The 57,671-nt window shown below is 66.0% G+C and carries 53 protein-coding genes and 1 pseudogene (1 of these 54 only partly in view); 18 read left to right on the forward strand and 36 right to left on the reverse strand.

The features are described 5' to 3' along the window. The first annotated feature begins 91 nt into the window (after positions 1-91). Positions 92-325, forward strand: a complete 234-nt coding sequence (locus ACT86A_RS02685) for a hypothetical protein (RefSeq protein ID WP_445090368.1) — start codon at positions 92-94, stop codon at positions 323-325. Between the two features lie 30 nt (positions 326-355). Here ACT86A_RS02685 and ACT86A_RS02690 read toward each other — a convergent pair whose 3' ends face one another. Next, entirely contained in the window at positions 356-1,234 is an 879-nt protein-coding gene (locus ACT86A_RS02690) for a helix-turn-helix domain-containing protein (protein WP_445090369.1), read from the reverse strand. Positions 1,235-1,352: 118 nt separating this feature from the next. Between ACT86A_RS02690 and ACT86A_RS02695 the strand changes: the two genes are divergently transcribed. The 5 genes from ACT86A_RS02695 to ACT86A_RS02715 all read left to right on the forward strand — a co-directional run bounded on the left by ACT86A_RS02695 (position 1,353) and on the right by ACT86A_RS02715 (position 5,214). Continuing rightward, positions 1,353-2,000: a non-oxidative hydroxyarylic acid decarboxylases subunit B gene (locus ACT86A_RS02695; protein ID WP_445090370.1), complete on the forward strand. Its 648-nt coding sequence runs from the start codon at positions 1,353-1,355 to the stop codon at positions 1,998-2,000. After that, positions 1,990-3,414, forward strand: coding sequence for a non-oxidative hydroxyarylic acid decarboxylases subunit C (locus ACT86A_RS02700; protein WP_445090371.1), 1,425 nt, complete (start codon positions 1,990-1,992; stop codon positions 3,412-3,414). The genes ACT86A_RS02695 and ACT86A_RS02700 overlap by 11 nt, the downstream gene beginning before the upstream one ends. A gap of 37 nt (positions 3,415-3,451) precedes the next feature. After that, on the forward strand, positions 3,452-3,700 hold the full coding sequence (locus tag ACT86A_RS02705; protein ID WP_445090372.1) for a non-oxidative hydroxyarylic acid decarboxylases subunit D: 249 nt from the start codon (positions 3,452-3,454) through the stop codon (positions 3,698-3,700). Positions 3,701-4,010: 310 nt separating this feature from the next. Further along, entirely contained in the window at positions 4,011-4,508 is a 498-nt protein-coding gene (locus ACT86A_RS02710) for a hypothetical protein (RefSeq protein WP_445090373.1), read from the forward strand. Between the two features lie 31 nt (positions 4,509-4,539). Next, the gene (locus ACT86A_RS02715) at positions 4,540-5,214 is read left to right on the forward strand and encodes an RNA polymerase sigma factor (protein ID WP_445090374.1); all 675 of its coding nucleotides are present in this window, start codon (positions 4,540-4,542) and stop codon (positions 5,212-5,214) included. A gap of 3 nt (positions 5,215-5,217) precedes the next feature. Here ACT86A_RS02715 and ACT86A_RS02720 read toward each other — a convergent pair whose 3' ends face one another. The 5 genes and pseudogenes from ACT86A_RS02720 to ACT86A_RS02740 form a co-directional block, all read right to left on the reverse strand. Continuing rightward, positions 5,218-9,441, reverse strand: a complete 4,224-nt coding sequence (locus ACT86A_RS02720) for an nSTAND1 domain-containing NTPase (RefSeq protein WP_445090375.1) — start codon at positions 9,439-9,441, stop codon at positions 5,218-5,220. A gap of 533 nt (positions 9,442-9,974) precedes the next feature. After that, entirely contained in the window at positions 9,975-10,481 is a 507-nt protein-coding gene (locus ACT86A_RS02725; RefSeq protein ID WP_445090376.1) for a VOC family protein, read from the reverse strand. Between the two features lie 292 nt (positions 10,482-10,773). Next, positions 10,774-10,957 (reverse strand): annotated as a pseudogene (locus ACT86A_RS02730) (hypothetical protein); the annotation flags it as partial. A gap of 199 nt (positions 10,958-11,156) precedes the next feature. Beyond that, complete coding sequence (locus ACT86A_RS02735; RefSeq protein WP_445090377.1) at positions 11,157-13,127, reverse strand: AfsR/SARP family transcriptional regulator; 1,971 nt, start codon at positions 13,125-13,127, stop codon at positions 11,157-11,159. A 563-nt stretch (positions 13,128-13,690) separates the two neighbouring features. Beyond that, the gene (locus ACT86A_RS02740; protein ID WP_445090378.1) at positions 13,691-13,888 is read right to left on the reverse strand and encodes a hypothetical protein; all 198 of its coding nucleotides are present in this window, start codon (positions 13,886-13,888) and stop codon (positions 13,691-13,693) included. A 264-nt stretch (positions 13,889-14,152) separates the two neighbouring features. On the opposite strand from ACT86A_RS02740, the gene ACT86A_RS02745 reads away from it, so the two are divergent. After that, the gene (locus ACT86A_RS02745) at positions 14,153-14,737 is read left to right on the forward strand and encodes a TIGR03086 family metal-binding protein (RefSeq protein ID WP_445090379.1); all 585 of its coding nucleotides are present in this window, start codon (positions 14,153-14,155) and stop codon (positions 14,735-14,737) included. A 155-nt stretch (positions 14,738-14,892) separates the two neighbouring features. On the opposite strand, the gene ACT86A_RS02750 is transcribed toward ACT86A_RS02745, so the two are convergent. The 8 genes from ACT86A_RS02750 to hppD all read right to left on the reverse strand — a co-directional run bounded on the left by ACT86A_RS02750 (position 14,893) and on the right by hppD (position 22,839). Further along, positions 14,893-15,459, reverse strand: a complete 567-nt coding sequence (locus ACT86A_RS02750; RefSeq protein ID WP_445090380.1) for a Uma2 family endonuclease — start codon at positions 15,457-15,459, stop codon at positions 14,893-14,895. A gap of 286 nt (positions 15,460-15,745) precedes the next feature. Then, a complete protein-coding gene (tuf, locus tag ACT86A_RS02755; protein WP_445090381.1) occupies positions 15,746-16,936 on the reverse strand; it encodes an elongation factor Tu in 1,191 nt (396 codons plus the stop codon). Between the two features lie 98 nt (positions 16,937-17,034). Then, positions 17,035-19,137, reverse strand: a complete 2,103-nt coding sequence (fusA, locus tag ACT86A_RS02760; RefSeq protein ID WP_445090382.1) for an elongation factor G — start codon at positions 19,135-19,137, stop codon at positions 17,035-17,037. A 137-nt stretch (positions 19,138-19,274) separates the two neighbouring features. After that, positions 19,275-19,745 (reverse strand): 30S ribosomal protein S7, encoded by a 471-nt coding sequence (gene rpsG, locus ACT86A_RS02765; RefSeq protein ID WP_445090383.1) that lies wholly within the window; start codon positions 19,743-19,745, stop codon positions 19,275-19,277. Position 19,746: 1 nt separating this feature from the next. Further along, the gene (rpsL, locus tag ACT86A_RS02770) at positions 19,747-20,121 is read right to left on the reverse strand and encodes a 30S ribosomal protein S12 (protein WP_014353064.1); all 375 of its coding nucleotides are present in this window, start codon (positions 20,119-20,121) and stop codon (positions 19,747-19,749) included. Positions 20,122-20,450: 329 nt separating this feature from the next. After that, positions 20,451-21,002, reverse strand: a complete 552-nt coding sequence (locus ACT86A_RS02775; RefSeq protein WP_445090384.1) for a DUF3558 domain-containing protein — start codon at positions 21,000-21,002, stop codon at positions 20,451-20,453. A gap of 16 nt (positions 21,003-21,018) precedes the next feature. After that, positions 21,019-21,546: a DUF3558 domain-containing protein gene (locus ACT86A_RS02780; RefSeq protein ID WP_445090385.1), complete on the reverse strand. Its 528-nt coding sequence runs from the start codon at positions 21,544-21,546 to the stop codon at positions 21,019-21,021. A 93-nt stretch (positions 21,547-21,639) separates the two neighbouring features. Then, complete coding sequence (gene hppD / locus ACT86A_RS02785) at positions 21,640-22,839, reverse strand: 4-hydroxyphenylpyruvate dioxygenase (protein WP_445090386.1); 1,200 nt, start codon at positions 22,837-22,839, stop codon at positions 21,640-21,642. A gap of 318 nt (positions 22,840-23,157) precedes the next feature. Between hppD and ACT86A_RS02790 the strand changes: the two genes are divergently transcribed. Then, positions 23,158-23,682, forward strand: coding sequence for an Lrp/AsnC family transcriptional regulator (locus ACT86A_RS02790; RefSeq protein ID WP_445090387.1), 525 nt, complete (start codon positions 23,158-23,160; stop codon positions 23,680-23,682). 18 nt (positions 23,683-23,700) lie between these two features. Here the strand turns inward: ACT86A_RS02790 and ACT86A_RS02795 are convergent, their stop codons facing one another. After that, entirely contained in the window at positions 23,701-24,675 is a 975-nt protein-coding gene (locus tag ACT86A_RS02795; protein WP_445090388.1) for an NADPH:quinone oxidoreductase family protein, read from the reverse strand. Between the two features lie 161 nt (positions 24,676-24,836). Here ACT86A_RS02795 and ACT86A_RS02800 point away from each other — a divergent pair, with 161 nt between their 5' ends. From ACT86A_RS02800 to ACT86A_RS02810, 3 genes are all read left to right on the forward strand, one after another. Continuing rightward, complete coding sequence (locus tag ACT86A_RS02800) at positions 24,837-25,169, forward strand: type VII secretion target (protein ID WP_445090389.1); 333 nt, start codon at positions 24,837-24,839, stop codon at positions 25,167-25,169. Continuing rightward, positions 25,166-26,290, forward strand: a complete 1,125-nt coding sequence (locus ACT86A_RS02805; RefSeq protein ID WP_445090390.1) for a transglycosylase SLT domain-containing protein — start codon at positions 25,166-25,168, stop codon at positions 26,288-26,290. The genes ACT86A_RS02800 and ACT86A_RS02805 overlap by 4 nt, the downstream gene beginning before the upstream one ends. Before the next feature lie 235 nt (positions 26,291-26,525). Beyond that, the gene (locus ACT86A_RS02810) at positions 26,526-27,320 is read left to right on the forward strand and encodes an acyl-[acyl-carrier-protein] thioesterase (RefSeq protein ID WP_445090391.1); all 795 of its coding nucleotides are present in this window, start codon (positions 26,526-26,528) and stop codon (positions 27,318-27,320) included. Between the two features lie 257 nt (positions 27,321-27,577). Here the strand turns inward: ACT86A_RS02810 and ACT86A_RS02815 are convergent, their stop codons facing one another. Continuing rightward, entirely contained in the window at positions 27,578-29,248 is a 1,671-nt protein-coding gene (locus tag ACT86A_RS02815; protein ID WP_445090392.1) for an FAD-dependent oxidoreductase, read from the reverse strand. A gap of 133 nt (positions 29,249-29,381) precedes the next feature. Here ACT86A_RS02815 and ACT86A_RS02820 point away from each other — a divergent pair, with 133 nt between their 5' ends. Continuing rightward, complete coding sequence (locus ACT86A_RS02820; protein WP_445090393.1) at positions 29,382-29,873, forward strand: SixA phosphatase family protein; 492 nt, start codon at positions 29,382-29,384, stop codon at positions 29,871-29,873. Positions 29,874-29,893: 20 nt separating this feature from the next. Here the strand turns inward: ACT86A_RS02820 and ACT86A_RS02825 are convergent, their stop codons facing one another. Next, entirely contained in the window at positions 29,894-30,097 is a 204-nt protein-coding gene (locus tag ACT86A_RS02825; protein WP_445090394.1) for a hypothetical protein, read from the reverse strand. A gap of 59 nt (positions 30,098-30,156) precedes the next feature. Between ACT86A_RS02825 and ACT86A_RS02830 the strand changes: the two genes are divergently transcribed. The 5 genes from ACT86A_RS02830 (at position 30,157) to ACT86A_RS02850 (ending at position 33,812) form a co-directional block, all read left to right on the forward strand. Further along, complete coding sequence (locus ACT86A_RS02830) at positions 30,157-30,528, forward strand: VOC family protein (protein ID WP_445090395.1); 372 nt, start codon at positions 30,157-30,159, stop codon at positions 30,526-30,528. A 308-nt stretch (positions 30,529-30,836) separates the two neighbouring features. Then, on the forward strand, positions 30,837-31,286 hold the full coding sequence (locus tag ACT86A_RS02835) for a MerR family transcriptional regulator (protein WP_445090396.1): 450 nt from the start codon (positions 30,837-30,839) through the stop codon (positions 31,284-31,286). After that, a complete protein-coding gene (locus tag ACT86A_RS02840; RefSeq protein ID WP_445090397.1) occupies positions 31,283-32,335 on the forward strand; it encodes an aldo/keto reductase in 1,053 nt (350 codons plus the stop codon). Before ACT86A_RS02835 ends, ACT86A_RS02840 begins: the two co-directional genes overlap by 4 nt. 99 nt (positions 32,336-32,434) lie before the next feature. Next, positions 32,435-32,746 carry a GNAT family N-acetyltransferase gene (locus ACT86A_RS02845; RefSeq protein ID WP_445090398.1) on the forward strand — a complete coding sequence of 104 codons (312 nt, stop codon included), beginning with the start codon at positions 32,435-32,437 and terminating at the stop codon, positions 32,744-32,746. Between the two features lie 76 nt (positions 32,747-32,822). Beyond that, positions 32,823-33,812 carry a pirin family protein gene (locus ACT86A_RS02850; RefSeq protein ID WP_445090399.1) on the forward strand — a complete coding sequence of 330 codons (990 nt, stop codon included), beginning with the start codon at positions 32,823-32,825 and terminating at the stop codon, positions 33,810-33,812. A gap of 58 nt (positions 33,813-33,870) precedes the next feature. Here ACT86A_RS02850 and ACT86A_RS02855 read toward each other — a convergent pair whose 3' ends face one another. Both ACT86A_RS02855 and ACT86A_RS02860 read right to left on the reverse strand, forming a co-directional pair. After that, positions 33,871-34,356: an SRPBCC family protein gene (locus ACT86A_RS02855; protein WP_445090400.1), complete on the reverse strand. Its 486-nt coding sequence runs from the start codon at positions 34,354-34,356 to the stop codon at positions 33,871-33,873. After that, positions 34,353-34,685: an ArsR/SmtB family transcription factor gene (locus tag ACT86A_RS02860; protein ID WP_445090401.1), complete on the reverse strand. Its 333-nt coding sequence runs from the start codon at positions 34,683-34,685 to the stop codon at positions 34,353-34,355. Before ACT86A_RS02860 ends, ACT86A_RS02855 begins: the two co-directional genes overlap by 4 nt. A 342-nt stretch (positions 34,686-35,027) precedes the next feature. On the opposite strand from ACT86A_RS02860, the gene ACT86A_RS02865 reads away from it, so the two are divergent. Continuing rightward, the gene (locus tag ACT86A_RS02865; RefSeq protein ID WP_445090402.1) at positions 35,028-35,648 is read left to right on the forward strand and encodes a DUF8020 domain-containing protein; all 621 of its coding nucleotides are present in this window, start codon (positions 35,028-35,030) and stop codon (positions 35,646-35,648) included. A gap of 146 nt (positions 35,649-35,794) precedes the next feature. On the opposite strand, the gene ACT86A_RS02870 is transcribed toward ACT86A_RS02865, so the two are convergent. From ACT86A_RS02870 to rplA, 17 genes are all read right to left on the reverse strand, one after another. Continuing rightward, positions 35,795-39,748 (reverse strand): DNA-directed RNA polymerase subunit beta', encoded by a 3,954-nt coding sequence (locus ACT86A_RS02870; protein ID WP_445090403.1) that lies wholly within the window; start codon positions 39,746-39,748, stop codon positions 35,795-35,797. A 101-nt stretch (positions 39,749-39,849) separates the two neighbouring features. After that, entirely contained in the window at positions 39,850-43,356 is a 3,507-nt protein-coding gene (gene rpoB, locus ACT86A_RS02875) for a DNA-directed RNA polymerase subunit beta (protein ID WP_445090404.1), read from the reverse strand. Between the two features lie 410 nt (positions 43,357-43,766). Beyond that, complete coding sequence (locus tag ACT86A_RS02880; RefSeq protein WP_445090405.1) at positions 43,767-44,501, reverse strand: hypothetical protein; 735 nt, start codon at positions 44,499-44,501, stop codon at positions 43,767-43,769. Between the two features lie 10 nt (positions 44,502-44,511). Continuing rightward, entirely contained in the window at positions 44,512-45,240 is a 729-nt protein-coding gene (locus ACT86A_RS02885; RefSeq protein WP_445090406.1) for an Rv1363c family protein, read from the reverse strand. A gap of 106 nt (positions 45,241-45,346) precedes the next feature. Then, a complete protein-coding gene (locus tag ACT86A_RS02890) occupies positions 45,347-46,588 on the reverse strand; it encodes an MCE family protein (protein ID WP_445090407.1) in 1,242 nt (413 codons plus the stop codon). After that, a complete protein-coding gene (locus ACT86A_RS02895) occupies positions 46,585-47,898 on the reverse strand; it encodes an MCE family protein (protein ID WP_445090408.1) in 1,314 nt (437 codons plus the stop codon). The genes ACT86A_RS02890 and ACT86A_RS02895 overlap by 4 nt, the downstream gene beginning before the upstream one ends. Then, on the reverse strand, positions 47,895-49,127 hold the full coding sequence (locus ACT86A_RS02900; RefSeq protein WP_445090664.1) for an MCE family protein: 1,233 nt from the start codon (positions 49,125-49,127) through the stop codon (positions 47,895-47,897). Before ACT86A_RS02900 ends, ACT86A_RS02895 begins: the two co-directional genes overlap by 4 nt. Before the next feature lie 37 nt (positions 49,128-49,164). After that, positions 49,165-50,175 carry an MCE family protein gene (locus tag ACT86A_RS02905; protein WP_445090409.1) on the reverse strand — a complete coding sequence of 337 codons (1,011 nt, stop codon included), beginning with the start codon at positions 50,173-50,175 and terminating at the stop codon, positions 49,165-49,167. Continuing rightward, the gene (locus tag ACT86A_RS02910; protein WP_445090410.1) at positions 50,175-51,251 is read right to left on the reverse strand and encodes an MCE family protein; all 1,077 of its coding nucleotides are present in this window, start codon (positions 51,249-51,251) and stop codon (positions 50,175-50,177) included. The genes ACT86A_RS02905 and ACT86A_RS02910 overlap by 1 nt, the downstream gene beginning before the upstream one ends. Further along, positions 51,248-52,600 (reverse strand): MCE family protein, encoded by a 1,353-nt coding sequence (locus ACT86A_RS02915; protein WP_445090411.1) that lies wholly within the window; start codon positions 52,598-52,600, stop codon positions 51,248-51,250. The genes ACT86A_RS02910 and ACT86A_RS02915 overlap by 4 nt, the downstream gene beginning before the upstream one ends. Further along, the gene (locus tag ACT86A_RS02920; RefSeq protein WP_445090412.1) at positions 52,597-53,460 is read right to left on the reverse strand and encodes an MlaE family ABC transporter permease; all 864 of its coding nucleotides are present in this window, start codon (positions 53,458-53,460) and stop codon (positions 52,597-52,599) included. Before ACT86A_RS02920 ends, ACT86A_RS02915 begins: the two co-directional genes overlap by 4 nt. 3 nt (positions 53,461-53,463) lie before the next feature. After that, positions 53,464-54,258 (reverse strand): MlaE family ABC transporter permease, encoded by a 795-nt coding sequence (locus ACT86A_RS02925; RefSeq protein WP_445090413.1) that lies wholly within the window; start codon positions 54,256-54,258, stop codon positions 53,464-53,466. An 11-nt stretch (positions 54,259-54,269) separates the two neighbouring features. Then, complete coding sequence (locus ACT86A_RS02930) at positions 54,270-55,346, reverse strand: ABC transporter ATP-binding protein (protein ID WP_445090414.1); 1,077 nt, start codon at positions 55,344-55,346, stop codon at positions 54,270-54,272. 248 nt (positions 55,347-55,594) lie between these two features. Beyond that, positions 55,595-55,975: a 50S ribosomal protein L7/L12 gene (gene rplL / locus ACT86A_RS02935; RefSeq protein WP_445090415.1), complete on the reverse strand. Its 381-nt coding sequence runs from the start codon at positions 55,973-55,975 to the stop codon at positions 55,595-55,597. Positions 55,976-56,031: 56 nt separating this feature from the next. Continuing rightward, positions 56,032-56,571: a 50S ribosomal protein L10 gene (gene rplJ, locus ACT86A_RS02940; RefSeq protein WP_445090416.1), complete on the reverse strand. Its 540-nt coding sequence runs from the start codon at positions 56,569-56,571 to the stop codon at positions 56,032-56,034. 304 nt (positions 56,572-56,875) lie between these two features. Further along, entirely contained in the window at positions 56,876-57,451 is a 576-nt protein-coding gene (locus tag ACT86A_RS02945; protein ID WP_445090417.1) for an NADPH-dependent FMN reductase, read from the reverse strand. A 102-nt stretch (positions 57,452-57,553) separates the two neighbouring features. Continuing rightward, positions 57,554-57,671, reverse strand: the 3' portion of a protein-coding gene (gene rplA / locus ACT86A_RS02950) for a 50S ribosomal protein L1 (protein ID WP_445090418.1). Its footprint extends 596 nt past the window's final position; the window shows 118 of its 714 coding nt (coding positions 597-714); its start codon lies off the right edge, out of view — the gene reads right to left on this strand; its stop codon occupies positions 57,554-57,556.

The raw sequence follows: 57,671 nt of genomic DNA on the forward strand, positions 1-57,671 counted from the left end.
TCTGGCGCGAGTTGTTGAGCACAACGTTCGGGGAGGTGGGGCCAAGGGGTTGGCGTTCCCGGCGCGGGAGCTGCGCGAAACGTACGCCAATGTGTCTCAGGAGTTGGAGACGGTGCGGGAGCAGGAGAAGGCTCAGGCGCTGAGGATGCTGGCGGGTCTGGTTTGTCTGATGAGCGGGCGCGCGAGATGGGCGATCATTCTGGCGCAACGTCGAGAACATCGGTGGGAGGGCGTTGATGAGGTTGAATTCTCGATGCGGTCGCTCATTTCGTCCACCGAAAGCGGCGTTGACTACCCCGAGAAGGTTCTCTTTATCTGCCGGTAGTTCGACATCCTCTTCGGCAGACAAGCGGTGTTAACCACCGCGAACATGGACTCGGAAGGCCGTGGGTGTACGGCTGGTCTGCCTGCGGAAGAACCTGATGAATACGGTCGCGTCCGGGAAGCCGAGCTGTTTCCCGATCATGGAAGCCGTCAGGTCGGTGTGCGCGAGCAAGCGTTTGGCCTCCAACAGCACTCTGTCGTCGATCAATCGTTTCGCCCCATACCCGACCGCCTCCTGGCTGGCGCGTGTCAGAGTGCGGACGCTGTAGCCCAGTCGCACCGCATAGTCGGCAACCCGGTGTGTCCGCGCGAAATCGCGCTCGACGGCGTTGCGGAAGCGTAGGAATGCCGCACTGCCGGCTGCGCCGCCGACCTGGAGTTCATGTGTATGAGCCAGGTGCAGCAGGACGACTGATACCAGATGGCGCACCACATCGATGTGGACTTCCACAGGGAGGGCCCCCGGTCGATCGCATTCGATTTGCAGGAGCTCCAGCAGGCGCTCCAGCAGATCGCGTGTGTCCGCCGAAGGGCGGGGTGGAGTATCGCGAAGCGTCAGGGGTGCCTCATGCGCGGCGGTGGCGGTGGCCGCATCGAGAAATCCTGAAGGAAAGAAGATGATGGTGCCGCCCACCGCGTCCAGGTCCGAATGATGTTGGAAGATTTGGCCCGGCTTCACCCAGATCCAGTCGCCTTTAGTGAGCGTGTGCTCGGTGAAGTCAACGGAACAGGTCAGTGAGCCGGACGTCACCGCGACCACTTGATGGAAGTCGAGACGCACAGGCCCGTAGAGGTCCATACCCCGGTTGCGGGCACGCCCGGGCAGGGCGGCGAGCGGAATGACGTGCGCCCCCGCAGAAGCCTTGAATCGTACGGCAGGGATGGCAGGCTGTCCGTTTCTGTCTATCACGTGTCGTCAGCATACATACTCCAGCGGCTCGTCGACGGCTAACGTTCATCAGCGTAAGACCGAAATAATCCATCGGCGGCCGAGGGCGCCGTAGGAAAGCCGAGGAAACGGAGCACGCGTGCGATTGATTGTGGGAATGACCGGAGCCACCGGCGCCGTGCTCGGCATACGGATCCTTCAATGCCTGTCCCAGTTGCCCACGGTCGAGACACACCTGATCCTCAGCCGTTGGGCCCGAGCGACGATCGAACTGGAAACCGGACTCTCGGTTCGCGAGGTGAACGAGCTCGCTGACGTCGTCTACAAACCCGACGACCAAGGGGCGGCAGTCTCGTCCGGTTCCTTCCCGACCGACGGCATGGTCATCGTGCCGTGCTCGATGAAGACAATGGCAGGCATCCGCGCCGGCTATGCCGAGGGGCTTGTCGTACGAGCAGCCGATGTCACCCTCAAAGAGCGCCGCAAACTCGTCCTCGTACCGCGCGAAACACCGCTGAGTGAGATCCATCTGGAGAACATGCTGGCTTTGTCGCGCATGGGCGTGCAGTTGGTGCCACCGATGCCCGCGTTCTACAACGACCCACAGTCTGTGGACGACATCGTCGACCACATTGTGTCCCGCGTTCTCGACCAGTTCGACCTTCCCTGGCCAACCGCCAAGCGGTGGCAAGGCATGCGTGCGGCCCGGGACATTTCCCCGCCGACCGCCTGCCGCACCGACAATTTTCAGCCCAACGAACCGAAGGACGCATGTCATGGCATATGACGATCTGCGCAGTTTTCTCGATACCCTCGACAAAGAGGGTCAACTACTCCATATCACCGAGGAGGTGCTGCCAGAGCCGGACGTCGCTGCCGCCGCGAACGCGGCGACGCGGCTCGGTGATGCAGCACCCGCGCTGTCCTTCGAAAATGTGAGCGGCTTTACCAGTGCCCGGATCGTGATGAACGTGCACGGATCCTGGGCCAACCACGCCCTCGCCTTGGAAATGCCGAAACAAACCGGTCCCAAAGATCAGGTCGAGGAATTCACCCGTCGGTGGGCGAAGTTCCCGGTCGCACCCGAATGGCGCGAAAATCCGCTGTGGTCGGACAATGTCCTCGACGGCGACGAGGTCGACATCTTCAAAGTCCTCCCGCTCGTCCGGCTCAACGACGGGGATGGCGGCTTCTACCTCGATAAAGCGGCGATTGTTTCCAAAGATCCTGCCGACCCGGACAACAGCAACAAACAGAACGTCGGCATCTACCGCATCGAAGTCAAAGGTCGGCGCAAACTCGCGATCCAACCTGCACCCGTCCACGATATCGGACGACACTTGCGCACGGCGGAGCAGAGGAACGAGGATCTTCCCATCGCAATCGCGCTGGGTAACGACCCGATCATCTCCCTGGTCGCCTCCACCCCGATGAGGTACGAAGAGAACGAGTACGAGCTTGCCGGAGCGCTGCGTGGGGCCCCGGCCCCCATCACATCGGCGCCGTTGACAGGGCTTCCCGTGCCGTGGGGATCGGAGGTTGTCATCGAGGGCGTGATCGAGGGGCGCAAGCGTGAACTCGAGGGGCCATTCGGCGAGTTCACCGGGCACTATTCGGGCGGTCACAGCATGCCCATTATCCGTATCGACCGAATCTCCTATAGAAACGCACCGGTTTTCGAGCACCTGTATCTCGGCATGCCGTGGACCGAGATCGATTACATGCTGGCCGCGAACACCGCCGCCCCGATCTACACCCAGCTCAAGGCGGAGTTTCCCGAGGTCCAGGCGGTCAACGCGTCGTACACCCACGGGTCTGTCGTGATCGTGTCCACGCAGAAGCGGTTTGGAGGCTTCGCCAAGGCGGTCGGTACTCGTGTGCTGACGCTCCCGCACGGTCTTGCGTGCGCCGCTACGGTCATCGTCGTCGACGAAGATGTCGACCCATTCAACCTGCCGCAGGTGATGTGGGCGTTGTCGACCAAGATGAACCCGGCCGGCGACTTGATCAAGATCCCCAATATGCACATCAATGAGCTTATGCCACAGGCCCAGCCGACAAGCATCGTCGACAGGTTGATTATCGACGCCACTACTCCGGTGGGCGCGGACAAACGCGGAAACTACCACAACCAGGTCTCGGATCTGCCCGAGATGACCGAGTGGCTCACCAAACTCCAGAAAATGACAGCCAACCGCTGACTGCGATCCGAGCGGCGACCATACCAAAGGAATTGTCATGTCCGAGATAAACATCTGTCCACGCTGCGCCCACGACTTGATCGAACAACTGTTCACATCACCGGTCCCCGGCGTCTGGGACGTCCTACAGTGCCAGCGCTGTTTTTTCTGCTGGCGTACCAGCGAGCCGCCGCGCCGGAGCCGACGCGACGCCTATCCCGATACCTTCAAGCTGACCGCCGACGATATCGCCAACGCAGTCGAGCTTCCCGCGATCCCGCCACTACTGGATACGCCCGCTAGGTAACTGGTGTTTTTGTGCGGTGATGGGCCGGTCTCGAGCACCGCCGCCGAGCCCAAGGCCGAAGGCGCCTGCTGTGGCATCGAGACCAAGGAGAGGACCGTCGCCTCCGGTGCGAGCTACTGTGCCAGCGCGATCATGTCTCCCGGAGACAGTGCAGGCCAGCGGACGGTTCATTTGCCCTGTAGCGAGGCTCGTGCCCACGCCCACGGCGCCGCGGCAACGGATCCGAATCTGCGCTCCCGCGGACCCAACGTTTCGGGACCCACGGCGGTTGATCCCTACGAACACCCAGTTCGATAAGGAGGAATCCGCCATGATGCAGAGCCCCACCGCCCCTGGCGACTTTGCCCATTCACACCCGGTGCCGCCGCCCAGCGGCGGGACCGCCATCACGGCCGGGGTGCTCGCCTGCCTCGGCGGTACGCACCGGCTGCTGAGTATTCTTGTGCTCATCGTCGGGATAGCGATGTTGAGCGACCTCGACGCGGAGGGCGAAACCAATGGGGCGCAAGTGCTTTTCGCGATCTCGATTCCGGTCTTTTTGCTCATCGGTTCCCTGTTGCTGGCCGGCAGCATCCAGATGTTTCGCAAGCATGCCTCGGCCCGTCGGCTGATCGTCATCGGCTGTGCGGTCGACATCGCCTACAGCATCATCGAGACAGTGGTCGTGCTTGCCGTTGCCGGAGCCTCCGATGACTACGGTGTGATCGGCAGTCCGTTGTTCGCCATATTCGTGGCCGCGTTCCCGATCGCCACGATCATCCTGACCTCGGCGACATCGACCACGCGGTGGCTCGAGTATCGGGCATAGGATACCGAGGGACGACAGGGAGCCAGACCATATGAGCGCGCCACTCGATCCTGCCCAGGCCCGTGATATTTCCTTTGCCGCCCTGCTGCGTGTGGTGTTGCACGAATGTGCGCAGGCTCCGCTCGCGCTGCTCACCGCCGATACCGAACCGGCCGTCATCCGGATCGCCCGCGGTGGTGAGCAGCGGGAGCAGGCATTCGCCGAAATGCTGGTGGAGGCATACGAGTCGGCGAGCGAGATGCTGCTGGCCCGCATCACCAAGTTGACGCGCAGCCGTGCCGATGCCGACGACATAGTCCAGACCGCGTTCATGCGGGTGTACGCGCGCTGGCCGGACCACATCACCGATGCCGAAGGGCTCCGGAAGTACCTGTGGACCACGGCGGAAAACCTGGTGAAGGATGTCATGGTCCGGACTGCGAAGGACCGGGAACGGCTGGATTCCAATGGGCACGAACGCCTCTCGGTCCTCGCCGACCAAGCCGACCTGCCCTTCGACGACATGATCGCCTTGCGGGACATGCTGATCCGGCTCTTGGACGCACTGCCGCCGCGGGAACGCCAGGCGGTCATCATCTACACCTACGAAGGAAACACCTACAAAGAGACTGCTCGGGTTATGGGCGTGGCGGAGGGCACCGTCAAGGGATACGTCCACGACGGGCTGTTGCGCGTCCGGAAATACCTAGAAGAGCAGGTCGCTTGATCGTCAGATACCGCGGCAGGGTGGGGTGGTGTCGGCGCCCACCGGCAGCTGGTCACGCTCGGCCTGGGTGTACTCGCGGTCACTGATCGCGCAGAGCCGTCCCAGTACGCCATCGCGGTCGAGATTGATCGAGTACCGCGCGACACCTCCACTGCCGGAGTACCTACCGGGATTCAGCGCGTACAGCGCATCCCCGGAGATATCCTCGTACCGCTGGTCCGAGATCTTCACATCGAAGATTTTCGCGGCGCGATCGAAGTCCCAGATCTCCAGTGTCCCGAGGTGGTCGACCACCAGCAGGCCATCGGCGGTCAGTCCGACCCCATTGCCCGACGGAAACGGTTGTGCGGACCGAGTTTCCACACCGCTGTCGAAATTCTCCACGGTGTCGTCCCCGGACTCGTACCTGATGTATATCTGTGGATCGACAGGGCTGACAAAGGCATCCCGTCTCTTGCCGCGCTCGATCGGTGTGACGGGTACCGAGCGGAGTACTCGTCCGTCATCCAGGGCCCGGACGGTATCGCCGTCGATATTCTCGGTGAAGAGCTGGTCGTTGTGCGTCGGGACGAGGGCCGCCTGCGCACCGGCCCGTACCATCCACACCAGTTCGTCGGTGTCGCGCCAAGTTCGCACGGTCTGGCCGAGCTGTTTCCCATCGCTGATCCGCCATCGGGTGACCGAGCCCGCATGGAAGAAGGCCAACTCGTCGTCGCCGGGCTGCATGATGGATGTCGGTCGCCGCAGTCCAGGTCCGAGTTCGGGCGGGACAGGGAGCGAAATACGTTGCTCGACAGCGAGTCCGGGCAACGAGAAGACGGTGATGACGCCCGTCGCACCCGACAGGACGAAATGCTTCCCGTCGGCAGTGATCCGGTAGGCGGATTCGGGCGGAATCGACCCACGCACAGCAAGGCCCACCGTCATGCGCCCGACTTCCCTTATGACGGGGGTCAATTCGACGACGCGCACCGTCGCGTTCGCATCGTCTGGGCCGCATTCGACTTCCACAACGAACGAGCCATCGGGACCCCACTGGACAATCCGGTGTTCGGTGACCGATCCGGCGAACACGTCCATGTCCGAGATCGCCACGGCAGGCGCGAAGCGGAGCAGGCCGCTCGGCGTGAACTGTGCCAGCCTCGGGCCGTCGTCGGCAGGGGTGACCAGCACCGTGGCCGACATGTCCCGAGGGCTGGCTGTTTGGACGACGAAGGCCTGGCCGGTCCGTAGGTCGATGAGGTGAGTCTGGCCGAGCGTATCGCCGGCGAGGATAGTCGTCGACCAGGCGTACCGTCCGCTGCTATCGACGGCCCACTCGCAGTTCTCGGTCGTCGAGCCAGAGCGGCGCGGCGTCCGCAGACGTTCGGCCCCCGTCAGCGCGTCCGAGACGACCAGTTGGTCGTCGGAACATCCGGCGATCAGGCCGGTCGAGGTGATCTTACCGGCCGGCAATTCCCGAATCGGCTGTCCGGTCTTGGCGTCGCGCACGACGTTGCGCGTGACCCCGATTTTCGACTCGCGCATCGCGATCATGGTGCCGGTCGGGTCGACATAGTCCGGAAACTGGGCGAAATCTGCCAGCGGAGGCGGAGAAGAGACCAGAACGGGCCCGGCACCCGCCATGTCGTACACCTCCAGCAGGTCGGTGTGCTGGGCCTGCTGCGGCTCTGCCCGTTGGACCTGTGCTCGGTTGAGTCGCACCGCGAGCCAGCGCCCGGTCTGATCCCAGCCGGTCGATACGCCATTGGGCAGCAGCAGCGCAGGCTCCGGCGGACGGACCAACGCAGGACCGGTGCGGTTTCGAATATCCCAGACGGCGACCGCACCATCGTCGGTCACCACGGCGAGTGCGGAGCCGCTCCGGCTCAGGTTCAGCGAGGCGACCTTCCCGGCGGACGGTGGAAGTCGCCACGGCATCGGCTCATCACCGAGCAGGCCGGCCCAGACTGTGACGTCGCGGCCCTCAGCGACCGCGACCTCGGACCCGTCGCCACTTGCCGCCCCGAATGTCGCATCGCGCCACAGGTCGGCCCGGTAATCCGTGACGGACGACAACCGCACCTGCTGATACAGCAGTGCCGTCCGCACCATCTCGTCGTCCGGCGCATGCCGCGCTGCGGCTTGCGCGAATTGCAGCGCCTTGTCCAGGTCGGAGTCGGCCACCCGGATGGATTCCGCCGCGAGGCTGCGCCCGGCCTGTAACCGCAACTGCGCCGCGCGAGCCGCACTGCTCCGGTAGGCGACCACCGCCATCGACGTGGCCACGACCACCAGAACGGTGAGCGCTGCGGCCACCAACCGCAGGCGCCGCACCTCCCGCCCACGCAGTCGGCGGCTGGCCGCGATGAATTCCCGATGCGCTCGCGGCACATCGGATTTTCGAGCCTCGAGCTGGTCCTCAGCGGTCTCGAGAGCGGTACCGCGCAGCAACGCATCGTGCTCGCGACCGCGCCGCTCCCAGTTGTCCAGGTCCTGCGCGAGGTATTGCTGCCACCTGCGGAAGTCGCGGTCGGACTGCAGCAGGTCGTGCAGCCGTTCCCAGTTGTCGATGAGCGCTTGGTGTGCGAGCTCGACGGTGTCCACGCCGTTCTTGTCGCGGCCGACGACGACCAGGCGGTCGAGCGCCAGCCGCCCGGCCACACCACGGAGTTCGGGGTACTCCCGCATCGGCAGCACCGCTCGGAGGAATCCGGCGCCGCTCGAGGTCGGCACCGCGAGCAGCTTCAGGAGCCGTTCCGCGTCGGCCCGCTCGGCGGGATCGGTAAACTGCGCCATGACCTGCTCGGCCCGCCGAGCAATGGAAACCTCCACGCTGCCGACGTTTTCGTAATCGGCGAGGGTGATCCGGCCGCCGGTGTGCCGGGCCCACAGGTCCGACAGCACCGACGCCAGCAACGGCAACCCGCCGGGCTGGTTGAAAACACCGTCTATCAGCCGCTGCACCACCGCATCGTCCAGCATCACTCCGGCACGGGCGGCGGGGCGGCTGATCACGTCGCGCAGTTGAGCACGGCCTAGCGGGGCCACCGCAACCGTTGTACCGCCGAGGAATTCGGCGAGTTCGGCGTCGAGTAGGTCGTCCAGCGCGTCCCAGCGCAACGTCAGCACGATCGCCAGGCGTCCCTCGGTGTCGGCGCGACTGAGCTCGAGCAACGCCTGCAGTAGCGCACGGGCCTGCCGCGAGGCCGCCACGGCCAGATCTTCGAACTGGTCGACAAACAACACCGTGCCGTGCGGCGGAAGCTGTTGCAGCAGTGAGGCCGTGTCATCGGCGTCGGGCGCGGGCGCGGCCTGTTCGATCAGCCAGGTCGACAGTGGCTCGTCCGCGGCGATGCCGGAGCCGATCGCGCGCACGCCGGATTCCGTCGCGGCGTCGCCGCTGAGCCGGAATGCGGCGACCTGCCACCCCTGCTGCCGTAATCGCGGCAGCACCCCGGCTCGGATCAACGAAGACTTCCCCGTACCGGACCGCCCGACCACGGCGGCGAAACCGCTCTGCCGCAGGGTCTCCCGCACCCGCGCGATATCGTCGTCCCGCCCGTAGAAGAACTCTGCGTGCTCCTCGTCGAACGGCGCCATACCGCGATACGGGCTCGACAGCAGCGCCGGATTCAGCCGCAGCACCTCGTCGATGGGAAGCATGAACGCGGTGCGGGTGTAGCGGCGGCGGTCGGCAGCGACCGCCATTCCGGTCACGGCATGCGCCTCGGTATCCCAAACGGCGGCGCCGCTGAACCCCTCGGTGATCGGCTGCCCGCCGGTGGCTGCCTGCAGCTGTACCCAGCCCTGGCTTTGCGGGGCTCGAAACTCACCGGACACCCAGACGCCGCCGGGCATCTCGGCCGGAAATCCGAACATCCGGAACTCCCCACCCCAAGGGTGGCTGGCGGGCCAAAACGGCAGTGGCGCAAGGGTGTCCGGGGGTGCAGCGACAAGCTCCAGGATGGCGATATCGCCGCGGCCGTCCTCGCGGATGCGCGACCAATGCCGGATCCGGGCGAGTATCGGAACTGCGGCATCCGCCAACGGAAAGTCCACGGCCACAAGCTCTTCGGGCACTTTGTCGTCCGTCGGTTCCCGACCCAGTGCCGCCGATACGACGTGCGCGCACGTCGCAATCAGAGTGGAACGCACCAGAAATCCCGCACCGACCACATCGCCGGTGGGCGTCAGAATCCGCACTGAGGCCCAGCCGAGCCGACCGGTTTCCGCAATCTCTTGCACGCGTCGAACCCTCCCGGGGAAGTTCGGCAAGCGTAGCAAATCTGCCGATGGTGTGAAGGAACCGTCGCCGAGCACGGGAAAGGAGACCGGAATTCCTCGCGGACCGACGCCCTCGGCTCGTAGGGAAGGCCTCGATCCACGAGCACAGTTGCCACCGTGACGGTCAGCAAGACAAAGATTCCGACGACCAGTCCGCGCCTGGGGGCACTTGTCCGAGAATATCGATCCGGACGGAATGACAGCAAAATCGTCACCCCCGCGAACGAACTCGCAGTCGTTGGGCACCAATTTCAAGGACGTGACGGCTTTTACCTATGATATCCGTGTGATAGCGTTGGCACTCGTATCGAGCAGCCGCAGTGCCTGCAGACGACGCCTAGGGCGCACCGAGTGAGGGAACGGCAGACCGGCCGCCCCCAGTTTGCCTCGGCCAGAAATGGTTCGTTGTGTCGGCACGCCTCGCAAGCTATTTCGGGCGAGTACAGCGCAGATCAGCACTGACACGGTATCGCCATCGACGTCGGCTGCTATCCCTACGACCACGGGTTCCGGTATCCCGACGGAATCATGCTGTCGAACATCGCGCGTGCGTCCGCTGGCAGCCGCAGCAACTCGATGTAGGAGCCGAGCGGGCCTCCGTCGAGGTAGACGAACTCCATGCCGAGTTCGGCAACGGTGCATTGCTGTGCGATCTCGGTGCCGCGCGCTCGTGCCGCTGCCAGTGCCGCATCGAAATCTTCTGGTACCCAAGCGATATGGTGCAGCCCAGGGCCGGACCGGGCAAGCGTTTCGGTATAGAGATTCGTGCCCGAGACCGGCGCGATCAATTCCAATCGCTGTCCGCCGGCATAGCCGACCGAGGTGTCGATCGGGTAATCCGCGGGCGAACCGCGATAACTGCACGACTCCGGGCCGAAACGCATGCGAGGCATGCGGACCCACCTGTCAACGCCATAGCTGTCGGTGAATTCTTGTTCGGCCGCGTCGAGGTCGTGGACAACCCACGCCACCTGGAAAATCGGGCCGTACGCGATACTCATTTTGGTACTCCTCATGTATCAGTCGGAAATGCGGTCCCGCAGACGGGAACAGCGCAGGTTCAGTAGTCCGCGAGCCGGATGGCATTGGCCGCGCGCTCCAGCGGCTTGATGATCGGCCGCAGGGCCAAGCCCTTCCACGGCATGTGCCGCAGCATGCGCAACATGGTGGTCTGGGTCCGGATCGCACGCCGGTCAGCAGCCACCATGTGGGTGGCGTTGTTCCAGCCCAGCGTCAGGTTCTCGGTGACGTAATCCTGCATGGCGCGCTCGTATCGCTCGAACGCGACGACGTGATCACCGGCGGCCGCTTTCAGTTCGCCCGCAAGGACATACGCGCCGACCAGCGCCATGCTCGTGCCCTGCCCGGACAGTGGCGACGGGCAGTAGGCGGCGCCACCCACGACCGCGACGCGGCCGTGGGACCACCGGTCGAGATGGATCTGGCTGACTGAATCGAAGGAGAAGTCCGGGGATTCCGGCATGGCGCGCACCAGGTTCGGTGTTTCCAAAGGTCTTTCGATGCCGGACAGGGCCGCGGCGGCCGCCGCGACCGGCACCGGCGGCCCGGTTGCGGCGCGCGCGGCGACCGCTACGCAGAAGGCGTATTCTTCGACGTCCGCCGCCGGGTCGAGGGCGGGCAGCAGTTTCTCGGCCAGTTCGGCAGCGTCGCCCGAATTACCGCGCAGCCACCAGTGCCAGGCGTGGGCGGCGATGAACCGCTGTGCCAGTGCGGGATCCATGCTCACCGCCCAACGCAGCGCCGCCTGCACGTTGTCGTGCTCGGCCGTCAGCCGCGCCAGCCAGTCGAGCTGCTCGGGGCCACGCAGCAGCGGATCGGCCCGCTCGGCCAGCTCGGTCGAGGAAAACGGCGATAGCGCGTTGCAACTGGTCGCGCTCGCCGGCTTCGGTCAACCGCGCGAAGCCGTAGGCCCGAATTGTCTCCAGCATCCGATAACGGCCGTTGTGCACTTCCACCAGCGATTTATCGGCCAGACTGTCCAATAGTTCGTCGGCGTCGTCGAGTTCGCAAACGGATGCGACCAGAGCGGCGGTGGCCCCGCCCGCAAAGACAGCGAAGCGTCGCGCCAGCAGGCGTTCGGGTGGTTCCAGCAATTCCCAGCTCCATTCCACCACCGCCCGCAGGGTCTGGTGTCGTGGATCGGCGGTGCGATCCCCGCGTGCCAACAGCCGGAACCGATCGGCGAGCCGAGCATCGATCTCGCCGATGTCGATAGTGCGCAACCGGGCGGCGGCGAGTTCAAGGGCCAACGGGAGCCCGTCCAGCCGCTCGCAGATGCGCCGCACGGCCGCGATCGTGCCCGCGTCGACGGTGAATCCCGGCCGCGCGGCAGCGGCCCGATCGGCGAACAGGCGAACTGCGGTGCAGCCGAGTTGGTCGGCCAGTGTCGCCTCCGTGGCCGCAACCGGCAGCTGTCCGACCGCGAGCACGGTCTCACCGGTGATACGCAAGGCTTCCCGGCTTGTCGCCAGCACCCGCAAGCCCGGACAGTCACGCAACAGCCGATGCACCACCCGGGCCACATCGAGGATCAGATGCTCGCAGTTGTCGAGAATGATCAACTGCGGCCTGTCGGCGAGCATGGCGCGCACCCGGGCTTCGGCATCATCGTGGTCGCCGCTCGCACGGCCACCGAGCGTCACCGCGATCTCCGGCGCCACCTGTGCGCCGTCCACCAACGGCGACAAATCCACGAAGCAGACCTCGCCTCGAACCCGAGTGCCGGCTTCCATCGCCAACCGGGTCTTACCGGTACCGCCCGGACCGGTGAGCGTCACCAGGCGGGCTCGGGTAAGCAACGACGCGACCTGCGCGAGTTCGTCGTCTCGGCCGATGAAACTGGTGAGCTGGGCGGGTAGGCGGCGCACCGCGGCGGCGGCGACGGTGCCGGCCCGCAGGATCGTCAAGTGCGCCTGCGTCAGCTCCGCCGAAGGGTCGGCGCCCAGCTCGTCGGCTAGCAGTTGCCGGCCCTGCTCGAACAGCTCCAGCGCCTGTGCCTGCCGCCCGCCGGCATAGAGCCCACGCATCAGCAGCGCCCTGGCTCGCTCCCGAAGCGGATGCGCAGCGACAAGTTCCGGCAGCGTAGCGACCACCCCCCGGTGATCACCCAGCGCCAGTGCGGCTTCGGCACGATCCTCCTGGGCCGCCAGCCACGCCTCGGTGAGGCGGGCGACCACGGCGGCGGCGAACGGCGCCTCGCGCACATCGGCCAGCGCCGCGCCGCGCCACACACCGGCGGCCTGGTCCAGCAGCGCTACAGCGGCGGGGAAATCCCGGTCGCCCAGCGCGGTTCGCCCCTCCTCGGCGAGGCGAAGGAACCGATGCATATCCACCAGATCCGGATCGACCGCGAGCCGGTAGCCCGCAGCCGAGGACTCCACGAGACCATCGGCGCCCGCGGCGCGCAGCGCGCGCCGCAGCCGCGATACCTGGGACTGCAGCGCATGCCCGGCATCGCCGGGCGGCTCTTGCCCATAGAGGTCGTCGATCAACCGATCCCGAGACACCACCCGCCCGGCCTCCGACACCAGAACCGCCAGCAGCGACCGTACTTGCGGCCCACCGACCGCGACAGGAGTCCCATCGGTTCGCCGCACCTCCACCTGCCCCAGGATCCCGAACTGCACGGCCGCCAGTATGCATCGACCGGCCGGCCGCCGCGCCCGACGAGTCGGCCACTACCGCAAGCGATCACACCTTTCCCCTACCTGAGAACACGCAGCACATGGGTGGTTGTGCACAGAATGGGGCGTTTCGTGAACAACCAGCCGATTCAATCATTCGACTCGCAAAGCTAGTTCCGAGTCGAGTTCTCAGTCGTTATGCTGACCAACTGGGGGACAGCGAATTACGAGGCGCCACAGGTCTTTCCCGGCGTTCGATGCCCCGACCCGAACACGACGAATACGACAGCGCGATTCGTGCGCTGGCCTCCTAACAAGGCCGGCCCCAGTAGCACCAGGCGGTGGCCTGAGATAGGTACTCGACCGTCGAACGACTCCGCACGATGGAACCGAGAACCTGCACCAGCTCGCCGAAATAGAGCCGCGAAAGCTCGGTCAGACGAAACGGATCGAACACGCAACCCATATGAAAAAAACGATTTGTCGCGGACTACTTCCTCGGTTCCGGAGATGGGAACTCCTAGTCGTGGTCTCGCGACCGACCGGCCGCGAGACCACACGTTTCATCAGAATGAGCAGTCGGTGACCCTGCCCGCCCAGCCACCCTTCAAGAACTTGATGACGGCACAGAACACATCCGCCGACGAGGACCCCACCACCACAGTGGCCGGCGGTGCGGCGGCGGAGGCCGGTTGCGCCATCGCCGAACCCGTCGAAGCGACGAGCCCTGCGGTGATTGCGGCGACCACAACGAACTTCTTCATCAGGTGTCCTGTCTGTAGTTTGCGCATGACGGCCCAATTGGACCACTAATCGTTAGTGCCGACAGTAACTTTGGGTCGTTTCCAGACACCAGCACACGCTCGTCAGCGGGTGTCGGGATCGGATTCGGCGACTACGGTTCGCTCAGCAGACACGCCCAGTCAGCAACGCCGAATTGCGGGCGGTATCCAAGCCGAGCGCGACATCTACGTGTCGTCCGGGCGATGTATCGTGCAGGCCTCTCTGGGAGTCACGAAAGGACAACGATGAATGCCGACCCCCGCCCCGTGTTCGCCCGCGCCGCCGACCAGGCCGCGGCGCTGATCGCGACCGTGCTAACGGATGACCTCGACAAACCCACACCCTGCGCCGAGTTCGACGTGCGGACACTGTTGAGCCACCTCACCGGCGCCACCGTCCGGCTCGCGGTCGTCGCCGAAGGCGGCAACCCGAGCGACATCCAGCCATTTGCCGAGGATGTGCCGGACTCCGGCTGGGCGACCGCCTATGACGAGATCCGCGCGCGAGCGACCCAAGCCTGGGCTCCCGACGACCATTTGGACGCCGTAATGCTCATGCCGTTCGGCGAGATGCCCGGACGCGCCGTGGTGTCGGCCTTCGTCCTGGAGACAGTGACCCACACCTGGGATCTGGCCGAAGCCCTGGGCCGGTCCGTAGCACTGGACCCGGAGCTGGCAGAGTTCGCGCTGGCCGTCGCCCACCAGATGCTTCCCGATGCGCAGCGTGGCGGCAACAGCGCGTTCGGCCCGGCACAAGACGTGGCCGACGACGCCGGCGCCTACGAGAAGTTGGCCGCTTGGCTGGGACGGAAGCCGCGCACCCGAGCCTAGTCCTGGCTCGCAGTCACCCCCGGGAAACCCAGAACGGCGCCGCTCGCGAAGCAGCGGCGCCGTTCTCGGCGATTAAGCGACCAGATCGCGCCTATCCAGTCGGTCGCCTGCTAGTTGGAGAACCCTGGACAGCAAGGAACCCCGTCTCGGCGGGATCAGATCTGCCCGAGGTCGATCTTCACGGGGAAGGGGGCCGCTACCTCGAGGATGCCGGTGTAGATTTCGCCGGTGCGGTAGGTCATGGTCGCAGGGTCGAGAACGTAGGTATAGATCAGCGGAACCCCCGTGACAGCTTGCTCGACCCGCCAATAGAATGCGATGCCCGCCTTTGCGTACTGGTCGACCTTCACGATCCGGTCCGTCGTTTCCGATCCGGGCGAGACGACCTCCACGACCATCAGCACGTGCTCAGGACGGGTGGGCGTCACGTCGATCATGTCCGCCCTATACACCACGACGTCCGGGCGGCGATTGGTCAGCGGAACATCCTGCAGCCGGACGTCGAAGTCCGTGTCCGCGTTCCACTCCGGTCCAGCTGCCGCGTCCAGTGCGTTCGCCAGGATCCGAGCCAACCGATTATGCCGCTTGGATGCGCTCGGGCTCACAACGACCATTCCGTCCACGATCTCGATGCCTGCGCACTGCTCCTCTGACCAGGAGTTGTATTCCGCTGCCGTGATCTGCTGGTGCATCCACGCAGGGGTCACGGCTTCGACAGTCATGACACCGCTCCTCCCAGGCACTTCGAGGCGGGCAGGATCCCGCAGAGTTCAGTGTACAAAGCCGAGCCGGAGCACGGCCGGATCTGGCTTCTGGCCCATCCTGCCTCGCGGCAGAGCTGCCGGGAGCAAGCGCGCTGCGTGTGAGCCCACTGAACACATCCGCCGCATAGGGCCGCAAAAGGGTACCGGCCACACCCAGCCACCTCGTGCGTGTCGCACCACACCCTGAAAACGCGAACGGCGCCGCTCCCGAAGGTGCGGCGCCGCCCGAGCGCGATTCAGGGAATCACTTGATGATCTTCGTGACGCGACCGGCGCCGACGGTACGGCCACCCTCGCGGATCGCGAAGCGCAGACCCTCGTCCATGGCGACCGGCTGGATCAGCTTGACGGTCATCTCGGTGTTGTCACCGGGCATGACCATCTCGGTGCCCTCGGGCAGGGTCACAACGCCCGTCACGTCAGTCGTACGGAAGTAGAACTGCGGACGGTAGTTGTTGAAGAACGGGGTGTGGCGGCCGCCCTCGTCCTTCGACAGGATGTACGCCTGGCCCTCGAACTCGGTGTGCGGAGTGGTGGTGCCCGGCTTCACGACGACCTGGCCGCGCTCCACGTCCTCACGCTTCAGACCACGAACCAGCAGACCGACGTTGTCGCCCGCCTGGCCCTGGTCCAGCAGCTTGCGGAACATCTCGACACCGGTGACGGTGGTCTTGGTGGTCTTCTCGCGGATGCCGACGATCTCGACTTCCTCGTTCACGTTGATCACGCCACGCTCGACGCGACCGGTGACCACGGTGCCACGACCGGTGATGGTGAAGACGTCCTCGATCGGCATCAGGAACGGCTTGTCGGTCTCGCGAACCGGGTCCGGGATGGACTCGTCGACCGCGGCCATCAGCTCGAGCACCGACTCCGACCACTTCGGGTCACCCTCGAGCGCCTTCAGACCGGAGACCCGCACGACCGGCGCGTCCTCGTCGAACTCCTGCGAGGCCAGCAGCTCGCGGACCTCCATCTCGACGAGCTCGAGGATCTCCTCGTCGTCGACCATGTCGGCCTTGTTCAGCGCGACCAGGATGTAGGGCACGCCGACCTGACGCGCGAGCAGCACGTGCTCACGGGTCTGCGGCATCGGGCCGTCGGTGGCGGCGACCACGAGGATCGCGCCGTCCATCTGCGCCGCGCCGGTGATCATGTTCTTGATGTAGTCGGCGTGACCCGGCGCGTCGACGTGCGCGTAGTGGCGCTTCTCCGTCTGGTACTCGACGTGGGAGATGTTGATCGTGATACCACGAGCCTTCTCCTCCGGCGCCTTGTCGATCTGATCGAACGCGAAGCTCTCGTTCAGATCCGGGTACTTGTCAGCCAGCACCTTCGTGATCGCTGCGGTCAGCGTGGTCTTGCCGTGGTCGACGTGACCGATGGTGCCGATGTTGACGTGCGGCTTCGTCCGCTCGAACTTCGCCTTCGCCACTTCTTTGTCCTCCTGGACTTGTTGGTGCGTGCAATTGCAGCAGTGCGGTGGTCATCCCCGCGGACACGGGGAAAGGGTTTACAAACGCCCGGGAGCGATTACTCGCCGGTCGCCTTGGCGATGATCTCCTTCGACACGTTGGCCGGAACCTCCGCGTACGAATCGAACACCATGGAGTAGTTCGCCCGGCCCTGGGTCTTCGACCGCAGGTCACCGATGTATCCGAACATCTCCGAGAGCGGAACCAGCGCCTTGACGACACGGGCACCACTGCGTTCCTCCATGGCCTGAATCTGACCACGGCGGGAGTTCAGGTCGCCGATCACGTCGCCCATGTAGTCCTCGGGCGTGGTGACCTCGACCGCCATCAACGGCTCGAGGATCACCGGACCGGCCTTGCGGGCCGCTTCCTTCAGAGCCTGCACGCCGGCGATCTTGAACGCCATTTCCGACGAGTCCACGTCGTGGTAGGCGCCGTCCAGCAGCGTGACCTTCAGGTTGACCAGCGGGTAACCGGCGAGCACACCGTACTGCATGGCGTCCTGGGCGCCCGCGTCCACCGAAGGGATGTACTCCTTCGGCACACGACCACCGGTGACCTTGTTCTCGAACTCGTAGTGTGCGCCATCTTCGCCCACGAACGGTTCGAGCGCGATGATGACCTTCGCGAACTGACCGGAGCCACCCGTCTGCTTCTTGTGGGTGTACTCGAGCTTGTCGACCCGCTTGGTGATCGTCTCGCGGTAGGCCACCTGCGGCTTGCCGACGTTCGCCTCGACCTTGAACTCGCGCTTCATGCGGTCGACCAGGATGTCGAGGTGCAGCTCGCCCATACCGCCGATGACGGTCTGGCCGGTCTCCTGGTCGAGCTTGACCGAGAAGGTCGGGTCCTCTTCCGACAGGCGCTGGATCGCGGTGCCCAGCTTCTCCTGGTCGGACTTGGTCTTCGGCTCGATGGAGACCTCGATGACCGGGTCCGGGAAGGTCATGGACTCGAGCACGATCTGGTTCTGCGGATCGCACAGGGTGTCACCGGTGGTGGTGTCCTTGAGGCCGATGACCGCGTAGATGTGACCCGCCGAGGCGGCGCCGACCGGGTTCTCCTTGTTGGAGTGCATCTGGAACAGCTTGCCCAGACGCTCCTTCTTGCCCTTGGTCGAGTTGATGACCTGGGCGCCGGAGTCGACCTTGCCGGAGTACACCCGGACGTAGGTCAGCTTGCCGAAGAAGGGGTGCACCGCGATCTTGAACGCCAGGGCCGCGAACGGCTCGTCGGCGCTCGGCTTGCGGGTCAGCAGCTCCTCCTCCTTGCCGGGCACGTGGCCGGTGGTGGCCTCCACGTCCAGCGGCGAGGGCAGGTAGTCGATGACCGCGTCCAGCATGGGCTGCACGCCCTTGTTCTTGAACGCCGAGCCGCACAGCACCGGGTAGAGCTCGGAGGTCACCGTCAGCTTGCGGATGGCGCCCTTGATCTCGTCGATGGACAGCTCTTCGCCACCGAAGAACTTCTCCAGCAGCGCCTCGTCGGACTCGGCGACGGTCTCCAGCAGTTCCTGGCGGTACTGCTCGGCCCGCTCCTTCAGGTCCTCGGGGATCTCGACGACCTCGTACTGCTCGCCGAGCTTGGTCTCGCCCCGCCAGACCTTGGCGTTGTTCTCGACCAGGTCGACGATGCCCTCGAAGGTGTCCTCCGCGCCGATCGGCAGCTGGATGACCAGCGGCTTGGCACCGAGGCGGTCCTTGATGGTCTGCACGGTGAAGTAGAAGTCCGCACCGAGCTTGTCCATTTTGTTGACGAAGCAGATCCGCGGCACGTCGTACTTGTCGGCCTGACGCCACACCTGCTCGGACTGCGGCTCGACGCCTTCCTTGCCGTCGAACACCGCGACGGCGCCGTCGAGCACGCGCAGCGACCGCTCCACCTCCACGGTGAAGTCGACGTGCCCGGGGGTGTCGATGATGTTGATCTGGTTGTCTTTCCAGAAGCATGTGGTCGCCGCGGAGGTGATGGTGATACCACGCTCCTGCTCCTGCTCCATCCAGTCCATCGTGGCGGCGCCGTCGTGGACTTCACCGATCTTGTAGGTGATGCCGGTGTAGAAGAGGATGCGTTCAGTTGTGGTCGTCTTGCCCGCGTCGATGTGGGCCATGATGCCGATGTTTCGGACCTTGTTCAGGTCGGTGAGCACGTCCTGTGCCACGGAAATCTTCCCCGCTCGTAGCTAGTTGGGATTATCGGGGACGACCCGGTGGTCGCCTCTATATCAACGCCGGAAGCGGCCGGTCGGTGCCGCGTTCCGGCTGTGCCTCCCGACCCAGACGACGGGCCGGGCAGACGTCACCAGCGGTAGTGCGCGAAGGCCCGGTTGGACTCGGCCATCTTGTGGGTGTCCTCGCGGCGCTTGACCGATGCGCCGAGGCCATTGCTGGCGTCGAGCAATTCGTTGGCCAGACGTTCGACCATGGTCTTCTCCCGGCGCGCACGGGAGAAATTGACCAGCCAACGCAGGGCCAGGGTGTTGGCGCGGCCCGGACGGACCTCGATCGGAACCTGGTAGGTGGCACCACCGACGCGGCGGGGCTTCACCTCCAGCGACGGCTTCACGTTGTCCAGCGCGCGCTTGAGGGTGACAACCGGGTCGGTGCCGGTCTTCTCGCGCGCCTGCTCCAGCGCCCCGTAGACGATGCGCTCGGCGGTGGACTTCTTGCCGTCCAGCAGGATCTTGTTGACCAGCTGCGTAACCAGCGGCGAACCGTAGACCGGGTCGTTGATCAGCGGACGCTTGGGTGCGGGGCCCTTGCGTGGCATATCAGCTCTTCTCCTTCTTGGCGCCGTAGCGGCTGCGGGCCTGCTTGCGGTTCTTCACACCCTGGGTGTCCAGCGAGCCGCGGATGATCTTGTAGCGAACACCGGGGAGGTCCTTCACACGACCGCCACGCACGAGCACCATCGAGTGCTCCTGCAGGTTGTGACCCTCACCCGGGATGTAGGCCGTGACCTCGACCGCGCTGGTCAGGCGAACACGCGCGACCTTGCGCAGCGCGGAGTTCGGCTTCTTCGGGGTCGTGGTGTACACGCGGGTGCACACGCCACGACGCTGCGGGCTCCCCTTGAGGGCCGCGGTCTTCGTCTTGGCGACCTTGTCGCGGCGACCCTTACGGACCAGCTGGTTGATGGTTGGCATAGACCGGCTTTCCTTATTAGTTAACGCGGTGGCTGGACTTCATGTCTGTTGTCGTTCGCGGTGTTCCCAGAGCCCGAGTTTCCGCCACGGGCCCGTCGTTCACTCCGCTGTCATCGAGCTTTCACTCGCACGTCCGGCCACGTTTCTCGCGTCCCGAGGTCGGGCGTGTCGCGCGCGGCGCGGAGCCCGGATTCCGGGCACGCTGGAGTGGTCAGCCGCTTTCGCTGGCCTACGGTCACGCACGAACTTGCCCGCATGCTTCCGGGCACAGCGATCCACGATACCCGCGGCCGGGACACACGGTCAAAGTGGGTCGCGATCGCGGCGGTCTACCGGGCGAGATTCAAGGTCATCTCCATCAGTTTCTTGGCGGCCTCGCAGGGATCGGGGTGGGCCGAGCCGGACCGGTAGTTGATCCACCAGCCGATCACGCCAATGTCCGGCGCACTCGCCGCCACGCCGCAGGAGTCGGGATCGTTCGGACGCCGGATCAGCAGCGCGAGCGCGCTCTGGACGGTGGTGTTGGTCGTGACATAGCCGAGCTTGTTGTTCGTCTGCTTCTCGTTGCTCAGCGTGCCGTTCTCGTACCAGTTGAGCGTGGCCATGCCGTTGCCGCCGGGTGCACCGACCAGATCCCACATGCAGACCGCACCGAAGAACGAATCCTCGACCGAGACATTGTCGCCGATGGCCTTGCCGATCTGCTCGGTGGACAGGATCTCGCATTCCCGCAGCAACTTGTCGAGTCTGGTGTTGACCGGCTTGCTGCCACCAACCGGGAGCGCCGACCCGGAAACCGTCTGGCTACATGCGCTCACTGCCAGCGCGACAACGATGGCAGCAACGGCGGCGGCGGCACGACGGCACCGACCTCGTCTCATGTTCACGCCCGCCCCTTCACTGCAACCGCTGCAAAGTCAGCTCGGCGAGGGCGCGGCTGCGGTCGCACGGATTGCCGGAGGCCGTGGCGAAGACCCCGAAGGACGTCGACCACTCGAAGAAGTCGTCGCCGAGCTGGACCGCGAGATCACAAATCTGTCCGTTGGGGTCCAACGCGGCGAATCCTTCGCGCCCGCCCACTTCGATCGGATCGGGAGCGCGGCCGTTGACGGTGACCCACGCCCGCTCCCGCTCGATCGGGCTGCCTCGATAGGACGCGAAAGTGATACTGGCGGAACCGACTCCACCGGCCCGCCAGTTGCAGCCGACCGCGTTGCGGAAAGCGCCGCTGATCTGGCCGAGGCCACCGAGGTTGCGCACTTCGTCGTCGGTCACATGCCCACACTCCCCGACGAACGGGCCGAGCGCCACCACCTTCGGCGCCGGACGCGACGGACCGGAGTCGTCCGACTGCGCGTCCGATCCGCAGGCCGTCAGTGCGAGCACCGAGGCTGTCGCGATGACGACCGCCGACTTGATCCGCATGCCGAGAACTCTACCGAGTACGGCGCCGGGGGTCCGCCCGGCGAACCCGCCCGGCCGTCTCCGGCAACGAGTCGCCTCGGCGCCCGGGATCGTTCACAAATTCCCGCGGGCGGCCTGTTCGCGTTCGATCGCCTCGAACAGGGCTTTGAAATTGCCCTTACCGAAACCGAGGGATCCGTGGCGCTCGATGAGTTCGAAGAAGACCGTGGGCCGGTCGGTGAGGGGTCTGGTGAAGATCTGCAACAAATAGCCGTCTTCGTCCCGGTCGACGAGAATGCCACGGCGCTGCAGTTCCGCGACCGGGACGCGGACCCGACCGATGCGGGCGCGCAATTCGGGGTCCTCGTAGTAGGCAGCCGGTGTCTCCAGGAACTCGACGCCTTCGCGGCGCAGAGCGTCGACGCAGCCGAGGATGTCGCCGGTGGCGAGGGCGATGTGCTGCACGCCGGGACCGCGGTAGAACTCCAGATACTCATCGATCTGCGAACGTCTGCGCCCCACGGCGGGTTCGTTGAGCGGGAACTTCACCCGGTGATTTCCATTGGCGACGACCTTGCTCATCAGCGCCGAGTACTCGGTGGCGATGTCGTCGCCGACGAACTCGGCCATGTTCGTGAAACCCATGACCCGCCGGTAGAACTCGACCCACTCGTCCATCCGCCCGAGCTCCACGTTGCCCACGACATGGTCGATCGCCTGGAACAGCCGGGTGGGCGCGCCGTCGCGCCGCTGGTAGTGCGAGCGTCGGGGGCCATAGCCGGGGAGATAGGGGCCGTAGTAGGCGGAGCGGTCGATCAGCGTATGCCTGGTCTCGCCATAGGTCGCCAGGGCGGCCGAGCGGACCGTGCCGAATTCGTCGGTGTCGTTGTGTGGTTCGACCAAGATAGTGGCCCCCTGTGCGCGCGCCCACGCCACGCAGCGATCCACGTCAGGTACCTCGAGCGCGATGTCCACCACGCCGTCGCCGTGCCGATCGTGATGGGCGACCAGCGGGCTGTCCGGGTCCACCGCACCGGTGATCACGAAACGTGCCGCGCCGCTGCGCAAGACGAACGCCTTGTGGTCGCGGTTGCCGGTCTCGGGACCGGAGTACGCCTCCAACCGCATACCGAAGCCGGATTCCAGGAAGTGTGCGGTCTGGGTGGCGTTGCCCACCACCCAGACCAGCGCGTCCCATCCGATGACCGGGAAGTGATCGCCGCTGTCGTCGTGGTCGACCAGCCCCACGAGCGTGCGCAACTCGATGTCGCTGGGAGCGCTGGACCAGGCGTTCGGCAGGTGCTCGATGGTCATGCTTCTAGGAAATCGCCGGGTCGGCCCAGTAGGCAACAGCACGAATTCTCGATGGGCAGTGTGGCGAATTCAGCTAGGAAACCGCCCCGGATGCTGGACAATTTGAATAGCAGAAGCAGGACGGGCGGCCAGCCTGTCCCCCCACTTCTGTGGCACGTTACGCCAACCATTGATGTCGCGAGTACCTGGGTAACTCGTCGGATACGCCCAGTACTTGCCCGGCACCTGACGCAGGACCTGAACGCACTCCCCGCGTCGCCGACTTGTCCGGCCCGAAGACCCGCAGGGGCAGGGGAGCTGCTCGAAACGGAGGCGGTCATGTCGCGCATACCCGCGAAACTCGACGAACTCGATCTCGCGATCCTCAGCGCGATGCACGAGTACCAGAAGGCGGGCATCCTCGAACTGTCCCGCCGTACCAAGGTCGCCCGGGCCACCGTGCAATCCCGTATCGCGCGCATGGAGGAATCCGGCGTGATCGCCTCCTACGACCCGCAGATCGACGTCACCGCGGCGGGATTCGATGTGCAGGCATTCGTCACACTGGAGATCGCGCAAGGCGCGCTGGATGCGGTCGCCGCCGAACTCGACGCCATCCCCGGGGTGCTGGAAGCTTATGCCACTACCGGCTCGGGTGACGTGCTGTGCCGGATCGGGGCCGACTCGCACGCCGGGTTGCAGGCGGTGTTGTTGAGCATCGACCGGACTTCGTCGGTGGTGCGCTCGCACAGCGTTATCGTGCTGTCCATCGTGGTAGCGCGCCGGGCGCTGCCGCTGCTACGCACGCTGGGTCCGACGGGAACCAGCAAAGCCCCCGCCTACCGTCCGGCCCGCGAGCCATAGCCGAGCTGATCCGTGCGGTCAGCGCACCGTGACCACGACCTTGCCGGCGGCGGTGCGGTTGTCCAGCGAGGCCACCGCCTCGGCCGCTTTGTCCAGCGGGTACAGCACCGGCTGCGGCGGCGCGATTGCGCCGGACACCAGCAGCGGCTGCACCTCGGCCCACTGCTGCTGCAGATAGCCCGGATGCGACAGCAACCATTCGCCCCACGCCGCGCCGACCACCTCGACGTTCTTCAGCAGCAGCCGGTTGACCTTGACGGTCGGGATCTCACCGGCGGTGAAACCGACCACCAGCAACCGGCCCGCTGCGGCGAGCGACCGAATGCTGTCGGTGAATCGGTCGCCACCGACCGGGTCGAGCACGATGTCGACCCCGCGACCGCCGGTCAATTCCCGCACCGCGGCGAGCCAGCCGTCGGTCAGCACCACGTCGGTGGCGCCGTTCGCGCGGGCCACCTCGGCCTTCGCCGCCGTGCTCACCACGCCGATCACCCGGCCGGCGCCGAGCGCGGCGGCCATCCGCAGCGTCGAGGTGCCGATGCCACCGGCCGCGCCGTGCACCAGCACCGTCTCCCCCTCGACCAGCCTGCCTCGGGTGCGCAGGCAGAAGTGCACGGTGAGGTCGTTGAACAGGATGCCGGCACCCGCCTCCAGCGAGATGTTGTCCGGCAGCCGCACCACCATCTGGGTGGGCACGACGGCCGTTTCGGCCATGGCATTGCCGAGCACGGTCAGCGCCACTACCCGGTCGCCCGCCCGCACATGCGCGTCCTGCGGTGCTTGCCGCACGATGCCCGCGAGCTCGCCGCCGACGACGAAGGGCAGCTGCGGCTTCATCTGGTAGAGGCCGCGCGTCATCAGCACATCCGGAAAAGCGACACCCGCCGCGTGCACATCGATCACGACACCGTCCGGGTGCGGCGCAGGCTCCGGGATGTCGACGATCTCGACCGATTCCGGTCCCTCCAGCTTGCTTACCTGGGCTGCGCGCATGTGCTGACCTCTCTGTCCGCGCGGCGGCACGATCGGTGCCGCCGCCACACCGACAATAACGGGCACAGCCCGATGACGGCGGTCCGCAACGGACGCCAGTCCATACCGCCCGATTTTGTTATGCTGGCCGCGACCTATAGGTCGGGAGGGAAGGGGGATTCATGGCTGAGCAAAACCAGCCGCAATCTGCGACGACAATGCAAGTCGATCCGGCGGCGCTGCGGTCGTTCGCGCAGACTTTGCGCAATGAGGCCACGGCCGTCACCGATCTGGGCAAAGGCGAGGATTTCGCCGCCGCCGTGGGGGCGCTGCCCGGTACCGACTTCGGTCCGGCAGCCCAGCGCGCGAGCGACGCCACCCACCGTTGCCTGGAACGCATCGGCGCACGCCTGAACACGATCGCCGACAACCTGCACACCGCGGCGGGCAAGTACGAGCTGGCCGAGGCCGACTTCGCGGCGAAGCTGCGTGCCATCGGACTACAGCTGCCATGACACTCACCATTCCCGACGTAGCCGATTGGCAGCCGGAACAGCTGTCCGCGGCGGGCGCACTCGCCGGAAGAATCTCGCAAGGTCTGGACACCGCCATCGGCCGGGGCGTCGACGAAACCCGGGCGCTCGCCGATGCGAAGACGTGGTCCGGCGCTGCGGGCGACGCCGCGAACACCCGGATGCAGACCGAGAAGACCCGCACTTCCCCGGTGAGCGCCGCACTGCTGGAGCTGCAGACCGCGCTCACCACCCAGGTGCAGAACCTCGTGGACGCGAAGGCCAAGGTGCTGCGTCTGCGCGACGACGCGCTCAACCAGACGCCACCCTTCGAGGTCGCAGCCAACGGCACTGTGGCCGCCCAGCAGCGAATCGACTACCTCCGCGCGCATTCGGACAAGGCCGATGTGGCGGGTCTGGTCTTCCAGGAGGCGCTGCAGGCGGCCTCCCGGACCTGGGAGCTGACCAACGCCTTGAAAACCGCGCACGACGTGGCCGACCAGGCGCGAACACAGGTCGAGGCCGCGGCCGCCAAGCTGGAGGCCGCGTTCGCCGGACTCGGCGAACCCAGTTCGAACGTGCCCGCACCCGCCGCAACCGCCCCCGCGAGCACCTCGGGCCCGCAGATCGCCAACCCGTCTTCGAACCGGCCGAGCCAGCTGATGTCGGGGAATCAGGGCAACTCCGGATCGCCGCACGGCACGTCGTCGGGCACGCCGCAGCATTCCGGCCCCAGCCCGTCCGCACCGAGCGGTCCACTGCCGAGCGGCGATGTCGCGCGCTGGATCGCGGAGGCCAAGCAGAAGCTGATCGCGATGGGCTACGACCCCAAGGACCTCGATGAGCGGGCGATCGCGCTGATCATCCAGCACGAGTCCGCCGGTAACCCGTACGCGGAGAACCGCTGGGACAGCAACTGGGTGGCCGGGCATCCGTCCAAGGGATTGATGCAGACCATCGACAGCACGTTCGACGCGTACAAAGCGCCCGGCCACGACGATATCTGGAACCCGATCGACAACATCATCGCCGGAGTTCGGTACTCGATCGACCGCTATGGGTCGCTCGGAAATGTCCCCGGGGTAGCTGCGGTGAACTCGGGCGGCGCGTACCAAGGTTACTGATCGGCTCTCGATTCGCGCCCACGCCACCGGTACCGGCAAGCACCGCAGAAACCGGGGCGAGCGGTCCCACAGACGCATGTGCGCCGGAAGCCCCGCTTCTGGCCGGGGTACTCGTAGGTGGACTATGAAGGAGGTACAGACAGCTCGACGCGAGGGTGTGACGTGCGCCCCGTAAAGTCGTCACAACAGCACCGTATGAAGAAACGCGGCACACCGTGCAGCGCGAGGAGCACAAGTGTCACTCGATCAGCCACTCGCCCCGCTTCCCCAGGAGGGCATGGGCTTTGCGTCGGCGTGGCCCGTCCGGGCTGGCGATGTGGATCCCTACGATCGGCTGCGGTTCGACGCCATCGCCCGCTATCTGCAAGATATCGCCTGGGAAAACCTGCATAAGACGTTCTTTCATCGGACCGACCCGAATTGGATCATCCGGCGGACGGTCATCGACGTCATCCGTCCGATTCTGTGGCCGGACGAGGTGCAGTTGCTGCGGTGGTGCTCCGCGATGTCCACCCGCTGGACCAATATGCGCGTGCGGATCACCAGCGGAGACGGTGGTCTGATCGAGACCGAGGGCTTCTGGATCAATATCGGCGAGTCCACCGGCCTGCCCGCACGGATCAGCGACGACGGCCTTGCCTACCTGGCCCGCACTGCCGGCGAACAACGCCTGCGGTGGCGGCCGTACCTGACCGACGCCACGCCGCCCGAGTCGGACACCGATACGCCCTTTCCGGTGCGTGCCACCGACATCGACCAGTACAACCACGTCAACAACGCCTGTTACTGGCAGGCGGTGGAACAGTTCCTGGTCGAATATCCCAAACTGCTCGCGGGCCCGCATCGCGCGGTGATCGAGTACGTGGCGCCGGTGCTGGCCCGTCAGCATGTGACCGTGCGCAGCCGATACGAGCCCGGTGACCGGACCGGGCAACCGGTGCTGCGGCTGTGGTTCGTGGTCGGCGGGACCACCACCACCGTCGTCCGCATCATGCCGCTGCCCGGCTCCCCCGCCTCTCCGGGTCTTTAGGCCGTACCAGTCGGTTGCCGCGGGGTTTGCGTTCAGGTCCTGCGTCGGGTGCCGCTCAGTTTTTGGGCGTTCCCGGTGAGTTACCCATGTTCTCTCGAAATCTGTTGTTGCGTGGCGTGCTGTACCAGTCGAGTGGCGCAGGATTGCGGGCCCGGTGAGTTGGCCGTGTTCTCGCGAGATCAGATGGCCGGTGGGCGGGCGGATGCGGTTATTGGGGCCGGTCCGATCCTGAGTGATCGGGCCGGCCGCCGGAACGATCAGTCGCGGGTGGCTTTGAGGAGGTCCTCCCGGGTGGTGAACTTGACCCGCGGGCGGCCCGCGGTCTTGCCCGCCGCCCGCTCGGCCTGGTCGATCGCTTTCCAGCCGGCTCGGTCCACAAGGTCGGCCTGGCGCTCGGCGAGCAGGGTCTGGAGCGCGGCACGGTCGCCCGCCGGCGTACCGAGTTTGCCCGCGCTGAAATCGGCGATGAGCAGGCCCACCGTCTCTTCGGAGTCGGTCCGGTTCGAGCCGATCACGCCGCGTGGCCCGCGCTTGATCCAGCCGCTGACGTACACACCGGGCAGCGGCGTGCCGTCATCGCCGATGACTCGGCCGTTCTCGTTGGTCACGACGCCGCGCCGCTCGTCGAACGGTAGTCCCGGCACCGGCTCACCGCGGTAGCCGATCGACCGCAACACCAGTGCGGCGGCGAGGGTCTCGCCGCGTTCGGTCGGCCTGGCCAGCAGCTGGCCGTCCACATCGACCAGTTCGTTGTGGACGAACTCGACCGCCTCGACCCGCTCGCCACCGATGAGCGCGGTGGGCGAGACCAGGTAGCGGAACACGATCCGCTTGTTGCCCTCCACACGGCGACCGGACGCGTATTCCTTGGCGAGCGTGTACTTCAAGCCCAGCGACGGCTCGATTTCCGGGTCTGCCAGGATCGCCTGACCGGCCTCATCCAGCTCCAGGTCGGCCTCGTCCACGACCACGTCGACGCCCTTCAGATGAGCGAGGGCGAGGAACTCCGGCGAGGTGTAGGCCGCCTGCAACGGGCCCCGCCTACCGAGCACCACGACCTCGCGAATATTGCTCCGCCGCAGGGCATCCAGCGCGTAATCGGCGATATCGGTCTTGGCGAGTTCGTCGGGGTCGACGGTCAGCACGCGCGCGACATCCAGCGCGACGTTGCCGTTGCCGACGATCACGGCCCGCTCGCCGGACAGGTCGAACTCCCGGTCGGCGTAGTCGGGGTGGCCGTTGTACCAGGCGACGAACTCGGTGGCGGAGTGGCTGCCCGGCAGGTCCTCACCGGGAATGCCCATCCGGCGGTCGGTCGACGCGCCGACCGCGTAGATCACCGCGTGGTGGTGGCGCAGCAGTTCCTCGTGCGAGATGTGCGTGCCCACTTCGATATTGAGGTAGTACTGCAGCGTCTCGCGGCGGAACGCGGACTCGAACATGTTCGACACCGTCTTGGTGCCCGGATGGTCGGGGGCGACGCCCGCGCGGACCAGACCCCACGGAGTCGGCAGGCGATCGAACATCTCGATTTCGATGTCGGCCCTGCGCAGCAGTTCGTCGGCCGCGTAGCAGGCCGCGGGCCCGGCGCCGACGATCGCGACGCGCAGCGTGCCCAGTTCCCTGGGCGGACGCGCGGGAGCGACGATCGGATCGAAGTTCGATTCCAGCGGATGCCGTTGGAAGTAGGCGGCATTGATATCCCGGAATCGCGCCAGCGAGGCCGTCAGGTCGTCCTCGGGGAAGATGGCCTCCACTGGGCACGCGTCGACACAGGCCCCACAGTCGATACAGGTGTCGGGGTCGATGTAGAGCATCTCGGTAGTGGCGAACTCCGGCTGGTCCGGGGTCGGGCGAATGCAGTCGACCGGGCACTCGGGAACACAGCTGGCGTCGTTGCAACAACGCTGTGTGATTACGTAGGCCATTTGTGCGGATCCTCGAAGATATACGTGGGCAAGATGTACGTGGGCTGTTCCCACCTGGGGGTGATGTGCTGCCGCTTCCAGTCTGCCTCGAGTGTGATCGAGACCTCTCGCCTGGAGGGCTTACCGTATCCCCATGATGCGGACTCTGATCCTCATGCGGCATGGTAAATCGGCCTATCCGGATGACGTGGGCGATCACGAGCGCCCGCTCGCGCCGCGGGGCCGGCGCGAGGCCGGTCTGGCAGGTCAGTGGCTACGCGAGACGCAGCCGCCGATCGATGCCGTGCGCTGCTCCACCGCCACCCGAACCAGGCAGACGCTCACCGCCACCGGGGTCAGCGCGCCGGTCGTCTTCGAATCCGCGATCTATGCGGCCGCGCCCGCGACACTGATCGAAATGATCCAGCTCAGCGCCGATGACGTGGCGACGCTGCTGGTCATCGGGCACGCACCGGGCATGCCGTGGACGGCGTGGGAGCTGGCGAGCAATCACGACTGCGTGCCCGCTGTCGAACTCAGCAGGAAGTTCCCGACCTCAGCGCTCGCGGTGCTGCGATTCGACCGCCCCTGGGCCGATGTCGACCCGGGAACCGGGGACCTGATCGACTTTCATATCCCGCGCTGACCGCACGCGAGGACGCGCGGTCAGCGCAGTAACTTACCGCCCACCACAACGACCGCGCCCAGGATGACCAGCAGCACGAACGCGGCGAAACCACCGAGCAGCCACCACACCACGCCGAGCGCGAGCACGAACGGCGCGACCGCGATGGCGGTGATCACGGGGCTTTCCTTGATCGTCGCCCAGGCCGAACGAGCCCTGATGCGGTCGATGTCCTTTCCAGGCATGTTCCCCAGAGTAGGCCGGAAGCCGGGACTTTGTCGGTGGGCAATGGAATGCTCGGCGAATGGATTGGAAAATCGAGCTCGTCGCCATTCCGGTGACCGACGTCGACCGCGCCAAGGACTTCTACACCAAGATCGGATTCAACGCCGATCACGACCAACGGGTGGACGAGAAGCTGCGCTTCGTTCAGTTGACTCCGCCGGGTTCCGGTTGTTCCATCTGCCTCGGCGAGGGCATTACCGAGGCCGCGCCGGGCAGCGTCGAGGGGATGCAGATGGTGGTCGCCAGCGCCGAAGAGGCGTACCGACAGCTGGTCGCCGCCGGCGTGGACGCCACCCCGGTCCAGGACCTCGGCTGGGGTCTGTTCACCTTCTTCGCCGACCCGGATGGCAACAAGTGGGCCGTCCAGCAATTGCCCGCCTACAGCGGCTGACCAGCATTATCCGCCTCCAGCCACAAATGCGGTGATCGTGGGTGCGCCGCGTTCGGCGCGCACTGCATCGTCATCCCTGTCGGCGCACCTCACCGCGACCACGCCCGCTCCGCTTCCGGTTTTCGAGCGGAGCGAGACCGAGCATTGCCGTTGGCGGCCCGGCTCGCTTGCTTGGAGTGCACTCCAGGTGACTAGCGTCGTCGGTGTTCAACGGGAAAGGCGAGCACAGTGAGCGAGCACCAGCGAGCGAACCGTAAACACAGCGCGCCCGCGCGCGAGACGGAGCCGAACGTCGGCGAGGCGCGGGCATGACCGCATTTCACACGGGTGTGAGCGATCGGGAGCAGCCGCGGTATTCGATCGGCGAGGTGGCCGAGCGGTCCGGACTGAGCCGGGACACGTTGCGCTGGTACGAGCGGATCGGGCTGATGGATTACATCGGCCGCGACCACACCGGCAAGCGCCGGTTCAGTGATCGCGATCTGGCCTGGCTGACGCTGATCGCCCGGCTGCGCACCACGGGCATGTCGGTGGCGGACATGGTCCGCTATGCCGAGCTGGTACGCGCGGGGGAATCCACGTTCCCGCAGCGGCTGGAGATGTTCCGGAACACACGCGCCGATGCGCTCGCCAAGATCGATGAACTTCGTCAGACCGTGGCCGTGCTGGACGACAAGATCGCCCTCTACGAGGGCCGAGCCGACGAAGTCCAACCGGCCGCGGTTACCGCGCACGACAGCGAAGGGATGATCCTATGAACAGCGATTCGACAGTAGGTGGCGGCCGGGCGACGGCTGAGCCCAGCACCGGCGCGCTTCCCACCACCACGCTCGGCACCGCCGGCATCCGGGTGGGAACACAGGGTCTGGGCTGCATGGGAATGAGCGAGTTCTACGGGCCCAGCGATCTCACCGAATCACGGGCGACGCTGGACCGGGCGCTGGAACTGGGGGTCACGCTCTTCGACACCGCCGATATCTACGGCTCGGGTCACAACGAGGAATTCCTCAGCGATTTCGTCAACGCCGAACGCGACCGGGTGGTGCTCGCGACGAAATTCGGCATCGTCCGCAAGGCGGACGACCCGGCCTACCGCGGCTTCGACAACTCCCCCGCCTACGTCCGCAGCGCGGTGGAGAACAGCCTGCGCAGACTGCGGATCGACGTCATCGACCTGTACTACATGCACCGCAAGGACCCCGGCGTGCCGATCGAGGACACGGTCGGCGCGATGGCGGAATTGGTGCGGGAGGGCAAGGTTCGCGCACTCGGTCTGTCCGAGGTGACCAGCGCCGAACTGCGTGCGGCGCACGCGGTGCACCCGATCGCGGCGGTGCAATCGGAATGGTCGCTGTTCTCCCGGGACGTCGAGGCGACCGTGGTGCCCGCGGCCGCGGAACTGGGAGTTACGTTCGTGCCGTACTCGCCGCTGGGGCGCGGCTTCCTCGCCGGAACGTTCACCGGCACCCCGGACGCGAAGGATTTCCGGTCCACGATGCCACGCTTCTCCGGCGAGAACGCGGTACGCAACGCGGAGCTGCTGGCACCGTTGCGGACCATCGCCGGCGCGCGCGGCATCACGCCGGCGCAGGTCGCGCTGGCGTGGGTGCATGCACAGAGCAGGCTGCGCGACCTCGCGGTGGTCCCGATTCCGGGTACCCGCAGCCGGACCCGGCTCGCCGACAACGTGGCCGCGGCGACCATTTCGCTGACCGGTGACGAGCTGGCAACCCTGGAGCCGATCGCGAGCAACGTTTCCGGAAACCGATACGCGGACATGTCCTTCACCTCGGCAGGCCGGGAATAGCCCGCTCGTCATCCGGGTGGCCACTACGATCGGCGCGCTCAACCGCGTCTCGATTCTCAGCGGCCACCCGGTACCCGCGCACGGAAGGAGAAGGCAGGCATGACCGAATCGGCTCCCGAATCCACCGTCGTCCGCAACAACGAGCGGCATCGGTACGAGGTGTTCCACGGCGGAGAGCTGGCGGGCTTCGCCGAGTACGAAGAGCGGGACGACGAGACGGTGTTCACCCACACCGAGATCGATGACGCGTTCTCCGGCAAGGGGCTCGGCTCCATCCTGGCGCAGAACGCTATCGAGGACACCATCGAGCGCGAGCGCGTGATCCGGCCCCGGTGCCCGTTCATCAAGGGATATCTGGAGAAGCATCCCCAGTACGACACGCACGTGATCGGCAAAGGCGTCATGCGGTGATCGAGCACCGGCGAGCGAACCGAAACCACGGCGCGCCACCGCGCACGACGAAGCCGAGCGCCGGCGAGGCGCAGTCGTGAGCGATCTGGATCCGCGCCCCGCGGAAACGCTGTGCGAACCGGCACCGGGGCCGGGCCCGGCCGCCGCGCTGTATCCGGCACGCGAGGTGCCGCTGGGCGGTGTCCGCGGCGTCTTCGTCGAACGCGTCCTGCCGCAACGGGATCTGCCGACGGTCGGCGCGTGGTGCTTCCTCGATCACTTCGGGTCGCCGACCGTCACCAAGACCGGTGCGCCGCCGGATATCGATCCGCACCCGCACATCGGCTTGCAGACGGTGACCTGGCCGTTCGAGGGCCGTATCCGGCACCGCGACTCGGTCGGCTCGGACGTGGAGATCGAACCGGGTCAGCTGAACCTGATGACCTCGGGCCGCGGCATCGCCCATTCCGAGTACGCCGTGCCCGGCGCGCCCGCCGGGCACGGCTTGCAGCTGTGGATCGCGCTGCCGGGCGACCGCACCCGGATCGCCCCGCACTTCGAGCAACATCGCGCGCTGCCCGTCTTGCGAGCGCCCGGCCTCGAGGCGATCGTGCTGACCGGCACACTGGCCGGAGTGACTTCCCCCGCGATCGCCTACACGCCCCTCGTCGGCGCCGATGTGCGGGTGGAGCCGGGAGCCGACGTCACGCTCCCGCTGGAAACCCGTTTCGAGCATGCGGTGCTGGTGATCGAGGGCCGAATGACGATCGCGGGCAACGAACTCGGACCTGGCCCCCTGCTCTACCTGGGCACCGATCGCGACGAGCTGCGGATCAACAGCGTGGCGGGCGCTCATTTCGCGCTGATCGGCGGCGAGCCGTTCGGCGAGGAATTGGTGATGTGGTGGAACTTCGTCGGCCGCAGCCACGAGGACATCGTCGCGGCCCGAAATGATTGGGAGAAGCACGATGTCGAGCGTTTCGCCGATATCGCGGGCCACACACCGCAACAGCGCATTCCGGCCCCGCCGCTGCCCGGTCTGCATCTGAAGCCGCGCAGACGCCGCATCGGTCCGGCCAGGGGCTGATTGCGGGAATCGGCCCCAATCGCGAAACCAACTGGGGCCGAACACGTTCCGCAATCAGTCAGCCGCGCGCCAGCAGCGCGTCCAACGCGTGGTAGCTCTGGTTGAGACCGCCCTCCATGCCGGACTGGAGCATCCCGTCCCGCTCCTGGGGCGTGTGGAACTGGCTGTCGGTGACCACCTTGGTTCGACCGTCGCCGAGGTCGATGAAACCGACCTGGTCGATCGCGACATGGGCGGGCATGCCATCCCACTCGAAGGAGTACACGATGCGCTCCTGCGCAGTGATCTCACGGAAACGGCCTTCGAAACCGTCGGTGCCCTCGGTGCCGTCTTCGGAGTGCTCGACGAAGCGCCAGTGCCCGCCCGGGCGGAACTCCCAACGCTCGATGTCGAGCTTGTGGCCGCGTCCCCACCACTGCGCGAGCAGCTCGATTCTGCTGTAGGCGTCCCACACCCGCTCGCGCGGGGCGTCGAAGACCCGCTCGATGTGGATCGCGCGGTCGGCGTCGGTCGTGACGACGGCGTCGTTCGTGGTTGTGCTCATGGTTCCCGCTCCGTTCGCTCGAGGAATTCACCAAGACGATCCAGCCGCGCTTCCACCATCCGCCGGTAGCCCTGCATCCAGGCCACTTCGCGGTCGAAGACATGCTCGCCGAGGCGGCAGTACCGCACCCGGCCGCGCTTCTCCGTGACCACCATGCCCGCCGCCTCCAGCAGTTGGATGTGCTTCTTGACGCCGGTCAGCGTCATGTCGAAGTGCTGGGCCAACTCACTGACGGTCGCGGGTCCACTACCGAGTCGCTCCAGGATCCCGCGCCTGGTGGGATCCGCGAGCGCCCCGAAGGAGGCATCCAGGAAGTCATACTGAACCATCTAGTTCAGTGTTGCGCGGACACAGGAGAACGTCAAGGGAATGTCGACCAGGCGCGCCGACACCGACCGCGGGTGCCGCGAAGAGTCGATGTCGCCCCATCGCCGAAGAAAGCCCACTGGTCAACAGCCGCAGGCCGGCATGGCAGGCTTGGGCTCGCGGCCGAGGAGGGTGGCCGCGCCGGTGGCATTTGTCGAGGATAGGCGACTCGATCGCGCACCGCGACATCCGAATTCAGCGGGGCACATCGAAGGGCATTGTGCCCGAACCTCTTCTGATGACGCCCATCGAACGGTATGTTTTCGGACGAACCGAACGCGGGGGCGGCATATGGAAAGAGCACGATGAAGATCTCGCTAGTCACCGCGACGCTGATTGCGTTGGCGGCCACCGCAATCAGCACAACTCCCGCGCACGCACAGCCACTGCCCGGCGATGTTCCGCTCGACCTCAGCGGCTCGTTCCACCAGGTCGGCTACCACGTCGCCGCGACCGAAGACCGACGCGCGGCCGTAGCCACCATCCAGGACGGGACGTTCGAGCTCACCCACGACGACCGGGTCGTCACGGTTTCCGACCGCGACGGCAAGGTCGTCGCGGCGCTGCCGATGGCACTGCGCATCGGGGAACAGCGCGTGGCGCTGCGCCCGATAGTCGAGGACGCGGGCCACCGGCTCACCCTCGCACCAACCGGCCTGACCGAAGCGCCACTGCGCGACGTCAGCGTGCAGGAGCGCTTCTACGCCCAGGCGGAGAAGGCCATGCCTGCGATCCTGACCGGCGCCGGGATCGGCGCGGCGATCGGATTCGTGCTCGGATTCCCGCTCGGGCTTTTCGTTCTCGACTTCATCACGGCGCCCGCCGCCGCGGTCGCGGGCGCCGCGATCGGCGCGATGGCCGGATTCGTCGTCAGCGGCGGACAGCCCGCCGTCGACGCGGCGCTGGAGTACGTGACCGCACCCTAGCCGAGCTGGTCCGCGGAGGTCGGTTTCCCGCGTCCCGATCACGCGCAGCAGCGATAGTTGATCCAAGTCCGTATCAGCCCGCAACGCATTCGGCCCCCGCTCCAGAGGTGGAACGAGGGCCGAATGCTTATTGCAGCTGACGCGGATTACCGGTAGTCGCTGAATCCGTAGTCGTCCAGCGGGACCGCGGCACCAGTGGTGGTGCCGAAGCCCTCCGGGCTGTAGTAGGTGTCGTCGTAGGACGGCACCGCGTACGCCGCGGCACGTGCCTCTTCGGTCGGCTGCACCTGGATGTTGCGGTAGCGGTTGATACCGGTACCGGCCGGGATCAGCTTACCGATGATCACGTTCTCCTTGAGACCGATGAGCTTGTCGGAGCGGCAGTTGATCGCCGCGTCCGTCAGGACTCGGGTGGTCTCCTGGAAGGACGCCGCCGACAGCCACGAGTCGGTGGCCAGCGACGCCTTGGTGATACCCATCAGCACCGGGCGACCCGCCGCGGGCTCGCCACCCTCGGCGACCACACGACGGTTGGAGGCCTCGAACTCGGAACGCTCGGTGAGCGAGCCGGGCAGGAACTCCGTCGAACCCGAATCGATGATCGTCACGCGACGCAGCATCTGCCGCACGATGACCTCGATGTGCTTGTCGTGGATCGACACACCCTGCGAGCGGTAGACCTCCTGAACCTCGTGGACCAGGTGGACCTGAACCTGCCGGGGGCCCATCACGCGCAGCACCTCGTGCGGATCCGCCGCGCCTTCCAGCAACTGCTGGCCGACCTCGACGTGGTCGCCGTCCGAGAGCAGACGCTCGGTGCCGTCATCGTGCTTGAACACGCGCAGCCGCTGCCGCTTCGAGAGCTTGTCGTAGACAACCTCTTCGCCACCGTCATCCGGAATGATGGTGATCTTGTAGAAGCGATCGTCGTCCTCCAGCCGCACCCGGCCGGAGACCTCGGCGATGGGCGCCTTGCCCTTGGGCACGCGTGCCTCGAACAGCTCCTGGACACGAGGCAGACCGCCGGTGATGTCGTCACCCGCGACACCACCCTGGTGGAACGTACGCATGGTCAGCTGGGTACCCGGCTCACCGATGGACTGCGCGGCGACGATACCGACGGCCTCGCCGATGTCGACCAGCTTGCCGGTCGCCATGGAGCGGCCGTAGCAGGTCGCGCATACGCCGGTTCCGGTGGTGCAGGTCAGCACGGAGCGGACCTTCACCTCGGTGATACCCGCATCCAGCAGCGCCTCGAGCGCCGGATCGCCGAGGTCGGCGCCCTTCGCCACGATGACATTGCCCCGCTCGTCCAACGCGTCGGCCGCGAGCGTACGGGCGTACGTGGAGGTCTCCACATGCGCGTCGCGGATGATCGAGCCATCGAGCAGCTTCTCCGCGATCGGCACCACGATGCCGCGCTCGGTGCCACAGTCGTGCTCGCGCACGATGACGTCCTGCGACACGTCCACCAGACGACGGGTCAGGTAACCCGAGTCGGCGGTGCGCAGCGCGGTGTCGGCCAGACCCTTACGGGCACCGTGGGTGTTGATGAAGTACTCCAGAACCGTCAGGCCCTCACGGAAGGAGGACTTGATCGGCCGCGGGATGAACTCACCCTTGGGGTTCGTCACCAGGCCCTTCATACCGGCGAGGGTACGAGTCTGGGTGAAGTTACCCGTGGCGCCCGAGTCGACGATCGTGATGATCGGGTTGTCGGCCGGGTAGTGCGCGCGCAGCGCCTTACCGACCTCCTCGGTCGCCTCCTGCCAGATCTTGACCAGGGCGTTGTTGCGCTCCTGGTGATCGAGCGCACCACGCTGGTACTTCTTCTCGATCTGATCCGACTGCGCCTCGTAGCGCTCCATGATCTCGGCCTTCTCCGGCGGTACGAGCACGTCGGACATGGAGACCGTCACGCCGGAACGCGTGGCCCAGTGGAAACCGGCGTCCTTGAGCTTGTCGACGGTCTGCGCGACCACGATCATCGGGTAGCGCTCGGCGAGATCGTTGATGATCGTCGCCTGCCGCTTCTTCGGCATCTGCTCGTTGATGAACGCGTAGTCCGCGGGCAGCAGCTCGTTGAACAGCACCCGACCCAGCGTGGTCTCGGTGATCCACGCGTCGCCGCGGCGCCAGCCCTCCGGGAACAGCTGGGCCTCGACCTCCCTGGGCGGGCGCTGGTCGGTCAGCCTGACCTTGATCAGCGAGCGCACGGTGAGCTCACCGCGGTCCACCGCCATCTGCGCCTCGGCGGGCGAGGAGTACACGCCCTGCTCCGGAGCATCCTTGGTGGCCGGCTGGTAGGAACCCTTCGCGCCGTCTTCCAGGCGGGTCAGGTAGTACAGGCCGGTCACCATGTCCAGGCGGGGCATGGCCAGCGGGCGACCCGAGGCGGGCGACAGGATGTTGTTCGACGACAGCATCAGCACGCGCGCTTCGGCCTGTGCCTCCGCGGACAGCGGCAGGTGCACGGCCATCTGGTCACCGTCGAAGTCGGCGTTGAACGCCTCACAGACCAGCGGGTGCAGCTGGATGGCCTTGCCTTCCACCAGCTGCGGCTCGAAAGCCTGGATTCCCAGACGGTGCAGCGTCGGGGCCCGGTTGAGCAGCACCGGGTGTTCGGCGATGACCTCTTCGAGGACGTCCCACACCTGCGGCCGCTGCCGCTCCACCATCCGCTTGGCGGACTTGATGTTCTGCGCGTGGTTCAGATCGACCAGGCGCTTCATCACGAACGGCTTGAACAGCTCCAGCGCCATCAGCTTGGGCAGACCGCACTGGTGCAGCTTCAGCTGCGGACCGACGACGATGACCGAACGGCCCGAGTAGTCGACGCGCTTACCGAGCAGGTTCTGCCGGAACCGGCCCTGCTTGCCCTTGAGCAGGTCGGACAGCGACTTGAGCGGACGGTTGCCCGGCCCGGTGACCGGACGGCCGCGGCGGCCGTTGTCGAACAGCGCGTCGACGGATTCCTGCAGCATCCGCTTCTCGTTGTTGACGATGATCTCGGGCGCGCCGAGGTCGATCAGTCGCTTGAGGCGGTTGTTGCGGTTGATCACGCGACGGTACAGGTCGTTCAGGTCGGAGGTGGCGAAGCGGCCACCGTCGAGCTGAACCATCGGGCGCAGCTCCGGCGGAATCACCGGAACAGCGTCGAGCACCATGCCCATCGGCGAGTTGCCGTTGGACTGGAAGGCCGCGACGACCTTCAGCCGCTTGAGCGCACGCAGCTTCTTCTGGCCCTTGCCGGTGCGGATGGTCTCGCGCAGCAACTCGGCCTCGGCCTCGATGTCGAAGTTCTGCATCAGCTTCTGGATGGACTCCGCACCCATGGCGCCGGTGAAGTACTCGCCGTAGCGGTCGACCAGCTCGCGGTAGAGCACCTCGTCGACGATGAGCTGCTTGATCGCCAGCTTGGTGAAGGTGTTCCAGATCTCCTCCAACCGGTCCAGCTCGCGCTGGGCGCGGTCGCGCAGCTGGCGCATCTCGCGCTCGCCGCCGTCCTTGACCTTGCGGCGGACGTCGGACTTGGCGCCTTCGGCCTCCAGCTCGGCCAGGTCGGCCTCCAGCTTCTGGGCGCGGGCCTCGAGATCGGCGTCGCGCTGGTCGGCGACCGCCTTCTTCTCGACCTCCATCTCGGCCTCGAGCGTGGACAGCTCGTTGTGCCGCAGTTCCTCGTCGACGCCCACGATGACGTAGGCGGCGAAGTAGATGATCTTCTCGAGATCCTTCGGCGCCAGGTCGAGCAGGTAACCCAGGCGCGAGGGCACGCCCTTGAAGTACCAGATGTGGGTGACCGGAGCGGCCAGTTCGATGTGACCCATCCGCTCCCGGCGCACCTTGGCGCGAGTCACCTCGACGCCACAGCGCTCACAGATGATGCCCTTGAAGCGGACGCGCTTGTACTTGCCGCAGTAGCATTCCCAGTCCCGGGTGGGACCGAAGATCTTCTCGCAGAACAGGCCGTCCTTCTCCGGCTTGAGCGTGCGGTAGTTGATGGTCTCCGGCTTCTTCACCTCGCCGTAGGACCATTGACGGATATCGTCGGCGCTGGCCAGGCCGATCCGAAGTTCATCGAAGAAGTTGACGTCTAGCACGTAACTTCCTTTCCCCTGTGCGGGTCGAATTCGAGCAAAAGTTCACTAGTGGTAATGCGCGGAAGGCCGGATGCCGCCGGTGGCGGCCTCCGGCCGACCGCCTAGTTCGCCAGATCGTCGACGGTGGCCGCTTCGTTCCTGGACAGGTTGATGCCCAGGTTGGCCGCCGCACGCTCCAGGTCCTCGTCCTCGCCTTCGCGCAGCTCGATCGCGGCACCGTCGGAGGACAGCACCTCGACGTTGAGGCACAGCGATTGCAGTTCCTTGAGCAAGACCTTGAACGATTCCGGAATGCCCGGCTCCGGGATGTTCTCGCCCTTGACGATCGCCTCGTAGACCTTCACCCGACCGACCACGTCGTCGGACTTGATGGTCAGCAGTTCCTGCAGCGTGTACGCCGCACCGTAGGCCTGCATGGCCCAGCACTCCATCTCACCGAAACGCTGACCACCGAACTGCGCCTTACCACCCAGCGGCTGCTGGGTGATCATCGAGTACGGACCGGTCGAACGCGCGTGGATCTTGTCGTCGACCAGGTGGTGCAGCTTCAAGATGTACATGTAACCGACCGCGACCGGGTACGGGAACGGCTCACCCGAACGACCATCGAACAACGTGGCCTTACCGTCGTCGTCGACCATCCGCTCACCATCACGGTTGGGCAGCGTCGAGGCCAGCAGACCGGTCAGCTCCTCCTCCCGCGCGCCGTCGAAGACGGGCGTGGCGATATTCGAATCGGCCGGAGCGCCCAGCATCTCCTCCGGCAGCGCCCGCGCCCAGTCCGGGCGAGTGCCGTCGGCGGCTACGTCGACATTCCAGCCTGCCTTGCCGACCCAGCCCAGATGGGTTTCCAGGATCTGGCCGATATTCATACGCCGCGGCACACCGTGCGTGTTCAGGATGATGTCGACCGGGGTGCCGTCCGGCATGAACGGCATGTCCTCGGTCGGCAGGATCTTGCCGATCACACCCTTGTTACCGTGCCGGCCGGCGAGCTTGTCACCGTCCTGGATCTTGCGCTTCTGCGCCACATACACCCGGACCAGCTCGTTGACACCCGGTGGGAGGTCGTCGTCGTCCTCGCGGGAGAACACCCGGATACCGATCACCTTGCCGGACTCACCGTGCGGCACCTTCAGCGACGTATCGCGCACCTCACGCGCCTTCTCACCGAAGATCGCCCGCAGCAGCCGCTCCTCCGGCGTCAGCTCGGTCTCACCCTTCGGAGTCACCTTGCCGACCAGGATGTCGCCATCGCGCACCTCGGCACCGATGCGCACGATGCCACGCTCATCCAGATCCGCGAGCACCTCGTCGGAGACATTCGGGATATCCCGCGTGATCTCCTCGGCACCCAGCTTGGTGTCCCGCGCGTCGATCTCGTGCTCCTCGATATGGATCGAGGTCAGCACGTCCTCTTCCACCAGACGCTGGGACAGGATGATCGCGTCCTCGTAGTTGTGCCCCTCCCACGGCATGATCGCGACGAGCAGGTTCTTACCCAGCGCCATCTCACCGTTCTCGGTGCACGGACCATCGGCCAGAACCTGACCACGCTCCACCCGCTGACCCTCGTCCACGATCGGACGCTGGTTCGAGCAGGTGCCCTGGTTCGAACGGTTGAACTTCCGCATCCGGTAGCTCTTGCGCGTACCGTCGTCGGCCATCACCGTGACGTAGTCGGCGGAAACCTCCTCGACCACACCCGGCTTCTCGTTCACCACCACATCACCCGCGTCCACCGCCGCACGCAGCTCCATACCGGTGCCCACGATCGGGGACTCCGAACGGATCAGCGGAACGGCCTGACGCTGCATGTTCGCACCCATCAGGGCACGGTTGGCGTCATCGTGCTCGAGGAACGGGATCATCGCCGTCGCCACCGACACCATCTGCCGCGGCGAGACATCCATGAAGTCGACCTCGGAGGCCGCGACGAGCTCGTTCTCCTCGTTGCCGCGGCGGCACAGCACCCGATCCTCGAGGAATCGGCCGTCCGCGCCGACCGGCGAGTTGGCCTGGGCCCGCACGTGGCGGTCCTCCTCATCGGCGGTCAGGTAACGGACCTCGTCGGTCACCCGCCCGTCGACGACCTTGCGGTACGGCGTCTCGATGAAGCCGAACGGGTTGACCCGCGCGTACACCGACAGCGAGCCGATCAGGCCGATGTTCGGGCCTTCCGGGGTCTCGATCGGGCACATGCGGCCGTAGTGCGACGAGTGAACGTCACGGACTTCCAGGCCGGCGCGCTCACGGGACAGACCACCCGGGCCCAGCGCCGACAGGCGACGCTTGTGGGTCAGGCCCGACAGCGGGTTGTTCTGGTCCATGAACTGCGACAGCTGGGAGGTTCCGAAGAACTCCTTGATCGCGGCCACGACCGGGCGGATGTTGATCAGCGTCTGCGGCGTGATCGCCTCGACGTCCTGCGTGGTCATCCGCTCGCGGACCACACGTTCCATGCGGGACAGGCCGACCCGGATCTGGTTCTGGATCAGCTCGCCGACGGTGCGCAGGCGACGGTTGCCGAAGTGGTCGATGTCGTCCACTTCCACCGGCACCTCGACGCCGCCGGGAGCGGTCATGGTCTTATCGCCCGCGTGCAGGCGGACCAGGTACTCGATGGTGTTGACGATGTCTTCCTTCGTCAGCACCGAACCGATGACCTGCTCGCCGAGGTGGATGCCGAGCTTCTTGTTGACCTTGTACCGGCCCACGCGCGCCAGGTCGTAGCGCTTCTCCTTGAAGAACAGGTTCTCCAGCAGGGTCTGCGCGGACTCCTTGGTCGGCGGCTCACCCGGACGCAGCTTGCGGTAGATATCCAGCAGCGCCTCGTCCTGGCCCGCGGTGTTGTCCTTCTCCAGGGTGGACATCATGATCTCGGAGAAGCCGAACCGCTCGACGATCTCCTCGGTGGTCCAGCCCAGCGCCTTCAGCAGCACGGTGACCGGCTGGCGACGCTTGCGGTCGATGCGCACACCCACGGTGTCGCGCTTGTCCACGTCGAACTCGAGCCACGCGCCACGGCTCGGGATGACCCGCACGCTGTGCAGGTCCTTTTCGGTGCCCTTGTCGACGCTGTGGTCGAAGTAGACACCCGGCGAACGCACCAGCTGCGAGACGACCACGCGCTCGGTGCCGTTGATGATGAACGTGCCCTTGTCGGTCATCATCGGGAAGTCACCCATGAAGACCGTCTGGCTCTTGATCTCACCGGTGTTGTTGTTGATGAACTCCGCCGTCACGAACAGCGGAGCCGCGTAGGTCATGTCCTTGTCTTTGCACTCGTCGATCGAGGCTTTGACCTCCTCGAAGCGCGGGTCGGAGAAGGACAGGGACATGGACCCGGAGAAGTCCTCGATCGGAGAGAGCTCCTCGAGCACCTCCTCGAGTCCGCCGACTAGGCCGACGTCGCCGCGGGCCGCCGCTTTCTCACGCCAATTCGCTGAACCGATCAGCCAAGAAAACGAGTCCGTCTGTAGATCGAGAAGTCCGGGCACCTCCAAGGGTTCACGGATCTTCGCGAAAGACACCCGCAACGGGGCTCCGGGGATTCCGGCAACTGCCTTGGTCTGGGTGGAGACTGCCAAGATGCGTCCTTCCAGCACCTCACGCGCGTCGCGTGGTGGTCCGCGACCGTCGCTTGTCTGCTACGAATTCCGCTGGTTACAACCCGAACGAAACCCGAACAGGCAACAACGGAAGTAACACCGGAAGGGTGAACTTACGTGTGCAAATCGAGGTATGGACAGGAGGCAGCCAGCGCAACGTCCAAACCTACACCCATGTACAGGGAGGTGTCAAAGTACCACCCGGGCGATCCGCCGCGTGGCTGGCGCGCCGGGCCGTATTCGCTGGCCACGTCCGGAGCCGCGATGCGCTGGAAACCACTGTGTCAGCTGCCGCTGTTGTGAATAGCGTGACGGTTCGGACGAAACTCGTCAAGTGGCGGGGGCCGGGCCGGGACTCCCGCGAGATCGCCTGCCGCGCTGGGCCATCCCAGGCAATCCGCTCCATATTACTGGTCGACGATATCGCTGGCCAGCCAGCGACCGTCCACCTTTTGCATGTGCAGGACGACGGGACCGGCGACACTCTGCTGCGCCACGCCATCCTTGGTGGCGCTCACCACCAAATTGACCAGCAGCTCGGCACGATCGTTAGTGAGCAATGTCACAGCAATCGGGTCGGCTTTGGCATCGGCACTGGTCTGCGCCTGCTTGACCGCCGAAATGGTGGTGTCGGCGTACTTGTCGAGGTCTGCGAGCATCTTTCCGGTGAGCACCCCCTTCGCGGTGTCCCGGTAGCCGTCGATGTTCTTCACGTCGTAGGCGTAGACCGACCGCAGCGCGTGCTCGGCGGCCGCGCGTACCTCCTGGGTGGCCTCGTTGTTCACGTACGCCTGGTTCGAGGTATCCACTCCGGGCCGTTGGGCGGCGAGCCACGCGAAGGCGCCCAGCGCCACCGCCGAGATGAGCAACCCCGCGACGACACCCCAATGCGGGCGTCCGGCCGCTTGCCGTCGCGGACGTCCCGGATTCCACCGCGCGATCGCGCGCCATTGCGACGGTCCGGTCGGCTGCGTACGGCGCTGTACCGCGCTGACGGCACGGCGTGCCGCGACAGGACGGGAAACGCGCGGCTTACGGGCAGGTGTGGTGCGCTCGGCCCGAGCGGACGCGGTGCGCGACGGTCGTTCGACGACCGGGCGGCGCTTGGACGTGACCCGATTGACCGGTCGACGAGACGTCATGGGTGTCCTCCTACGATCCCGGCTTCGGCGCGACAACCTGCTCCGGGGCGGGCGGCTGCCTGCTGGGTCCGCCGCTCAAAAGGACCGGCTGGCCGAGCGAGGAAACCTGGTCGGCCTTCCAGCCCGCGCCGTCCCGGGCCACGTCGACCGTCCAGGTGTAGCGATATTCCGCGGGCGCCTTGTCCCTGGCCTTTTCCGTTACCTGCAGCACGACCAGCGCCGATGCCTTGTCCTGCTCGCTATTGAGCGAGGTGAGCGCGGCGCCGAGCACCTTCGAGGTCATCGCGACCCCGCTCTGCCGGGCCAGTTTCTCGGCCTGGTCGGAGTTCTTGGTGGCCGAGTCCAGCAGTGCGCCGGTCATCGATGACCTGGCCAGCGCGAGCGAGCCGGGCACGTCGTTGAGGTTCATCGACGTCATGTTCAGCGCCGCCTGCCGGGCGGCGTCCAGTGCGGTGTCGCGCGCGTCGGCGCGCGGGCCATCGGTGAGCGCGGCACGAAGCCAGCCCGCACCGAACCACGCGGCGGCGACCAAGGCGACCACCAGCAAGGCCGCCGAGCCGAGGAATGCCACCCGGCCGAGCGCGGACGCGGCGCCGGGGCGCGCCACGGCTTCGATCCGGGGCTGCACCGACGCGCCGGCGGGTGCAGCGGTCGGCTTCGCAGGCGCGGGCGCTGACAACTCCTCGGCGTCCGGCGCTTTTCGCGCTGAATCGGACGGCTTGGAGAGCTCGGCGCTCACGACAGCGCCTCGCCGTCGCTCGGCTTCGTCACGTCCACGAGCATCGTGCTCATGGCTCGCTCGCTCCAGTCACTCACGCGGCACACCCTAACGTCGTTGCTCCTGGTCACCGCTTCGGCGTGACCCCCAGCAGGGTCGACAGCTGCACGGCGACCGGAGTCAGATTCAGCTTCTCCGGATCGGTCTTGGGGTTGGCGTCCCAGGGCTGCACGATGGCGGGATCGGCGAACTCGGCGCGTTCGCCACCCCGGACGGCGGTTGGATTACCGAATGGCACACGGCATTTGGCGTTCTTGTTGAAGGGGAACTCGTCGCGCGTGTCGTCGAAATCCGGGTTCTGTGCCTTCATCTGCTCGAGAATCCGCTGCGTGCCCTCGTAGCCGACGGTACAGGCGGGCGGATTATTGGTCTCCAGCACCAAGCCGAAGTGGCTGGTGCCGTCACCGGGTGCGGTGGAAGAACCACCGATGGACAGCTGCGGAAGCATTTGCAGCAACGGTTTCAGCGCGTAGAACTTCGGTGAAATCGTCCGCAGCACCAGCCGCAGGTTCGTCAAGTCCTGGGTGAGCGCGCCGCCGCTCTCGGTGACCAGCGCGCCGATCTGCTCGCCCGCATCGGTTCCGGTCCCGATCAGCCTGCGCACATCGGGATCGCTGGAGCGCAACTGGGCGGTGAGCTTGTCCAGACCGTCGCTGAACTCACGGATGGCGGCAGCCTGTTCGGCCTGGGTACCGAGTGCGATCCTGCCGTCCCGGATCAGCTGGATGGTCTGCGGCAGCGTCGCTTGGAATGTCTCGGTGAACTGGTTCAGCGATTGGATCAGTACCTGCAGATCGTCGCCCTTGCCGTCGAACGCTGTGCCGAGCTCGCGCACCGTGGTGTTGAGCGCGTTCAGGTCCACCGAACGGGTGAAATTGTCCACGCTGGCGACCAACTGCTCGACGGGAACCGGCGTGGTCGCCGAGCTGATCACGGAGTTGTCGCGCAGGTACGGGCCGGCGTTCGAGTCCGGTTGCAAATCGAGGTACTGCTCGCCGATCGCGGATCGATTGGCCACGACAGCCTTCGCCGAAGCCGGGATATCCGGCGAGCTCGAATCGATGATCAGGTTCATCAGTACACCGTCGTCGGTGAGCTCGAGTTCGCCGACCCGGCCGACCGGAACGCCGCGGTAGGTCACCTCGGCGCCCTGGTAAATACCGCCGGTCTGCGCCGCCTGTACTTTCACCGTGTACAGACCGAATCCCAGCATCTGATCGAGCCGGATGTACCTGGCGCCGACGTAGATCACCCCGAGCACCGCGATCACCACGAACGTGATCAGCTGCCACCGGACCAGACGGGTCACCGCGGACCACCCCCTACGTTCTGTTGGGTCCCGCTGCCCACGCTCTGTTGGGTCCCGCCTCCCACGCTCTGTTGGGTCCCGCCTCCCACCCCGAGTTGTTCGAGGATCGCCCCGACCGGCCCCTGCGGCACGCCCGGCGCGGGCGGCTGCGCCATGAGCGGCGGCAGCGGCAGGATCGACACCGTCGGCCAGCCCGGCCGTGGGCCATTGCCGCCGTAATACGGGTTCGTCGGATTCACCGGCACCGGCGGGCCTACCGGAGGAATGTAGACCGGATCCGGTTTGCCCACGCCGAGATTGCTGAGCGTCACGCCGATCTGCTGGTCCACTGACAACCACGTATTGACCTGCCCGCCGAAAGTGCCCTCCAGCGCGGAATCCGGGAACGGGTAGGTCGGGATCAGCGGAAGCGCGGTCACCAGATCCGGTGCCGAGCGGCCGAGTTCCTGCAGGGTGGGCCGCAACGCGGTGAGGTCGCGGATCAGATCGCGCTTCGAGGTGTTCAGCACGTCGAAGCCGGCCTGGCCGAGCCGGTCCAGCTGGGCGAGCAGGCCGACCAGTTGCGGTCGCTGCTCGGCCAGGATCTTGATGCCTGCGGGCAACTGTTCGAGGATCTTCGCGATCTGCTCGGTCTGCGTGCTGACCCTGCTGCTGAGCACATCGAGGCCGTCCAGCGCCCTGGTGATGTCGTCGACCTGCTCGTTCAGGCCATCGATCAGTGTGTTCGCCCGCTCGATCAGCGAGCGCACGCGATCCTCGCGACCCCCGAAGGTCTTGTTCAACTCGGTGACGATCGGCTGCAGCTGCGCGACGCCGCCGCCGTTGAGCAGCAGCGACAGCGCGCCGAGCACCTGCTCGATCTCGGTCGCGTGCCTGGTGCGCTCGACCGGGATCACCGAGCCGTCGCCGAGGCGCCGCGGATCGGGGTCGGCGGCGGACCTGGACAGCTCGATGAACTTCTCACCCAGCAGATTCGACTGCCGGACCTCGGCGTGCGCGTTCGCGGGCAGGTCCACCGACGAGATCACCACGGTGCGCACGGTCGCGGTCCACTGGTCGGTGCCGATGGCGATCTTCTCGACCCGGCCCACGGGCACGCCCTCGACCTTGACCGCCGACTGCGGCACCAGGTCGAGTACGTCGTCGAATTGGATATCGATATGCATCGGGTGCTCGCCGACATCGGCGCCACCGGGCAGCGGCACGCTGTAGATGCCGTCGGCGGCGCACGAGGTGACCAGCGCGCCGGACAGGACCAGCGCCAGTACGGCACCGGAAACCCGTGCGACGGAACGGATCCGGACGGTCATCGGCCCCCTCCCTCGGACGGCGGGAGTCGATCCGACGGCGTGCCGGGCACCGTGCCCGGCACCGGGTCGCGCTGCTCGTTCTCGCCGCTGAGGATGCCGAACGGCAGGATCAGCGTGGGGGTCTGCACACCGGCGGTGATCTGGTCGGTGATGTCCTTGCAGTGCTCGAGAATCGGCCGCATCTGCCTGCCGAGCGCCTCGAACCTGGGGTCACCGGGCATCAGCTTGGACAGATCCAGCATCTTGCACACCACACCGAACGGATCTTGCAGGTCGGGGAAGTTGGCGCGCATATCGAGGGTGCCGGATTCGGCGTTGTGCACATTGATCAGATTGCTCAGCGCCAACGGAAGCACCGGCAGGACGGCTGCCAAGTCCGCGCGTTGATCGGCCAGCGTCTTGGTGAGCGTGATCAACCCTTCGGCGTTGCTCGCGATCAGATCCCGGTTGTCATCGATGAAGCGGGCGACGTCGCCAAGGGCAATCGACAGCAAATGCAGTGCGGCGCCGAGATCTTCGCGCTCATCGGCCAGGAACGTGGACAGATCGGCCAGCTGGACGTTGAACTGCCGCACCTGTCGGTCGTTCTGCGCCAGCATGGTGAGGAAGGCTTGCAGGTTCTTGGCCGTGTCGAAGATGTCGCCGCGCGTGTCCGCCAGATACCGCGCCGCCCGCGACAGCTGGGTGAGGCTGTTCGCCAGCGCTTCGCCGTTGCCGGCCAGGTTCGCCGCTCCGGTGCGGACCAGTTCGTTCACCGCGCCGTCGGCGTTGGCTCCATGCGGGCCCAACGCATCGGACAACTCGGTGATGCTCTTGTACAGCTCATCGACCTCGACGGGGGTAACTGTTCGCTCGCGCGGAATGGTCCCGTTGCGCGGCATCTTCGGCCCATCCGTGTAGACCGGGGTCAACTGGATGTAGCGGTCCGACACGATCGACGGCGTGATCTGCGCGGCCCGCGCGCCCGCGGGCACGTCGTATTTGCGATCCACGCTCAGCACGATCCGGACCTGATCGCCCTGCGGCTGCACCGAATCCACCGAGCCGACCGGCACACCGAGAATGCGCACGTCCGAGCCTTTGTAGATGCCGACCGAGCGATCGAAGTAGGCGGTGATCGTGGTGGTGGTCAGCCGGTTGAACAGCCACCACAGCACTGCGGCCACCAGCACGGCGAGGACGACGACCAACGCGATCGCCACCTTGACGCCGCGACTGGAATCGCGCATCGCGCCAACGGGATCACTGCGCCAGTTCTCCGCCACGTCAGTTACCTCCCAGCGTGCGGACCGGCGGACGATAGCCGGGGATCTCGGGCAGCGCGGGCGGAACCAGATTGACGATCACCGCGTCGAACCACCGGCCGGTGCCGAGCACGTTGGCGTAGAGACCGTAGAAGGGCGCCGCGAGTTCCAGTGTCTTCGCGATGTTCTGCTGGTTGGCGTTGAGCAGGTCGATCGCCGCGCGCAGGTTGGTCAACGCGGGACCGATCTGCTGCTCGTTGTCGTGCACCAACGCGGTCAGCTCCGCCGACACCGTCTTGGCGCCGGACAGCAGCTGCGCGATGGACTGCTGGCGGATGTTCAACTCGGCGAGCAGCTGTCCGCCCGAGGCCAGCAGCCGCTCGAACTCGGCGTTGCGATCGGCCAGGATCTGGGTGGTCTGCCTGGTCGCGGCGAACAGCTTCTTCAGCTCCTGGTCCCGTTTGGCCAGTGTCTCCGACAGCCGCGCCACACCGTCGATGGAGCTGCGGATCTGCGGCGGCGTCGTCTCGAACGCCTCCGACAGCACCCGCATGCTGGTGGCCAGCTGCGCGGTGTCGATCCGATCGATATTGCGGGCCGCATCGGTGAAGGCGTCTACCACGTCATACGGAGACACCGTGCGCGACAGCGGAATTCGCGAATTCGCAGTTGCGGGCGCGGACCCCCTCGGGTCCAGCGCCAGATATTTCTGCCCGAGCAGGGTCTTGATCTGAATGGACGCGGTGGTCTCGTCGCCGATCCAGGCGTCCTTGGTGCGAAAGTCGACGACGACGCGGTTGCCCTCGAGCCGGACATCGGATACCGAACCGACCTTGACGCCGGCGACCCGGACTTCGTTGCCCTTCTTCAGCCCCGCGGCCTCGGTGAACTCCGCGGCGTACTTGGTGCCCGCGCCGATGATGGGTAGTCGGTCGAGAAAGAACGCCGACACCGTCACCAGGAGCACGATGGCGACGCCGAGCACCCCCAGGAACGCCGGGCTGCGGCCGCCGAGCAGGAAGCGATCTTCCATCAGCGAGCCCTCCCCTGGCAGCGCGGCGCCGCGTTGGTGTACAGCGGCTGGTTGATCGTCGGGAGGCCGGCGGGCAGGTTGAGCTGCGGTGCGTCCACCGCACCCGGGCCGACGACGATATCGATGCCACAGAGATAGAACTGGAACCACGAGCCGTAGCTACCCGCGCGGCCGAGCTTCTCCATCTTGATCGGCAGGCTGTACAGCGCTTCGTTCACCTCGTCGCGACGTTGGTCGAGGGTTCCGGTCAACTGACTCAAACCGGCGATCGACCCTTGCAGCGTCGGACGGACCGGCACCAGCAGATCGGACGTGGCCGAGGTCAGGTCGGCGAGCGAGGTCACCGAACGCCCGATGGTGTCGCGTTCCGCGGCGAGTCCGCTGATCAGCGCCTCGGTGTTCACGATCAACTGGTCGAACTGGTCGTCGCGCTGGTTGACCGTGTCCAGCACGGCGGTCAGGTTGCGGGTCAGCTCACCGATCACGGCGTCCTTGTCCGCGATCCGGTTGGTCAGGTTCGCCGTGGTCGCGACCAAGTCGTGGATCGTGCCCTGCTCACCCTGGAAGGCCTGGATGATCTCGAAGGAGAGCTTGTTCACGTCCTCGGCGGTCAGCGTGCGGAACAGCGGCCGGAAACCGTTGAACAACGTGGTGAGGTTCAACGCCGGCCTGGTCCGCTCCAAGGGGATGGTGCCGCCCTCGGTCAGCTTGCGGCCCTGCACCCCGGTCCCCTGCTCCAAGGCGATATAGCGCTGGCCGACCAGGTTGCGGTACCTGATCGTCGCGATGGTCGAGGCCGGCAACCAGTCCCGGTCGGTGAGCTCGAACTTCACCTCGGCGAGCCGTCTGTCCACGATCGACACATCGGTCACCTTGCCGACCCGCACGCCCGCGATGCGCACCTCGTCACCGCGATTGAGCGAGGTGACGTCGGTGAATCTGGCCTTGAAGCCGGTACCACCGCGGCTGTAGTTGGCGATGGACAATCCGAGCATGGTGGTCACGAACAAGGTCACCACCACGAAGATGATCAGCTTGGCCAGCGGCCCACCCAGACCGCGCAGGGGCTGCCTCATCGCACGTTCACCTCGCTACCGCGGAATGCGGGCGCACCGGCCCGAGTCACCCACCCGGGTACCTGATCCGGCGCGACACCGTTCGCAGCGCCGTAGATCGCGCCGAGCGACTGCTGCTCCATAGGCGAACCGGCGATGGTGGCCACTTTGCTCGCGGGGTAGACGCCGAACTGTGGCGGCTGCAGATAGCCGGCCTCTTGGTCGCCGGGATTGCGGCTGGGCACGGCGTAAGAGCCGTCATTGGGCGGGCCGCCGGGATACTGGCCGGGATCGACGCCCAACGGCTGCTCAGGAACGCACCACGGCCCCCTGGTGTCCAGCCAACGCGGTTCGTCCTGGTTCGGCAGGTACTTGCCGCGAGTGTTGGTCAGCTCGATGCTCACGCGCGAGCCGGGCCGGTCGGTGCCCTTGCCGAAGAGCTTGTCGATGCGCGGCGTCAATTGCGCGAAGTTCGCCAGCGCGCAGGCGTAGCTCGGCGAGTAGTAGGCCAGCTGCTGCAACGCCGGACGCGAGTCGGCGGCCACGTCGATGACGTTGTCGCGGTTGGCGAGCAAGAACTCGGCGGTGGTCGCCGAGGTCGGCGTCAGCGTCGCATACAGCACATCGATGTCGGTGCGCCGCTGCACGATCGTCGCGTTGGTGGTGCGCAGATTGTCCAATGCCTGGATCAACTGCGGAGCCGCATCGGAGTATGTGGCGGCCACCTCGGCGAAACTGCGCAGGTCGGCTCGCAGGTCCGGCAGCACGCCGTTGATCTGACCGAAGATCTCGTCCAGCTTGTCCACGCTTTCGCCGAGCACGAGCCCTTGACCGGCCAGCGCTTGCGACAGCGCGCCGAGGGTCGCGGCGAGGTCCTGCGGTGGAATCGCCTGCAGCAGCGGCATCAGGTCGTCGAGCAGCTTGCTCAGCTCGATGGCGTTGCCGCTGGCGTCTTGGTGCAGCGTCACACCGTCGGTCAGGTGCTGCGGACTCCGGTCCGGCGGAATCACCAAGTCCACGTAGCGCTCACCGAACAGGGTCTTGGGCAGCAGTCGTGCGGTGGCGTTGACCGGGATCTGTTTCGCCTTGTCCGGATCGATGGCCAGGTGCAAGGTCACCACACCACCCTCGGAACGGCTCGAGCGCACCTCGCCGACACTGACGCCGCGGGCCTTCACGTCCGCGTTGCGGGTCAGCGCGTTGCCGACCGTGTCGGTGATCAGATCGACCTGCACGGTTCGGACGAACTGTTTGCCGTAGATCGCGACCGTCGTCCACACGAACAGCGCGACCACGGCGAAGAACGCGACGCCGAGCAACCTGACCCGCAGCTTCTGCGTAGCACGCCAGGTCTGCGTCGCGCGGCTCATCCGGCCACCCGCACCGTCGTCGTGGTGCCCCAGATCGCCAGACTGAGGAAGAAGTCGAGGATGTTCACCAGCACGATCGCGGCGCGGACCGCGCGACCGACCGCGACACCGACGCCGGCAGGCCCGCCGGTGGCATGGAAGCCGTAGTAGCAGTGCACCATGACGATCACGAACGCGAAGACCAGCACCTTGAGGAACGAATACAGCACGTCCTGCGGTGGCAGGAACAGACTGAAGTAGTGGTCATAGGCCCCGCTGGACTGCCCGCTGAACCAGATGCTGACCATGCGCGAAGCCAGGAACGTTCCGAGCAGGCCCACGATGTAGAGCGGAATAACCGCCAGGAATCCGGCGATCACCCGGCTGGTGACCAGAAAGGGGATGCCGGGCACCGCCATCACCTCGAGCGCGTCGATCTCCTCGGAGATCCGCATCGCGCCCAATTGCGCGGTGAAGCCACAGCCGACCGTCGCCGACAACGCCAGCGCGGCGACCAGCGGCGCGATCTCGCGGGTATTGATGTAGGCGGTGAGGAAGCCGGTGAGTGCCGAGCTGCCGAGCGCGTCGAGCGCTTTGAAGCCCTGGAGGCCGACGACGACACCGACCGAGCCGGACATGAACACGATGACGCCGACGGTTCCGCCGATCACCGCGAGCGCGCCGGTGCCGAAGGTGACTTCGGCGAGCAGCCGCATGACCTCCTTGCGGTAATGCACGGCGGTGCGCGGGATCCAGGCGATGGCCCGGGAGTAGAACGACATCTGATCGCCCGCGCGATCGATGACGTTCAGCGGCATGCGGAAGACATCGCCGACCCGACGTATCGACCGGACGACCGGGGTGCGATACGACGTGGCCATCGATCAGGCGCCCTTGGCCGGGACGACCTGCAGGTACACCAGGGTCAGGACGAGGTTGACGAAGAACAGCACCAGGAAGGTGATCACCACTGATTGGTTCACCGCGTCACCGACTCCTTTCGGGCCCCCTTTGGGATGCAACCCCTTGTACGCGGCGATCACGCCGGCGACGAGGCCGAACACCACTGCCTTGATCTCCCCGATCCACAGGTCCGGCAGCTGAGCGAGCGCGGAGAACGACGCCAGGTAGGCGCCCGGCGTTCCGCCCTGCAGCAGCACGTTGAAGAAGTAGCCGCCCGCGATGCCGACCACCGACACCAGACCGTTGAGCAGCAAGGCCACCAGCATCATGCCGATTACCCGCGGCACAACGAGCTTTCGCACCGGATCGACGCCGAGCACCTCCATGGCGTCGATTTCCTCGCGGATGGTGCGCGAGCCGAGATCGGCGGCCACCGCCGACCCGGCCGCGCCCGCGATGATCAGCGCGGTGACCACCGGAGCCGCCTGCTGGACGGTAGCCAGGACACTGGTCGCGCCGGTAAAGGATTCCGCGCCCAGCTGTTTGATCAGCGAACCTGTTTGCAATGCCACGACCGCGCCGAACGGAATCGCGACCAAAGCGCTGGGCAGGATCGAGACACTCGCGATGAACCACGACTGCTCGATGAACTCCCGCCACTCGAAGGGCCGGCGGAACGTTTTGCGCAGGACGTCGATCAGCAGCGCAAAGATATTGCCGGCCTGGGCAAACCCCGACTCCAGCGGAGTCCGCAGGCGCGCCAGGGTGGCATTCACGATCGCAGATGTTACCCGTTAGTTGTGTTGTGTCGCAGGGCATCGCCGGATGTGCCGCCCGGGTAACTGGCCAGGTCGCCGCTGTTATACGCCATCACCTGTGTATCGTCGTTCTCCGCAAGTGATTCGCGAATCGCGACCTGCGCCGCATGCGGCAGGGTGTGCATGATCTCCCGGACACGCTCCTTGCGCCGCAACACCGCCTGACGCACCGGCATACCCGGCGTCGCGCGCATCTGCGGGATGATCCCCTCGACCTCCTCCGCGCCCCCGTGATGGTGGCCGGCGTCCACGAGCGCCTGCTCGCGCGCCATCTGCGCCTCGTCCTTCTCCTCGGACATGCCGATCGGACCGATCATGCGGCCGTTGAGGAACTGCTTGACCACCGGCTCCTCGGACGTCAGCAGCACCTCGCGCGGGCCGAACATGACCAGCTGGCGGCGGAAGAGCATGCCGATATTGTCCGGCACGGTGCGGGCCAGGTTGATGTTGTGCGTGACGATCAGGATCGTGGCATCGATCTGCGCGTTGATGTCGATCAGCAACTGCGACAGGTACGAGGTGCGCACCGGGTCCAGACCGGAGTCGGGCTCATCGACGAGGATGATCTGCGGATCGAGTACCAGCGCACGGGCCAGCCCGGCACGCTTACGCATCCCACCGGAGATCTCGCCGGGCAGCTTGCCCTCGGCGCCGAGCAGACCGGTCAGCTCCAGCTTCTCTATCACGATCTTCTTGATCTCGGATTCGGTCTTCTTGGTGTGCTCGCGTAACGGAAAAGCCACATTGTCGAACAGGCTCATCGAACCGAACAGCGCACCATCTTGGAACAGCACGCCGAAGAGCTTGCGAATCTCGTACAGCTCCTTGTTGGAGCAGGTGGTGATATCCGTGCCGTCGATGTAGATGGAGCCGCGCTCGGGACGCAGGAGACCGATCAGCGACTTCAAGAACACCGACTTACCGGTGCCCGACGGGCCCAGCAGCGCGCTCACTTCGCCCGACGGCAACGTGAGAGATACGTCCTGCCAGATTCGCTGCGAACCGAAGGACTTGGTTACGCTCTCGGTCCTCACCTCGACGCCCACGCCAACCTCCACAATTCTCAGCGAGCTCCCCACCAACGAAGCCGCACGCTCGGCCGATCGCTGTGCAGCACACCACCGTGGGTCCGGTCACTGTAACGCACCAGAGAGACGGGGCACACCCCTGAGCTGACCGAAGAGTAACCCCGCAAATCACAGTGATATTCAGGATGCGCCCCAGGTCGCCGGAAATAGCGAACGGGCGGTCCCCCTGAAGGGGAACCGCCCGTTCGGCGTGTTTCGCTCGGGAATTACTTGACCGAGACCTTGGCGCCGGCCTCTTCCAGCTTCGCCTTGGCAGCCTCGGCAGCGTCCTTGGCGACCTTCTCCAGGATCGGCTTCGGGGCGCTCTCGACCAGGTCCTTGGCTTCCTTCAGGCCCAGGCCGGAGACGATCTCGCGGACCACCTTGATGACCTGGATCTTCTTGTCGCCGGCACCCTCGAGGACGACGTCGAACTCGTCCTGCTCCTCGGCCGCCTCCGCCGGAGCGGCGGCACCGCCGACGGCCGCGACGGCGACCGGAGCAGCCGCGGTGACCTCGAACTTCTCCTCGAACTTCTTCACGAAGTCCGACAGCTCGAGCAGGGTCATGTTGCCGAAGACCTCGAGCAGTTCGTCAACGTTGGCCATTGTGGTATTCCTTTCGGTAGTAGATGTCTATGCGGGCAAGTCGTACCGCACGGGTTTTACTCGGCGGCGGGCGCGCCTTCTTCGGCCTGCTTCTTCTCCTGCAGCGCGGCGGCCAGGCGGGCCACCTGCGAAGCGGGAGCGTTGAACAGACCAGCGGCCTTGGCGAGGTTGCCCTTCAGGGCGCCGGCGAGCTTGGCCAGCAGGACCTCGCGGGTCTCCAGATCGGCGATTCGCTCGACCTCGGACACGGACAGCGCAGCGCCGTCCATGTAGCCGCCCTTGATGACAAGCGCCTTGTTGTCCTTCGCGAAGGTCTTCAGCGCCTTGGCCGCGTTCACCGGCTCACCGCTGATGAAGGTGATCGCGGTCGGTCCGACGAACAACTCGTCGAGCCCTTCCACGCCCGCCTCGGCAGCAGCCCGCTTGACCAGGGTGTTCTTGGCGACGGAGTACGTGGCGTCGGCGCCGAGCGCGCGCCGCAGCTCGGTGAGCTTGCCGACCGACAGGCCACGGTATTCCGTGACGACGGTGGCCGTCGAGCTCCTGAACTGCTCAGCGATCTCCGCGACCGCGGTGACCTTCTCGGGTTTTGCCATGCTTCGCCTCCTCTCTGATGGTCGGTTCGTACACGCGAACTACCGATCAGAGGTGGGCGATAAAACAAACGCCCCGAACGCAGAGCGTTCCGGGGCGCAACGGAAAACCGGTCCGGGCCATACCCGGATCAATTCCCAGCCTCGGCTCTCCCTGCGTGGGCCGCCGGCACTGTCGCCGGACCTTCGACCGAACCCGGGCGGGATCGGCGACCAACGGTCTTCGGTAGAACGGATTGGGTAGCGATCGAACTTGTCGATAACTGACGTCCAATGTACCTGGACGGGCCCCATCTGCCAAAACGGCCTACCCTGCGGGGCCGGATCCGGATCTGGCAGTTCGCAGGGACGTCGCGCGCCGGGCATACCAGACCAGTCGGCGGAGCATCGCTGACGCGCCGGACCGGAATTCCATGTCGGTGACCAGTCCGTCCGGGCCGACGTCCTTGTGCAGCACCGGCAGGCACCCACAGGCTTCGCAATCGACATCGGCGCCCAAATAACTCAGCACGCTCCACAGCATCGCGACCGCGCCGTCACCCCGACCGAGTGGTGCGACCGTGATCCACGCAACCGGCTTCTCGTGGAGGTCGGCGGTGCCGACGGTCCAGTCGAGCAGATTCTTCAGACTGCCCGGCAGCGTGCCCGCATATTCCGGAGTACAGAACAGGACCGCATCGGCGCCCGAGAGCTGTTGTCGCAGCGCGAGAACGGATGGATGTGCGGAGCCGTCGTCATCCGGGTTGAAGGCCGGCAATTCCGCGAGGTCGCCGTACCATCGGGCGGATACGCCGTCCGGGGCGAGTGCCGAAATCGTGCGCAGGGCAGCGGAATTGGTAGATGCGGCGCGAGTACTGCCGGAGATCAACAGAACGACGGTCACATCGAACCCAACCACGCGGCCCGGCGAATTAGTCCGGATACGCGCAGTGGCAGGGACGCTTTCGCATCCCCGCCACTGCCGATCATCAGCTCGAGGTGCTGCTTACGCTTCCTCATCGAGGAGGTTGCGGGTGCGGTTCGGGTCCACCGGGATGCCCGGTCCGGTGTTCGTCGAGACCGTCACCTTCTTGACGTAGCGGCCCTTGGCGGTCGACGGCTTG

Source organism: Nocardia glycosmidis (assembly GCF_052545115.1).

What these genes read in the sequence shown, in the direction of transcription:
- ACT86A_RS02700 (WP_445090371.1), top strand. Translation starts at nt 1,990, where the DNA reads ATGGCATATGACGATCTGCGCAGTTTTCTCGATACCCTCGACAAAGAG.
- ACT86A_RS02705 (WP_445090372.1), top strand. Translation starts at nt 3,452, where the DNA reads ATGTCCGAGATAAACATCTGTCCACGCTGCGCCCACGACTTGATCGAA.
- ACT86A_RS02710 (WP_445090373.1), top strand. Translation starts at nt 4,011, where the DNA reads ATGATGCAGAGCCCCACCGCCCCTGGCGACTTTGCCCATTCACACCCG.
- ACT86A_RS02715 (WP_445090374.1), top strand. Translation starts at nt 4,540, where the DNA reads ATGAGCGCGCCACTCGATCCTGCCCAGGCCCGTGATATTTCCTTTGCC.
- ACT86A_RS02725 (WP_445090376.1), bottom strand. Translation starts at nt 10,481, where the DNA reads ATGAGTATCGCGTACGGCCCGATTTTCCAGGTGGCGTGGGTTGTCCAC.
- ACT86A_RS02740 (WP_445090378.1), bottom strand. Translation starts at nt 13,888, where the DNA reads ATGAAGAAGTTCGTTGTGGTCGCCGCAATCACCGCAGGGCTCGTCGCT.
- ACT86A_RS02745 (WP_445090379.1), top strand. Translation starts at nt 14,153, where the DNA reads ATGAATGCCGACCCCCGCCCCGTGTTCGCCCGCGCCGCCGACCAGGCC.
- ACT86A_RS02750 (WP_445090380.1), bottom strand. Translation starts at nt 15,459, where the DNA reads ATGACTGTCGAAGCCGTGACCCCTGCGTGGATGCACCAGCAGATCACG.
- rpsG (WP_445090383.1), bottom strand. Translation starts at nt 19,745, where the DNA reads ATGCCACGCAAGGGCCCCGCACCCAAGCGTCCGCTGATCAACGACCCG.
- rpsL (WP_014353064.1), bottom strand. Translation starts at nt 20,121, where the DNA reads ATGCCAACCATCAACCAGCTGGTCCGTAAGGGTCGCCGCGACAAGGTC.
- ACT86A_RS02775 (WP_445090384.1), bottom strand. Translation starts at nt 21,002, where the DNA reads ATGAGACGAGGTCGGTGCCGTCGTGCCGCCGCCGCCGTTGCTGCCATC.
- ACT86A_RS02780 (WP_445090385.1), bottom strand. Translation starts at nt 21,546, where the DNA reads ATGCGGATCAAGTCGGCGGTCGTCATCGCGACAGCCTCGGTGCTCGCA.
- hppD (WP_445090386.1), bottom strand. Translation starts at nt 22,839, where the DNA reads ATGACCATCGAGCACCTGCCGAACGCCTGGTCCAGCGCTCCCAGCGAC.
- ACT86A_RS02790 (WP_445090387.1), top strand. Translation starts at nt 23,158, where the DNA reads ATGTCGCGCATACCCGCGAAACTCGACGAACTCGATCTCGCGATCCTC.
- ACT86A_RS02795 (WP_445090388.1), bottom strand. Translation starts at nt 24,675, where the DNA reads ATGCGCGCAGCCCAGGTAAGCAAGCTGGAGGGACCGGAATCGGTCGAG.
- ACT86A_RS02800 (WP_445090389.1), top strand. Translation starts at nt 24,837, where the DNA reads ATGGCTGAGCAAAACCAGCCGCAATCTGCGACGACAATGCAAGTCGAT.
- ACT86A_RS02805 (WP_445090390.1), top strand. Translation starts at nt 25,166, where the DNA reads ATGACACTCACCATTCCCGACGTAGCCGATTGGCAGCCGGAACAGCTG.
- ACT86A_RS02815 (WP_445090392.1), bottom strand. Translation starts at nt 29,248, where the DNA reads ATGGCCTACGTAATCACACAGCGTTGTTGCAACGACGCCAGCTGTGTT.
- ACT86A_RS02820 (WP_445090393.1), top strand. Translation starts at nt 29,382, where the DNA reads ATGATGCGGACTCTGATCCTCATGCGGCATGGTAAATCGGCCTATCCG.
- ACT86A_RS02825 (WP_445090394.1), bottom strand. Translation starts at nt 30,097, where the DNA reads ATGCCTGGAAAGGACATCGACCGCATCAGGGCTCGTTCGGCCTGGGCG.
- ACT86A_RS02830 (WP_445090395.1), top strand. Translation starts at nt 30,157, where the DNA reads ATGGATTGGAAAATCGAGCTCGTCGCCATTCCGGTGACCGACGTCGAC.
- ACT86A_RS02835 (WP_445090396.1), top strand. Translation starts at nt 30,837, where the DNA reads ATGACCGCATTTCACACGGGTGTGAGCGATCGGGAGCAGCCGCGGTAT.
- ACT86A_RS02840 (WP_445090397.1), top strand. Translation starts at nt 31,283, where the DNA reads ATGAACAGCGATTCGACAGTAGGTGGCGGCCGGGCGACGGCTGAGCCC.
- ACT86A_RS02845 (WP_445090398.1), top strand. Translation starts at nt 32,435, where the DNA reads ATGACCGAATCGGCTCCCGAATCCACCGTCGTCCGCAACAACGAGCGG.
- ACT86A_RS02855 (WP_445090400.1), bottom strand. Translation starts at nt 34,356, where the DNA reads ATGAGCACAACCACGAACGACGCCGTCGTCACGACCGACGCCGACCGC.
- ACT86A_RS02860 (WP_445090401.1), bottom strand. Translation starts at nt 34,685, where the DNA reads ATGGTTCAGTATGACTTCCTGGATGCCTCCTTCGGGGCGCTCGCGGAT.
- ACT86A_RS02865 (WP_445090402.1), top strand. Translation starts at nt 35,028, where the DNA reads ATGAAGATCTCGCTAGTCACCGCGACGCTGATTGCGTTGGCGGCCACC.
- ACT86A_RS02880 (WP_445090405.1), bottom strand. Translation starts at nt 44,501, where the DNA reads ATGACGTCTCGTCGACCGGTCAATCGGGTCACGTCCAAGCGCCGCCCG.
- ACT86A_RS02895 (WP_445090408.1), bottom strand. Translation starts at nt 47,898, where the DNA reads ATGACCGTCCGGATCCGTTCCGTCGCACGGGTTTCCGGTGCCGTACTG.
- ACT86A_RS02900 (WP_445090664.1), bottom strand. Translation starts at nt 49,127, where the DNA reads ATGCGCGATTCCAGTCGCGGCGTCAAGGTGGCGATCGCGTTGGTCGTC.
- ACT86A_RS02905 (WP_445090409.1), bottom strand. Translation starts at nt 50,175, where the DNA reads ATGGAAGATCGCTTCCTGCTCGGCGGCCGCAGCCCGGCGTTCCTGGGG.
- ACT86A_RS02910 (WP_445090410.1), bottom strand. Translation starts at nt 51,251, where the DNA reads ATGAGGCAGCCCCTGCGCGGTCTGGGTGGGCCGCTGGCCAAGCTGATC.
- ACT86A_RS02915 (WP_445090411.1), bottom strand. Translation starts at nt 52,600, where the DNA reads ATGAGCCGCGCGACGCAGACCTGGCGTGCTACGCAGAAGCTGCGGGTC.
- ACT86A_RS02920 (WP_445090412.1), bottom strand. Translation starts at nt 53,460, where the DNA reads ATGGCCACGTCGTATCGCACCCCGGTCGTCCGGTCGATACGTCGGGTC.
- rplL (WP_445090415.1), bottom strand. Translation starts at nt 55,975, where the DNA reads ATGGCCAACGTTGACGAACTGCTCGAGGTCTTCGGCAACATGACCCTG.
- rplJ (WP_445090416.1), bottom strand. Translation starts at nt 56,571, where the DNA reads ATGGCAAAACCCGAGAAGGTCACCGCGGTCGCGGAGATCGCTGAGCAG.